Source organism: Leclercia pneumoniae (assembly GCF_017348915.1).
In the GTDB taxonomy this organism is placed as follows: Bacteria; Pseudomonadota; Gammaproteobacteria; order Enterobacterales; family Enterobacteriaceae; genus Enterobacter; species Enterobacter pneumoniae.
On sequence record NZ_CP071383.1, the window covers coordinates 4,184,176 to 4,241,846 of the forward strand.

Genomic DNA, 57,671 nt, shown 5'->3' on the forward strand with positions numbered 1-57,671 from the left:
GCGCAGAGTGGAAAGCTGCTGTTGCTGCGCCCAATGGAGGGCTGCCTGCATTAATTTTTCGCCGAGACCGCGCCCGGCGAGAAGACCAATCCGTCCTTCGCTGTCGTTCAGTTTTCGCAGCGAGACAAACCCCTGGATCCCGCCATCTGGCGCGCGAAACACCAGGCAGAGGTGGTCGAAGGTGCCTTGTACCGCGTTCTCAATCCACTGGGCATAAAAACGCCCACTGTCTTGTGGGGCGTACCAGGGCGTTCGAAAACGGCTTTGGGCAAAGGCTTCTGCGGCAAGATGACGAAGCGCAGGAATATCCTGGACCTTCGCCACCTCCGCGCCAGGATTGGTGTGCTGACTCACCGTGATGGCCAGATCAACTTCACCTTCGACAAGGCGAAACCCTTGCTGTTGAAGCGCATCCAGCAGATCGCTACGATCTGCCGGGATTTTCGCCTGCAGACGTTGCCAGGGGGCGAAATCAGCAGCAGAAAGCGGCGGCGCGTCAGCGTTAACCCGTACAATCGCCGACGGAATGCCGAAAAAATCGCTCTCCCAGACGAGAGGATCAATACTGGCGTGGACGTGCACGGAGCAGCTCCAGCAGATACTGGCCATAACCCGTTTTAGCCAGCTGGCTGGCCGCGCGTTTCACGCCGTCGTCATCCAGCCAGCCATTACGCCAGGCAATCTCTTCCAGACAGGCAATTTTAAAGCCTTGTCGTTTTTCGACGGTTTGCACAAACGTACTGGCTTCGATCAGGCTGTCATGGGTACCGGTGTCCAGCCAGGCGAAACCGCGGCCCAGTAGTTCAACCGTGAGGTTGCCCTCTTCGAGGTACATCTGGTTGATTGAGGTGATCTCAAGCTCGCCGCGCTCAGAGGGTTTGACCCGCTTCGCGTAATCTACGACCTTGTTATCGTAGAAATAGAGACCCGTCACCGCCCACTTTGATTTTGGCTGTTTGGGCTTCTCTTCCAGCGACAGTGCGCGGAAATTATCGTCAAACTCCACTACGCCAAAGCGTTCTGGATCCATGACCTGATAGCCAAAGACCGTCGCCCCTTCGGCACGAGCCGCAACCGAGCGCAGCTTAGGGCTGAACCCCTGCCCGAAGAAGATGTTATCTCCCAGCACCAGACAAGAGGGCTCACCGTTCAGGAAGGTTTCACCAATGATAAAGGCCTGGGCCAGACCATCCGGGCTCGGTTGTTCTGCGTAGGTCAGCGCAATGCCAAATTCGCTACCATCGCCCAACAGGCGCTGATAGGTACTTTTATCTTCCGGCGTGGTGATGATTAAAATTTCGCGAATACCGGCCAGCATCAGCACCGAAAGCGGATAATAAATCATCGGCTTGTCATAAATTGGTAGCAGTTGCTTCGATACGCCGCGAGTGATGGGATGCAGGCGCGTGCCTGAGCCCCCTGCCAGAATAATGCCTTTCATAAATTCTCCCGGTTAGCCCTTCAGCCCCAGACGCTCGCCCTGATAACTGCCATCCAGTACCTGCTTCCACCAGCCTTCATTGGCGAGATACCACTCAACGGTTTTGCGAATGCCGCTTTCGAACGTCTCTTGCGGGGCCCAGCCCAGCTCACGTTCGATTTTGGACGCATCAATAGCATAGCGGAGGTCATGACCTGGACGGTCGGGTACCCGGGTGATCAGATCACGATACTGCTGTACACCCTGCGGTTTCATCGGGACCAGCTCTTCCAGCAGATCGCAAATAGTAGTAACGACGTCGAGATTTTTGCGCTCGTTATGCCCGCCGATATTCCAGGTTTCGCCGGGGGTGCCTTCTGTCGCCACCAAATAGAGCGCCCGGGCATGATCTTCAACATACAGCCAGTCGCGAATCTGTTGACCATCGCCGTATACCGGCAAGGGTTTGCCCGCGATGGCATTCAGAATCATCAGCGGAATCAATTTCTCCGGGAAATGATAGGGGCCATAGTTATTGGAACAGTTGGTCACTAGCGTCGGCAAACCATAAGTGCGCTGCCAGGCGCGAACCAGATGGTCGCTGCTGGCTTTAGACGCGGAATAGGGGCTGCTGGGCGCATAAGGCGTGGTTTCGGTGAAAAAATCGTCCATCGAATGCAGGTCGCCATACACCTCATCAGTAGAGATGTGATGGAAGCGGAACGCCGCTTTCTGCTCAGCGGCTAAGCCGCTCCACCAGGCACGAGACGTCTCCAGCAGGTTATAGGTACCGACGATATTGGTCTCGATAAACACTGCCGGGCCATCGATAGAGCGATCGACGTGGCTCTCTGCGGCCAGGTGCATCACCACATCGGGTTTATGGGTAGCAAAGACGGTGTTCAGGGCGTCGCGATCGCAGATATCAACCTGCTCAAAGGCGAAGCGCGGATTGTCCGCCACTGGCGCCAGCGAGGCCAGGTTGCCCGCGTAGGTGAGTTTATCCACCACCACTACGGCGTCCTGGGTGTTCTGGATAATATGGCGAACTACCGCGGAACCGATAAACCCCGCGCCGCCGGTCACTAAAATCCTTCTCAACGCCAGACTCCTTTTGTATCGACGACATGCTGCTGATGAATTGCATCGCCGCTGATGGCTTTGAATTCTTTATGATCGACCAACAGCACCAGCACATCTGCGGTAGCCAGCGCTGCGTCCATGGCCACCAGCTGACATTTATCCGCCAGTTTTTTCGGTAAGGCGTGGATATTGGGTTCGACCACCAGCGTTTCGCCGCTGTGCCAGTCGGCGATCATTTCGGCAATCTCCATCGCGGGGCTTTCGCGCAGATCGTCAATATTGGGTTTGAACGCCAGACCAAAGCAGGCAATTTTCAGCTCGCTGGCGCGTTTGCCGCTTTCAGCCAGGCTATCTGCCACGGTGGCTTTAACCTGATTAATCACCCAGTGCGGCTTTCCGTCGTTAACTTCACGTGCAGTGCGGATCAGACGCGCCTGTTCAGGGTTTTGCGCCACGATAAACCAGGGATCGACCGCAATGCAGTGGCCCCCTACACCCGGGCCGGGCTGCAGGATGTTTACGCGTGGATGGCGGTTAGCCAGGCGAATCAGTTCCCAGACGTTAATCCCCTGATCGGCGCAAATTAACGACAGTTCATTGGCAAAAGCGATATTAACGTCGCGGAAGCTGTTTTCTGTCAGTTTGCACATTTCGGCGGTGCGGGAGTTAGTTACCACGCACTCACCCTCCAGGAAGATTTTATAAAGCTCGCTGGCGCGGGCGGAGCAGACTGGCGTCATGCCGCCAATGACGCGGTCGTTCTTGATAAGCTCAACCATCACCTGTCCTGGCAGTACACGCTCCGGGCAGTAGGCGATGTTCACATCAGCCTGCTCACCAGCCTGCTGTGGGAAGGTCAGATCCGGGCGGGCATCGGCCAGCCACTGGGCCATCTGCTCGGTAGCCCCCACCGGCGAGGTGGATTCAAGGATGACCAGCGCTCCCTTCTTCAGCACCGGGGCGAGCGATTTTGCGGCCGCCTCAACGTAGACCATATCGGGCTCATGATCGCCCTTAAAAGGCGTCGGCACGGCAATCAGCCAGGCATCGGCTTCTACCGGCGTGGTGCTGGCTTTCAGATAGCCACCCTCTACCGCGCTCTTCACAACCTTATCGAGATCGGGTTCAACGATATGAATTTCACCCCGGTTAATGGTATCAACCGCATGCTGGTTGATATCTACCCCTACAACCTGCTTTTGACGCGAAGCGAAAGCGGCAGCGGTTGGCAAGCCAATGTAGCCCAGGCCAATGACGGAGATGGTAGTAAAACTCATAGCGATACCCGATTGTGTTTAAGTGCATACAAAATACGATCACAAGCTTGCCCGTCACCGTAAGGGTTATGGGCACGGCTCATTGTCTGATACGCCTCGTCGTCATGCAGCAGGCGAGTGACCTCTTCAACGATATGTTTGGTGTCGGTGCCAACCAGACGCACGGTACCGGCCTTGACGGCCTCCGGACGTTCGGTTGTTTCTCGCATGACCAGCACCGGTTTACCGAGGGATGGCGCCTCTTCCTGAATACCACCGGAGTCGGTCAGAATCAGCCAGGCGTGGTTCATTAGCCAGACAAAGGGCAGATAGTCCTGCGGCTCAATGAGGATCACATTCTCAACGTGGCCGAGAATACGATTCACCGGTTCGCTGACGTTTGGATTGAGATGCACCGGATAAACAATCTGTACATCTTCGTTCTGCGCAGCCACTTCGGCTAACGCATGGCAAATCTGCTCAAAACCGCGGCCAAAGCTTTCACGGCGATGCCCCGTCACCAGGATCATCTTTTTACCGTTGGAGAGGAACGGATAACGTTCTGCCAGTTCGGCACGCAGCGCGTCATTAGCCATCACCCGATCGCGTACCCAGATGAGCGCGTCGATGACCGTATTGCCGGTAACAAACACCGTGCGGTCAGGAATATTTTCCCGCAATAGATTCTGGCGAGAGTTTTCGGTTGGCGCAAAGTGGTACATCGCCAGATGTCCAGTCAACGTGCGGTTGGCCTCTTCCGGCCAGGGCGAATAGAGATCGCCCGTACGCAGGCCCGCTTCGACGTGGCCAACCGGAATACGTTGATAAAATGCAGCAAGGCTCGTGGCGATGGTGGTGGTGGTATCACCATGCACCAACACCACATCAGGCTTAAAGGATTCCAGAATCGGTTTTAACCCTTCCAGAATTCGGCAGGTAATTTCTGTCAGCCCTTGCCCCGGTTTCATAATGTTAAGATCGTAATCAGGAACAATAGAAAACAGGGTCAAGACCTGATCCAGCATCTCACGATGCTGGGCGGTAACACAGACTTTCGCTTCAAAATGAGGGTCATTCGCCAGCGCATGAACCAGAGGCGCCATCTTGATGGCTTCCGGCCTTGTACCAAAGACACTGAGTACTTTCACATCGATTCTCTTCGATTAGACGATGAAGGCCAGAGCCTTCATCGTAGACGGCGATCTTAATTTCTGCGACGGCGCGTCAATGCGACGCCAGCACCAATTAATGAACCCACGATCCCCCACATAATCATCAGGAAGGCACGGCGTGGGCTATCGCGTTTTACAGGTTCTTCAGGCGTGCGCAAATAACGATAGGTCTGAAAACGCGGGTCCAGTGTAGGACCTACGTTCAGGGTGGTCATCATTGCGCGGTTCTGGTCGTAATCGAGATCGAAGGCGGGTCCGACGGCCTGTAAATTCTCCAGGCGAGCCTGCAGCATCGGGCGCCCCAGCAGGAACATTTCGGAGTCCGGCAGTTCATCTGCTGGCACATCGGTTTCACTGCGTGAGATATTGCTCTTCTCAGCGATTTTCAGCGCCTGTTCAATGTTGTGAACGCGACGCGTGAAGATAGCTTTGGCTACCTCTTCCTGACGCTTCACCTGCGCTTTCATCTGAATGGTTCGCGCTGCCCAGGCACCTTTTAGCTCATCGTTCAGATGGCTTGCCGCGCGCTGGCTGGCGAAGGCCACGTACTGACGTAGAAGGTTATTGGCGTCTGGCGCGGTTTCCGCGATGAGCTTCACGCTGTCATTCACATTGCGCAGCGCATCGCCGGGCATGAACTGAATATTGTTAATCATTTCATCAAGCAGCGCGGCATCCGCCTTACTGTTACCGACCATCCGCTGTTTGTAGTAGTCGGTCTGGCTCCAGAAATCACGGCGCGTATCCCAGGAAGCCAGCTGCATAATGAACTCTTTGTACGACTCATCCATAACGGACGGCTGATCAACCGGGGCGAGATTTGCTTTAACATCCAGATTACGCAGAAATTGCTGCTGAGAGTAGAAGCCGCCGAGCATATTCACAGTCGGGCGATCGGTGATCGCTGTCGCGCTCCACTCCTGCTTTGCAAAAAAAGTATAGGCCAGTGCGATTAACGCAAAGCCCAGCGCGATTCCTGCAATCCAAAATTTGCCCGCCCATAACACGCGAAACAAACCACGAACATCCAGCTCATTCTCAGTTGCCACTGATTTAGCTCCCGCCAACGGTTGAGTCATTTCAATCCCGATTTACCTGGTTTAAGTTTGATTGCTGCTACTGTTACGACGCATCCGGCGTTTAACACGTTTAATAAACCGCGCAACCTTCCAGGCGCGCTTAATACAGTAGCCATACAGGAAGAATGCTAGCAAGAATAATACCAACATCACCCACTCAGGGACGAAATGGGAATATTCTGCTACAACGCCGATGGCTGCCAGAAGTGCAGCGGCTAAGGTGATAAGGACAAAAGCCTGACGCGAAGTAAACCCTGCGCGCATGATCAAATGATGAATATGCTGACGGTCTGGCGAGAAGGGACTCATCCCTTTACGCAGACGGCGATACATAATGGCCACCATGTCCATCAATGGGATGGCGATGATCCAGAGCGCCGTTACCGGGCTGATGGGGTGCGTTTTACCCTGGGTGGTTTCGAGCAATATCCAGATAACGGTAAAACCAATCAGCGTGCTACCTGCGTCGCCCATAAACACTTTATAACGACGTCCCAGCACCCCGAGATTAAGCAGGATGTAAGGCAGGATGGCGGCGATCATGGCAAAACTCCACATGGAGAGGCTGTATTGGCCGTCAAACCACAGGATGATGCCAATAGCACCGAATGAGACGCTGGAAAGGCCGCCCAGCAAACCATCTATGCCGTCGACCATATTGAAAGCGTTAATCGCCGCCCAGACGGCAAATAGCGTCAGGAAATAACCGAATGGCCCAAGCACCATCTCCCACGAGCCAAAGATATGGCCCAGGCTGCTGAGATAGAGATTGCCGACGGCCATCATGACGATACCGATCGCGGCCTGGATTGATGCCCGAACCTTTACACTGATGTCGTAGCGATCGTCGAGGGCTCCCACGAGCACCAGTACACCTGCGCATCCCAAATAGAGAGCTGCGTGCGGTATATAGTAATCGGCAATACTGAAGGTAAAACAGATCCCCGCATATACGGAAATCCCTCCAACCAGCGGTATCAGGCCCTGATGGCGCTTACGAAAGTTGGGCTTATCCACCAACCCGATTCTTTTTGCCGCCTTACGTGCAACGAATAAGAAGCAGGTCGTGAACAGAAAAATACTGATTAGCTCAGTCACCGCAGTGAGTAAATTCACAATGGAGGCTCTCTACAAATATTGATCCCAGAAGTATAACCTTGAAGACGCTACGCCTGAAGGAATAAAGCTCGCCTCTTACAAGTCCCTTTGTATATTTTTCAATCAATTAATTTCCTGACTTTCCGCACATTCCCTTTGTCGTGAAGGAAAGGATTCATTCAGTGATTGTCGTAATAGCGTATAAGCGTTAAAAGAAAAACGCCACGTAAAAACGTGGCGTTTGTCGGCTATAGCGTGATTTTAAGAACGTTTCATCATATCGAAGAAATCATCGTTCGTTTTGGTCATCGCCAGCTTGTTAATGAGGAATTCCATTGCGTCAATTTCGCCCATTGGGTGAATGATTTTGCGCAGGATCCACATTTTCTGCAGCTCTTCCTGAGTGGTAAGCAGCTCTTCTTTACGGGTACCGGAACGGTTGTAGTCGATAGCCGGGAAGACGCGTTTCTCAGCAATCTTACGAGAGAGGTGCAGTTCCATGTTGCCTGTACCTTTAAACTCTTCGTAGATAACTTCGTCCATTTTAGAGCCGGTGTCGATCAGTGCCGTTGCGATGATGGTCAGGCTACCGCCCTCTTCCACGTTACGTGCGGCACCGAAGAAACGCTTCGGACGATGCAGGGCGTTGGCATCCACACCACCGGTCAGTACTTTGCCGGAAGCAGGGACGACGGTGTTGTACGCACGCGCCAGACGGGTAATGGAGTCGAGCAGGATGATGACATCTTTCTTGTGCTCAACCAGGCGTTTCGCCTTCTCGATAACCATTTCCGCAACCTGAACGTGACGAGATGCGGGTTCGTCGAAGGTAGAAGCCACAACTTCACCTTTTACCAGACGCTGCATCTCGGTCACTTCTTCCGGACGTTCGTCAATCAGCAGCACCATCAGCACACAGTCTGGGTGGTTGTAGGCGATGCTCTGCGCAATGTTCTGCAGCAGCATGGTTTTACCCGCTTTCGGCGGCGCAACAATCAGACCACGCTGTCCACGGCCGATCGGCGAAGCGAGATCCAGCACGCGAGCGGTTAAGTCTTCGGTAGACCCGTTACCACGCTCCATGCGCAGACGAGAGTTCGCGTGCAGCGGCGTTAAGTTTTCGAACAGGATCTTATTACGCGAGTTTTCAGGCTTATCGTAGTTAACTTCGTTAACTTTCAGCAGCGCGAAGTAGCGTTCACCCTCTTTAGGAGGACGAATCTTACCTGAAATGGTATCACCTGTGCGGAGGTTGAAACGGCGGATTTGGCTGGGGGAAACGTAGATGTCATCAGGACCGGCGAGGTAGGAGCTGTCTGCAGAGCGGAGGAAACCAAATCCGTCCTGCAATATCTCCAGCACACCGTCGCCAAAGATATCTTCGCCACTCTTTGCGTGCTGCTTCAGGATGGCAAAAATAATGTCCTGCTTGCGCATACGAGCCTGGTTTTCCAGCCCCATATTTTCGCCGAGAGTGATCAGCTCAGAAACCGGCGTATTCTTTAATTCGGTAAGATTCATAATGGTGTGGGTTCTTAAACTCGGGGTAATACTCGAACTTAATATTGTGAATGGTATGGCAGGGTCATCCATGCCTGTTAGCGGCCATCAACTCATGTCTGTTCGCTGTCTGCTTACAGGAAAAAGCACAGAACTGAAACGACAAGACGGATTGAGTGACAAGCCCGGAATCTATCCACTTCTCGCACTGTTTATGTCAACAACGGGAAGTATCGGGTAAAACAAGAACGACAAGGTATGTTTAAAACGAAGTCATAGGTAACTTAGCACGACTATTGCCGGGCGTCCAGAGATCCAAACAATTTTGAAACCCCGGACGCGCCGCCGAGAACCCTTACGCCAGGTTAGCGTCCAGGAACTCTTTCAGCTGACCTTTGGACAGGGCGCCCACTTTGGTAGCAGCCACTTCGCCATTTTTGAACAGCAGCAGGGTTGGGATACCACGGATGCCGTATTTCGGCGCGGTGCCCGGGTTCTGGTCGATGTTCAGTTTCGCAACGGTCAGTTTGCCCTGATATTCGTCGGCGATCTCATCCAGAATCGGGGCGATCATTTTGCAAGGACCACACCATTCTGCCCAGAAATCGACGAGGATCAGCCCGTCAGCTTTAAGCACGTCCGTGTCAAAACTATCGTCAGTCAGGTGAATAATTTTATCGCTCATATATAACTCCACAGGAATAAGCCTGGCGCGTTGGTCTAACAATCATCAACGACGTGTTGATGTCGCATTAACCAACTAAAGGTTGACTTTATTTCACCGGATACGCTTTCGTAAAGCAATAGTAAGCTGATATTCTACCACACTATGAGCAAAACACATTTAACAGAACAGAAGTTTTCCGACTTCGCCCTGCACCCAAAGGTGATCGAAGCCCTTGAAACTAAAGGGTTTCATAACTGCACGCCTATTCAGGCTCTCGCCCTGCCGCTGACGCTGGCCGGTCGCGATGTTGCGGGGCAGGCGCAAACCGGTACCGGCAAAACGATGGCGTTTTTAACGTCAACGTTCCATTATTTACTTTCTCATCCCGCAATTGCAGACCGTCAAGTTAACCAGCCGCGCGCGCTCATTATGGCTCCGACGCGAGAACTGGCGGTACAGATTCACGCAGATGCGGAACCGCTGGCACAGGCTACCGGCCTGAAGCTCGGCCTCGCCTACGGCGGTGATGGCTACGATAAACAGCTGAAAGTGCTGGAAAGCGGCGTAGATATCCTGATCGGTACTACCGGCCGTCTTATCGACTACGCCAAACAGAACCACATCAACCTCGGCGCCATTCAGGTGGTAGTTCTGGATGAAGCAGACCGCATGTACGATCTGGGCTTCATTAAAGATATTCGCTGGTTGTTCCGTCGCATGCCTGCGGCAAACCAGCGTCTGAACATGCTGTTCTCCGCAACCCTTTCTTACCGCGTACGCGAGCTGGCATTCGAGCAGATGAACAATGCCGAATACGTGGAAGTCGAGCCAGAGCAGAAAACAGGTCACCGTATTAAAGAAGAGCTTTTCTATCCGTCTAACGAAGAGAAAATGCGTCTGCTGCAAACCCTGATCGAAGAAGAGTGGCCAGATCGCGCCATTATCTTCGCCAACACCAAACACCGCTGTGAAGATATCTGGGGCCACCTGGCTGCAGACGGACACCGCGTTGGCTTGCTGACGGGTGATGTCGCGCAGAAAAAACGCCTGCGTATTCTTGATGAATTCACTCGTGGCGATCTGGATATCCTGGTGGCAACTGACGTTGCGGCACGCGGCCTGCATATTCCAGCCGTGACTCACGTCTTCAACTACGATCTGCCTGATGATTGCGAAGACTACGTGCACCGTATTGGTCGTACCGGTCGTGCCGGTGCCAGTGGCCACTCCATCAGCCTTGCCTGTGAAGAGTACGCCCTGAACCTGCCAGCCATTGAAACGTATATCGGCCACTCTATTCCGCAGAGTAAGTACAATCCGGATGCGCTATTAAGCGAACTGCCGCCAGCGAAGCGCCTTACGCGCCCACGCTCCGGCAATGGCCCGCGTCGTTCAGGCGCACCGCGTAATCGTCGTCGTTCAGGCTAAACATTATGCTCAGCACCACCTCACTCTATGCCGCTATTGATTTAGGTTCGAATAGTTTTCATATGCTGGTAGTGCGTGAGGTGGCGGGAAGCATACAAACGCTGACACGTATTAAGCGTAAGGTCCGTCTCGCGGCGGGCCTTAGTAGTGATAATCATCTCTCTCCTGAAGCCATGGAGCGCGGCTGGCAGTGCCTGCGTCTCTTTGCTGAACGCCTACAGGATATTCCCCACCAGCAGATTCGTGTCGTCGCGACGGCCACGTTGCGCCTTGCGGTTAACGCGGGTGAATTTATTGCGAAAGCGCAGACGATACTGGGCTGCCCGGTGCAGGTCATCAGCGGTGAAGAGGAAGCACGTCTGATTTATCAGGGCGTGGCGCACACCACCGGTGGCGACGAGCGCCGTCTGGTTATCGATATTGGCGGAGCCAGCACCGAGCTGGTAACGGGCAACGGCGCCCAGGCCACCTCCCTCAACAGTCTTTCCATGGGCTGCGTGACCTGGCTCGAGCGTTTTTTCACCGACCGTAATCTGACAAAAGAGAGCTTCGACCAGGCAGAGCTGGCCGCCCGCGAGGTGGTTCGCCCTGTTGTTGGTACGCTGCTGCAACACGGCTGGAAGGTCTGTGTCGGCGCATCGGGTACCGTTCAGGCGTTGCAAGAGATCATGATGGCTCAGGGAATGGATGAGCGCATCACCCTGGCCAAACTGGAGCAGCTGAAACAGCGCGCCATCCAGTGTGGTCGACTTGAAGAGCTGGAGATAGAGGGGCTGACCCTTGAGCGCGCCCTCGTCTTCCCTAGCGGGCTGGCTATTCTGATCGCCATCTTTACCGAACTGGATATTCAGTGCATGACCCTGGCCGGTGGTGCTCTGCGTGAAGGGTTGGTTTACGGCATGCTGCACCTGGCAGTAGATGAAGATATTCGCAGCCGTACCTTGCGCAATGTACAGCGCCGCTTCCTGGTGGATACCAGTCAGGGCGAACGCGTTGCACAGTTGGCGCTTTATTTCGCCGATCAGGTCGGCAAAAGCTGGGATTTAGGGCCGTTAGGCCATGTTCTGCTGCAAAGCGCCGCTCAGCTACATGAAATTGGGCTTAGCGTTGAATATAAGCAGGCACCGCTGCATGCCGCCTGGCTGGTTCGTCATCTGGATCTGCCCGGCTTTACTCCCGCGCAAAAAAAATTGCTCGCCACGCTGTTATTGAACCAGACCAACCCGCTCGACCTGTCCTCTCTGCATCAGCAAAATGCGGTACCGCCGCGCGTTGCAGAACATTTGTGTCGCATACTGCGTCTGGCGATCATTTTTGCCAGCCGTCGTCGCGATGATTTGTTGCCAGAGATTGGCCTGCTGGCTGAAGGTGAGACACTCACCCTGATGTTACCGGAAAGCTGGTTGATGCAGCATCCACTGGGCGCAGAGATGATTGAGCAAGAGTGCCAGTGGCAGAGCTACGTTCACTGGCCCCTGCATTTTCAGTAAAACGTCTCCTCTCACGCAGGAGAGGAACATGTTACTTATCTTTCGCTTTCGCCAGCATGGCACGTATGTTTGCCACGTTTGCCTGACCTTTGTGCATTCTCTCTTCCGCCGTAATGACCTTACGCTCCTGCTCCCAAATCAGATCATCCTGGGGCAATTCCATCAGAAAGCGACTCGGCTCTGGACGCACCAATTCACCGTACTGGCGGCGCTCTTTACAAAGCGTAAAGACCAGCTCCTTCTGCGCACGCGTAATGCCCACATAGGCCAGCCGGCGCTCTTCATCGACGTTATCTTCGTCAATGCTGCTCTGATGCGGCAGTATCCCCTCTTCCATTCCCACCAGATAGACATAGGGGAATTCCAGCCCTTTCGAGGCATGCAATGTCATTAGCTGTACCTGATCGGCCTCTTCCTCGCTCTCGCCACGCTCCATCATATCGCGCAGGGTGAAACGGGTGACGACCTGGGTCAGGGTCATGGGTTCATCAATTTCTGAGCCTTCAAGCATTTCACTCATCCAGCTGAAGAGCTGGTTAACGTTTTTCATGCGCATTTCCGCCGCTTTTGGGCTCGCGGAGGTTTCGTATAGCCAGGACTCGTAGTCGATGCCGCGAATCAGATCGCGTACGGCAACCACCGGCTCACGTTCAGCAAGACGCTGAATTTCACCTAACCACTGCGTAAAGCGCGTTAGCGATTCGTAGCCCCGTCCGGTGAGGGTCTGACTCAGGCCCATATCAAAGCTGGCGGTAAACAGACTTTTGTTGCGGGTCATCGCCCATTCGCCCAGCTTTTGCAACGTTGCGGGGCCAATTTCACGCTTCGGCGTATTAACGATACGCAGGAATGCGCTGTCGTCATCCGGGTTGGTGAGTACCCGCAGATAGGCCAGCAGATCTTTGATTTCAGGGCGTGAGAAGAAAGAGGTGCCCCCGGAGATTTTGTACGGGATGCGGTTCTGCATCAGCATCTTTTCAAAGACGCGTGACTGGTGATTGCCGCGATAGAGGATCGCGTAGTCTTTATAGCCGGTTTTATTAACGAAGTGATGCGCAATGAGTTCACCGGTGACGCGCTCAGCTTCATGCTCTTCATTATTGGCGCTAAGCACCTTGAGTTCGGTACCGTAACCCAACTCGGAGAAAAGGCGTTTCTCAAAGACGTGCGGGTTGTTAGCAATCAGGATATTTGCCGCTTTCAGGATACGCCCGGAAGAACGGTAATTTTGCTCCAGTTTGATCACCTGCAGCGCCGGGAAGTCTTTGCTCAGTAGCACCAGGTTTTGTGGACGTGCGCCGCGCCAGGAGTAAATCGACTGATCATCATCACCCACCACGGTAAAGCGCGCACGTTGTCCTACCAACAACTTCACCAGTTCGTACTGGCTGGTGTTGGTATCCTGATACTCATCCACCAGCAGATAGCGGATTTTATTCTGCCAGCGCTCGCGTACCTCTTCGTTGCGTTGAAGCAACAGGGTTGGCAACAGAATGAGATCGTCAAAGTCGAGCACATTGCAGGCCTTGAGATGCGCATCATACAGGCTGTAACAGTGCGCGAAGATCCGATCCCGCTCACCTTTCGCGCTTGCCGCAGCTTGCGCGGGGGTCATAAGATCGTTTTTCCAGTTGGAGATCGTCGAGATCAGTTGTTGCAGGATCAACTTGTCGTCTTCGATCAACCCTTCGGTTAACTCTTTAAGTAACGCCACCTGATCGGTATCGTCAAAAAGTGAAAAGTTCGACTTCATCCCCAGCGCGGCGTATTCGCGCTTGATGATATCCAGCCCCAAAGTGTGAAAGGTCGAGATCATCAGGCCGCGCGCCTCTTTGCGCCCCAGCGTCTGGCCGACACGCTCTTTCATCTCGCGCGCTGCCTTGTTGGTAAAGGTCACTGCCGCGATATGGCGGGCCTGATAGCCACAGCCACGAATAAGGTGGGCGATTTTATTAGTAATTACGCGGGTTTTACCGGATCCTGCCCCTGCCAGCACCAGGCATGGTCCAGTAACGAATTCGACCGCTTGTTGTTGTCCAGGGTTTAAACGCATGGGAATAGTGCTCAATCTTCGAACGGGGTGTGGATTGTAGCAGAAAGCGGGGCGCAGATTTACCGGCTAATGATAAAGTGAAGGTCACGCGTGTAACCCCGAGAACAGTACCATGGTAAAGACTGCAGCAGCCCTGCACATTCTGGTGAAAGAAGAGAAGCTGGCGCAGGAGATCCTCGCCAAACTGGAGCGTGGCATTAGCTTTGATCATCTGGCGAAACGCTATTCGAAATGTCCTTCAGGGCGTAACGGCGGTGATTTAGGCGAGTTTAAGCAGGGGGCGATGGTCGGCCCGTTCGATCAGGCGGTCTTTAGCTGCCCGCTTCTTAAGCCCTTTGGCCCGGTGAAAACCAGGTTTGGCTACCATATCATTAAGGTGCTCTATCGCCGTTAACGCATGGTATATTGCGCTCCGATGACTTAAACCCCTTCGAGGCACAATCATGGCAAAAACAGCAGCAGCAGTGCATATCCTGGTGAAAGAAGAGAAACTGGCTCTGGATCTTCTGGAACAGATTAAAAACGGCGCCGACTTCGGCAAGCTGGCAAAGAAACACTCTATCTGCCCGTCAGGCAAACGTGGCGGTGATTTAGGCGAATTCCGTCAGGGCCAGATGGTACCTGCATTCGATAAAGTGGTCTTCTCTTGCCCGGTGCTGGAACCCACTGGTCCACTGCACACCCAGTTCGGTTACCACATCATTAAAGTGCTGTACCGTAACTAATCTCTTTGCAGGGGCAGGCTTAGTTGTCCTGCCCTTGTGCATTAAAATAGTCGATAAACTCACTTCCTACCTCTGCCAGCGTCAGGCGTTTAAACCTTTCCAGTATTAGCGTTTCTGCTTCGGCAAAGGTATCTGACATTACCCGGTTTACCCCCTTTTCGACCAGGCAGCGCGGATTTTCGTTTCGGTTACCCAGTGCAAACAGCACTGGCGAGCCCAGCGCTGTATAGATGTCATACAGCGTGACCTGACTCGCGGGGCGTGAAAGCGTCCACCCGCCATGATGCCCTTTGCTTGAACCAACAATTTTTTGCTCACGCAATCCTGCCAACAACTTGCGGATAAAAGCGGGATTTCCGTCGATAAATGCCGCCATCTGCTCCGATGTTAAGGGCTTATCCATCTGTTCAAGGTGCAGCAGAATATGCAGCGTGGCGGAGAAAGAGTTATTTATTTTCATGTAACTTACATTATTACATGTACTTAGCCTCTTCAACCTCTGGGATGAAAAATTCACCGATTGACGGCCGTAAATCTTATGATACTTTTGATGTTACATAAGTGACTTCATGCAGGAGAAAACGATGGCTACCGAACAATCCCCCGATCTGTTCTGGGAAGAGCATTACGCAGCAATGTCGCCCCTATCAAACGGCATACCCGGTAAAATTCTGGTGCGCTTTGCCGATGCCCTTACGCCCGGAAAGGTGCTGGAGTTGGGATGCGGGCGTGGCGATGATAGCGTCTGGCTGGCGAAAAAAGGCTGGCGGGTTACTGCGGTTGATTTATCTCCACGCGCGCTGGATTATGCTGCCGCCAATGCCGAGCGTTCTGGTGTAAGCGGGAAGATCGCCTTCGCGCAATACGATCTCACCGCGCGTTTCCCTGAGGGCCAGTACGATCTGATCGTGGCATCGTTCCTGGAATCTCCGCTCACCTTCGATCGCTTCTCTATCTTTCGTACTGCATTAGAACATGTCACGCCAGGCGGAATGTTGTTGATTACATCGCATGCCAGACCTCCTTCATGGTCAAAGCATGCCGATCGCCCCTTCCAGTCAGCGGAGGAGGCTTTTGCATCCCTGGCGCCATCGGCGGCGGAGTGGGAAACGGTGTTCTGCGATGACGTATCAAGAATAATGAAAGGGCCGGAAGGACAAGAGGGCGAGGTGTCAGATGCGGTTATTGCGCTGAAGCGCAAAAAACAGGCCCGACAGCGCTAACGCTTTTCGGGCCTGCCTGGGGGTCGGGTAGGCGCTGGCGCCACCCGATCGGGTTATCAGCCCGCGACAGCAATACGCTTCATGTCGGTCATGTAGCCACGCAGTTTCTGGCCCACTTTCTCGATCTCGTGGCTGCGAATCGCTTCGTTCACATCACGCAGCTGGGCGTTATCTACCGCGCCTTCGGTAATCGCTTTGCCCAGATCCCCTGTCTGCAGGGTAGTCATAAACTCTTTCAGCAGCGGTACGCAGGCGTAGGAGAACAGATAGTTACCGTACTCGGCGGTATCAGAGATAACCACGTTCATTTCGTACAGACGCTTACGGGCAATGGTGTTCGCAATCAACGGCAGTTCGTGCAGCGATTCATAGTACGCTGACTCTTCGATGATGCCGGAATCCACCATGGTTTCGAACGCCAGTTCAACGCCCGCTTTCACCATCGCGATCATCAGAACGCCTTTATCGAAGTACTCTTGCTCGCTGATTTTACCCTCGAACTGTGCAGCGGTTTCAAAGGCAGTTTTACCGGTCTCTTCGCGCCAGGTCAGCAGGTTTTTATCGTCGTTTGCCCAGTCGGCCATCATGCCGGAAGAGAACTCACCGGAGATGATGTCGTCCATATGTTTCTGGAACAGCGGTGCCATAATGGTTTTCAGTTGTTCAGACAGCGCATAAGCACGCAGTTTTGCCGGGTTAGACAGACGGTCCATCATCAGGGTGATACCGCCCTGTTTCAGCGCTTCGGTGATGGTTTCCCAGCCGAACTGAATCAGTTTCTCAGCGTATGCCGGGTCGGTACCCTCTTCCACCAGCTTGTCGAAGCACAGCAGAGAACCGGCCTGCAGCATACCGCACAGAATGGTCTGCTCACCCATCAGGTCAGATTTCACTTCGGCAACGAAGGAGGATTCCAGCACGCCCGCACGGTGGCCGCCAGTAGCCGCTGCCCATGCCTTGGCAATCGCCATGCCTTCGCCTTTCGGATCGTTTTCCGGGTGAACCGCGATCAGCGTCGGTACGCCGAAACCACGTTTGTACTCTTCACGTACTTCGGTACCCGGGCACTTCGGTGCCACCATCACGACGGTGATGTCTTTACGGATCTGCTCGCCCACTTCCACGATGTTGAAGCCGTGGGAGTAACCCAGCGCTGCGCCATCTTTCATCAGCGGCTGCACGGAACGCACTACGTCGGAGTGCTGTTTGTCTGGCGTCAGGTTAACCACCAGATCCGCCTGCGGGATCAGCTCTTCGTAGGTACCCACTTTGAAGCCATTTTCGGTCGCTTTACGCCAGGAGGCACGCTTCTCAGCAATCGCTTCTTTACGCAGGGCGTAGGAGATATCCAGACCGGAGTCACGCATGTTCAGACCCTGGTTCAGGCCCTGTGCGCCACAGCCGACGATGACCACTTTTTTACCCTGAAGGTAGCTCGCGCCATCAGCAAATTCATCGCGCGCCATGAAGCGGCATTTGCCCAGCTGCGCCAGCTGTTGGCGCAGATTCAGTGTATTAAAGTAGTTAGCCATGGGTGATACCTCGTGATGTTGTGTGTCTTATTGTTCGGTTCGCTGTTCAGCGAGAATGTACCCACATTACAACAGGAAATTTATTGCGGAAATTGATATATTCACAACGTCACGTTGCAATATCTGCAATATAAAAAGGGCGGGTGAAATCAATGGATTTACGCGATCTGAAAATGTTTCTCCATCTGGCGGAAAGCCGCCACTTTGGCCGCAGCGCGCGGGCGATGCACGTCAGCCCCTCCACGCTCTCGCGCCAGATCCAGCGTCTTGAAGAGGACCTCGGCCAGCCGCTATTTGTACGCGATAATCGCACCGTTACGCTCACGGAAGCGGGCGAAGAGTTGCGCGTTTTTGCTCAGCAGACGTTATTACAGTATCAGCAACTGCGACACACCATCGATCAGCAGGGCCCGTCACTTTCAGGCGAACTCCATATTTTCTGTTCTGTGACGGCGGCTTACAGTCATCTGCCCCCCATTCTGGATCGCTTTCGCGCTGAACACCCTTCGGTAGAGATCAAACTCACCACCGGCGATGCGGCCGATGCGATGGAAAAAGTGGTGACCCGTGAGGCCGATCTGGCGATCGCCGGCAAACCGGAAACCCTGCCGGGCGCGGTGGCATTCTCAATGCTCGAGAACCTGGCCGTGGTGTTGATTGCACCGGCGCTGCCGTGTCCGGTGCGAAATCAGGTATCGGTGGAAAAACCCGACTGGTCAACGGTGCCGTTTATCATGGCCGACCAGGGGCCAGTGCGCCGTCGCATCGAACTCTGGTTCCGTCGGCAAAAAATCAGCAATCCGTCGATTTACGCCACGGTGGGCGGCCACGAGGCAATGGTTTCAATGGTGGCACTAGGCTGCGGCGTGGCGCTGCTGCCGGAAGTGGTGCTGGAAAACAGCCCGGAGCCGGTGCGCAACCGCGTGATGATTCTCGAACGCAGTGATGAAAAAACGCCGTTCGAACTTGGCGTGTGCGCACAAAAAAAGCGGCTGCATGAGCCGCTTATTGATGCGTTCTGGAAATTACTGCCGGGCAGTTAACCCGCCAGGAAGAAGCGGAACGCCGGGTTATGGGTCTCGTCATGACAGTCATAACCCAGTTCGTTCAGACGGGTTTCGAAATCCGGCTCGTGCTCGCCCAGTTCAAACGCCGCCAGCACGCGGCCATAGTCGGTGCCATGGCTGCGGTAGTGGAATAGCGAAATGTTCCAGTGCGTGCCCAGCGTATGCAGGAACTTCAGCAACGCGCCGGGCGATTCCGGGAATTCGAAACTGTACAGACGCTCCTGCAGCGGCTTCGATGGACGCCCGCCCACCATGTAGCGCACGTGCAGTTTGGCCATTTCATCGTCAGAAAGATCTACTACGCTGTAGCCACCTTCGTGCAACAGGTTGAGGATCTCTTTGCGCTCCTCCAGACCCCGGCTCAGGCGAACACCAACAAAAATGCAGGCGTCTTTCGCATCGGCAAAACGGTAGTTAAACTCCGTCACCGCACGGCCACCCAGCAGCTGGCAGAACTTGAGGAAGCTCCCCTGCTCTTCCGGAATGGTCACCGCCAGTAACGCTTCACGCTGCTCACCCAGCTCGCAGCGTTCGGAAACGTAGCGCAGACCGTGGAAGTTGACGTTAGCGCCCGAGAGCACGTGAGCCAGACGTTCCCCGCGAATGTTGTGCTGCGCGATGTATTTTTTCATTCCCGCCAGCGCCAGCGCGCCGGACGGCTCCGCCACGGCGCGAACGTCCTCGAACAGATCTTTCATCGCCGCGCAGATAGCGTCGCTATCAACCGTGACGATATCGTCGAGATATTCCTGACAGAGACGGAACGTTTCATTGCCAATGCGTTTGACAGCCACCCCCTCGGCAAACAGCCCGACCCGCGGCAGGTCAACGGGATGTCCGGCCTCCAGCGCCGCTTTCAGGCAGGCCGAGTCTTCCGCTTCAACGGCAATCACTTTGATCTGTGGCATTAGCTGTTTGATTAGCACCGCCACGCCTGCCGCAAGTCCGCCACCGCCTACCGGCACGAAGACGCGGTCGAGGTGGGCATCCTGCTGCAAAAGCTCAAGCGCCAGCGTACCCTGCCCGGCAATCACCATCGGATGGTCGAACGGCGGGACCCAGGTAAAACCCTGCTGTTGTGCCAGTTCAATCGCTTTGGCTTTCGCTTCATCGAAATTCGCACCGTGCAGCAACACCTCGCCACCGAAGCCACGTACGGCATCGACTTTGATGTCAGCGGTTGCCACAGGCATCACAATCAAGGCTTTCAAACCCAGACGCGCCGCAGAGAACGCAACCCCCTGGGCATGGTTACCCGCCGAAGCGGTGATCACACCACGCGCTTTTTGCTCTTCGGTTAGCCCGGCCATCATGGCGTAAGCGCCCCGCAGCTTAAAGCTGTGCACCGGCTGCCGATCTTCACGCTTCACCAGAATCACGTTATCGAGGCGCGAAGAGATCTTTTCCATCTTCTGCAGCGGCGTGACCTGCGCGGCTTCATAGACCGGTGCACGTAGCACCGCCCGGAGATATTCCGCCCCCTCGGGGGCGGCAGACAGGGGTTGTGAGTCGGCCATCATTAGCCCCCGAGTTTCGATTTATCGCGCACTGCGCCTTTATCTGCACTGGTGGCCAGGGTCGCGTAAGCACGCAGAGCAAAGGAGACTTCGCGTTGGCGATCTTTCGGCGTCCAGGCTTTCTCGCCGCGAGCTTCTTGCGCTTCACGACGTGCGGCAATCTCCTGATCGCTCAGCTTCAGCTGAATACCGCGGTTCGGGATGTCGATTTCAATCAGATCGCCATCTTCAATGATCGCGATGTTGCCGCCGCTTGCCGCTTCTGGTGACACGTGGCCGATAGAGAGCCCGGACGTCCCGCCGGAGAAACGACCGTCGGTGATCAGCGCGCAGGCTTTGCCAAGCCCCATGGATTTCAGGAAGGTGGTTGGGTAGAGCATCTCCTGCATACCCGGACCGCCTTTTGGCCCTTCGTAACGGATAACGACCACGTCGCCTTCTACGACTTTGCCACCGAGGATAGCGTCTACTGCCTCGTCCTGGCTTTCGTAGACTTTGGCAGGGCCGGTAAATTTAAGGATGCTGTCGTCCACGCCTGCGGTTTTTACGATACAGCCGTTTTCTGCAAAGTTACCGTAGAGCACCGCGAGCCCACCGTCTCTGCTGTAGGCGTGCTCCAGCGAGCGGATACAGCCTTCTGCGCGATCGTCATCCAGCGTATCCCAGCGGCAATCCTGCGAGAAGGCCTGCGTGGTACGGATACCCGCCGGCCCTGCGCGGAACATCTTTTTCACCGCCTCATCTTTGGTCAGCATCACGTCGTACTGTTCCAGCGCCTCTGGCAGCGTCAGCCCCAACACGTTTTTCACGTCGCGGTTCATCAACCCGGCGCGATCCAGCTCGCCGAGGATACCGAGAACCCCGCCCGCGCGGTGGACGTCTTCCATATGGTATTTCTGGGTACTTGGCGCCACTTTACACAGCTGTGGCACTTTGCGGGAAAGCTTATCGATATCGCTCATGGTGAAGTCGATTTCGGCTTCCTGTGCGGCAGCCAGCAGGTGCAGAACGGTGTTAGTGGAGCCACCCATGGCGATATCGAGCGTCATGGCATTTTCAAACGCCGCTTTACTGGCGATGTTGCGCGGCAGTGCGCTGGCGTCGTCCTGCTCGTAGTAGCGTTTAGTCAGCTCAACGATACGTGAACCCGCATTAAGGAACAGCTGTTTACGATCGGCGTGGGTCGCCAGCAGCGAGCCGTTACCCGGCTGGGACAGGCCAAGCGCTTCGGTCAGACAGTTCATGGAGTTCGCGGTGAACATACCTGAACAGGAGCCACAGGTCGGACAGGCCGAACGTTCTACCTGATCGCTCTGCTCGTCAGAGACTTTCGGGTCCGCACCCTGAATCATGGCATCAACAAGGTCAAGCTTGATGATTTTGTCGGAAAGCTTGGTTTTACCGGCTTCCATTGGGCCGCCAGAGACGAAGATCACCGGAATATTCAGGCGCAGGGAGGCCATCAACATCCCTGGAGTGATTTTGTCACAGTTAGAGATACAGACCATGGCGTCGGCACAGTGGGCATTCACCATGTACTCCACCGAGTCGGCAATCAGCTCACGCGACGGCAGTGAATAGAGCATGCCCCCGTGGCCCATCGCGATACCGTCATCGACGGCGATGGTATTGAACTCTTTCGCCACACCGCCCGCAGCTTCGATCTGTTCGGCGACCAGTTTACCGAGATCGCGCAGGTGTACGTGACCCGGAACGAACTGGGTAAAAGAGTTCACCACGGCGATAATCGGTTTTCCAAAATCGGCGTCGGTCATCCCGGTGGCGCGCCACAGCGCGCGGGCACCAGCCATGTTGCGGCCGTGGGTGGTGGTGGCGGAACGATACTTAGGCATGCTTTATTTACTCCCGTCTATCTTGTAAATGGGACGGTGCGTGCCGTCCCATAGTGATGCTTATGGATTAACCTGATCCAACCAACCGTATTTATCTTCTGTTTCGCCGGTGAAGAGACCAAAGAACGCTTCCTGAATACGCTTGGTCACCGGACCACGGCGGCCTTCGCCAACCTGGATCCCGTCAACGCTGCGTACCGGTGTAATTTCTGCGGCGGTACCGGACATAAATATTTCATCCGCCAGGTACAGGGATTCACGAGAGAGAACCTGCTCACGAACCTCGATCCCCAAATCCTGCGCCAGCTTGATAATGGCATCGCGGGTGATACCCGGCAGTGCCGAAGAGGTAAACGGCGGCGTGAAAAGAATACCGTCTTTCACTTCAAACAGGTTTTCGCCAGCGCCTTCGGAGATGTAGCCGTTCACATCCAGAGCGATCCCTTCCTGGTAACCGTGGCGACGCGCTTCGCTGCCCACCAGCAGAGAGGAGAGGTAATTGCCGCCCGCTTTGGCCGCGGTCGGAATGGTGTTAGGTGCGACACGGTTCCATGAGGAGACCATGGCATCGATCCCCTGCTCTAGCGCTTCTGCGCCCAGGTAAGCTCCCCAAGGGAACGCCGCGATGATCACATCAGTGGTATAGCCGGCCGGCGGGTTCACGCCCATACCCACATCACCCACAAATACCAGCGGGCGGATGTAGGCGCTGGTCAGGTTGTTTTTACGCAGAACCGCGCGGCAAGCTTCCATCAGCTCATCAACGCTTTGAGAAACAGGGAATCGATAGATTTTGGCTGAATCACGCAGACGCTGCATATGTTCGCGATGGCGGAACACCACTGGACCTTTGTGTGAGTCATAGCAGCGGATACCTTCAAACACAGAGGTACCGTAGTGCAGCGCGTGGGACATCACGTGGACCTTCGCGTCCTCCCAGCGAATCATCTCACCATTGGACCAAATGTAATCAGCTTTTTTCGTGGTCATTTTTCTTCCTATTGCGCTCAGGCGCGGATTTGTTGCGATGTGGTTGTGCTCTGGCAGATGGCGACATGCGCGACGTCGACCAGTTTACTTAGCTGGCTAAACAGTAATTCGACAGGCCGTGGACTGGCAACGGTCAATTCGATATTTATGTTCTGTGCATCCGTTGCGGTTTCCATATTCATCGAGCATATCTGAAAGCCCCGATGGCGAACCACGCGTAAAACACGTTCTAACGTTTCCGGGTTGAAGCGAGCCTGCACGGCGACCTGATGTTGCATCATGATAATTTCTCCAGCATTTGTGAGTTACTGGCGCCAGGCGGCACCAACGGCCAGACATTCTCAAGCTCGTCGATTGAGACATGAAGCAGGTACGGCCCTTTGCAGGACAACATGGTGTCGAGCGCCGCTTCAACCTGGTCTTTACGGGTGATGTGCTGGCCTGGAATGCCAAACGCGCTGGCCAGAACAAGGAAATCGGGATTGTCGGTAAGGGTCGTTTCGCTGTAGCGCTCCTGGAAGAAGAGCTGCTGCCACTGGCGGACCATGCCTAAACGCTGATTATCAAGCAGTACGATCTTGACCGGTAACTGCTTACGTTTCACCGTGCCCAGCTCCTGCACGTTCATCATGAACGAGCCATCACCGGAGATGCAGATAACAGTATCGTCTGGACGTGCGACCTGTGCGCCAACGGCAGCGGGCAGACCGAAGCCCATCGTGCCTAATCCACTCGAAGTGATGAAATTCTCCGGGCGAGTGTATGTCATATGCTGGGCCGACCACATCTGATGCTGACCGACATCCGTCGTCACTACGCTGTCTGCTGGCTTGCGATCCGACAGCTGTTTTAACAGCAAAGGGGCATAAATGGCGTCGCCGGGATGGTCGTAACGCCAGGCGTGCTCACGGCGCATATCCGCTGCATGCTGGCGCCACGCGTCGATATTGAGCGGTTGTTGCAACGCCGGTAACAGGGCATTGAGGTCGCCCTGCAAAGCAACGTGCGCCTGACGCAGTTTGTTCATCTCTGCCGGATCGATATCCATATGAATCACTTTGGCATTGGGGGCGAAGGTATTCAGCTTGCCGGTAACACGGTCGTCAAAACGGGCCCCTACAGCGATGAGCAGGTCACACTCTTGCACCGCCAGGTTCGCCGCTTTGGTACCGTGCATGCCCAACATGCCGAGATAGTACGGATTATCTGCATCGACAGCGCCCAATCCTTTGAGCGTACAGGTGGCCGGCATTTGCGTGACGGCGAGAAACTCACGCAGCGCGGGAACCGCCTGGGCCATGCCGACGCCGCCGCCGACGTAGAGCATCGGTTTTTGCGCCTGAGCCAACATGTGAAAGGCTTCTTTCACTTCGGCGTGTGGTAAAACATCGGCGCTTTCAACGGTGGAGAAATGCGGTTCCAGATCGCCCAGGGCCACCTGGATATCTTTCGGGATATCGACCAGAACCGGCCCAGGTCGACCCGAGTTTGCCACTTCAAAGGCTTCAGCCATCACGCGCGGCAACTCTTCCAGGGACTGAACAAGGAAACTGTGTTTGGTGCAAGCCAGCGATAACCCGAGCACATCCACTTCCTGGAAGGCGTCGGTACCGATGAAGGGAGAAGCAACCTGACCGGTGATAGCAACAACGGGAACGGAGTCGAGCAGCGCATCGGCCAGGCCGGTGATCAGGTTGGTTGCACCAGGCCCCGATGTTGCCATGCAAACACCGGTTTTTCCGGTAGAGCGGGCGTAACCAATGGCCGCCATCGCTGCTCCCTGCTCGTGTCGGCACAACAGATGTTCCACGCCGCCGTCATACAACGCATCATAAATCGGCATAATTGCGCCACCCGGGTAACCAAAAACGGTCTCGACTCCCTGTGCACGCAACGCATGTACTACCCACTGTGCCCCATTCATAGTTACTTCCCCGTCGTAAATCGGGAGAAACAGAATTTTATGCTAAAACCCATAATCTGCTCCTCACTTATATTTTTTGGCCATAAAAAAACCCCCGGACCTTTCGGTGCGGGGGTCTTAGTTCGTTAAGGCTTGATTTTTAAGCCTTTCCTCGTCCAAGTGCAGCCCCGCACGGTGGGATAATAATCACCACCACGCTAATCACGACCAGGCTAATCACTCGTAGAAGGGTTGTCATTTTTAGTTCTTTAAGCTTCTTGTTCGAAGGAATACCTAAAGAGTTATCACAGATTCGCTCTGTATCACAAGATTTTTTTATTACGCTATTTTTTATGCGACAACGAATTTAGTTAAAAATCATTGTTTTTTATCACAAAAATAGAAAATGAATTATTTTCATTTTTTTGACCAAATTTCGTTTAAAAAGAAAAATGATGACTTTTTGCGGCGGCTGTTCCAGTGCATTGCAAGTATTGCATCCACGTAAAGAAAATTACGAATCGTGCGCGCAAAGAGAGCAATCATCCGTAATTTGGCAGCGATCGTAATGGCATAGTACACCTTTAAGGTGGGTGTCTATGTCATTGTCGGTTGTTTACACGCGTGCGGCGTTAGGGGTAAAAGCGCCGCTCATTTCTGTTGAAGTGCATCTGAGTAATGGGCTTCCGGGGCTGACCCTGGTGGGTCTATCGGAAACCACCGTTAAGGAGGCCAGAGACCGGGTACGCAGCGCGATTATCAACAGCGGTTATACCTTTCCGGCAAAGAAAATCACCATCAACCTCGCCCCTGCGGATTTACCTAAAGAGGGAGGGCGATACGATTTACCTATCGCTATTGCGCTTCTCACTGCGTCTGAGCAGCTCTCTGCATCACGTCTGGGTCATTACGAGTTTGTGGGTGAACTGGCCCTTACAGGCGCGTTGAGAGGGGTTCCAGGTGCAATATCCGGTGCAATCGCAGCGCTGAATGCTGGTCGGGAGATCATCGTCGCTACCGATAATGCAGCAGAAGTCAGTCTTATCGAGCAGAAAGGCTGCCTGGTCGCGGGGCATTTACAGGAGGTCTGCGCCTTCCTGGAAGGGAAACATCAGCTGGCCGAGCCCGAGCCGGTCCCCTTTTCCACCGAGCCTGAATCAAATGATATCAATGATATTATTGGCCAGGAGCATGGCAAGCGCGCCCTCGAGATCACCGCGGCTGGCTCGCATAATCTCTTGCTCATTGGTCCTCCGGGTACAGGAAAGACCATGCTTGCCAGTCGGCTGAATGGACTGTTACCGCCGCTGAGTAATCATGAAGCTCTGGAAAGCGCAGCGATTATTAGCCTCGTCAATGCCAGCTCTCTGCATAAACAGTGGCGTAAGCGCCCGTTCCGCGCACCACATCATAGCGCCTCGCTGGCGGCCATGGTGGGAGGTGGTTCTATTCCGGCTCCCGGCGAGATCTCGCTGGCCCATAATGGCATTCTTTTTCTGGATGAGCTGCCAGAGTTTGAGCGACGGGTGCTTGATGCTCTGCGAGAGCCTATTGAGTCAGGGCAGATCAATATCTCCCGCACGCGCGCAAAGATAGCGTATCCGGCCCGTTTTCAGCTGATTGCAGCGATGAATCCCAGTCCGACAGGACACTATCAGGGTCAACACAATCGCTGCACGCCAGAGCAGACGTTGCGCTATCTGTCGCGGCTGTCCGGCCCTTTTCTCGACAGGTTTGATTTATCTCTGGAGATCCCTCTGCCGCCGCCAGGGCTGCTTTGCCAGATGCAGAAAACGGGAGAGGACAGCGCGACCGTGCGGAAAAGGGTCATGGCGGCACAGGGCACGCAAATGGCGCGGCAAAACAAACTCAACGCCCATCTTGATAACGCCGAGATACGCCGGTTTTGTCAGCTGGAAGCAGAAGATGCAAAATGGCTGGAGGAGACGCTTACTCGCTTCGGTCTTTCCGTTCGGGCCTGGCAGCGCCTGCTGAAGGTCGCACGCACGATTGCCGATCTGGAGAAATGTTTGAATATTGAACGAAGGCATCTGCAGGAAGCGCTGGGCTATCGTGCCATCGACAGGTTATTACAGCACTTACAAAAGATGCTGACCTAAAAAAGGGGCCGTAGCCCCTCTCATTTAGTCGTCTGAATCGGTGTAATCTTCTGCACCTTCCATCTGTGGCTTGCCACCAGACAGGGTGTGGAAACGCTTAGGACGCTTAATACGTGCCATGTACTTGATCCATACACGTTCCGCTTCTGTTACAGGCTCGCGCTCGCCACGACAAACGGCAACGAACAGCGTCTCTTCTTCAGTCGCAGGTTCACGTTTTCCCAGATCCAACTCGTTAAAAGCATAACCATGGCGCTCAAGCAGTTGTGCCTCTTTGATGGTGAAATCACCATGACGAGAAAATCCGCGTGGATAATTTTTGTTGTCGAAAAAACGATTAATAGTCGTAAAGCTTTCCGCCATCCTACACGCTCCTATATCTTTGGCCGAGCTATTTATGGCGCGGAGTATTAGTTACGCTTGACAGAGTGTAAAACAAAACATTTAAATCATAACGACAAATTATTTTGCGGAGAAAACCGTGGATACGGAATTGCTAAAAACTTTTCTCGAAGTGAGCAGAACGCGACACTTCGGTCGCGCCGCTGAAGCGCTTTACCTCACTCAGTCGGCCGTCAGCTTTCGTATTCGACAGCTTGAAAACCAATTGGGCGTCAATCTGTTCACTCGTCATCGCAATAACATTCGCCTGACGACGGCAGGAGAGAAGTTACTGCCCTATGCTGAGACGTTGATGAATACCTGGCAGGCTGCGCGTAAAGAGGTCGCGCATACCTCGCGGCATAACGAGTTCTCTATTGGTGCCAGCGCTTCACTGTGGGAGTGTATGTTAAGTCCGTGGCTTAACCGTCTCTATCGTTCACATGGTCACCTGCAATTTGAGGCGCGCATTGCGCAACGGCAGTCTTTGGTTAAGCAACTCCATGAAAGACAGCTGGATCTGCTTATCACCACCGAAGCACCGAAAATGGACGAATTTAGCAGCCAAATACTTGGTCAGTTCACGCTGGCGCTTTACGCCTCTGAACCTGCGGTCATGAAAAGCGACCTGAATTACCTGCGATTAGAGTGGGGGCCGGACTTTCAGCAACATGAAGCAGGGTTGATCACTGCCGAAGACGTGCCTCTTCTGACGACCAGTTCGGCAGAAATCGCCTGTCAGCAACTCGCACTGCTGAAAGGCTGCACCTGGTTGCCGCAACGATGGGCAAGTACCAAAGCGGGGTTACATACAGTGGCCGATTCGGCGACGCTTCAGCGTCCGCTATATGCTATTTGGCTACAAAATAGCGATAAGCAAGGGCAGATAAAAGATCTTCTAAAAATCAACGTGATGGACTAATGAATCGGGTTAGCAAGGATGCTAATGAGAGCCTGTGTTGAGGGAAAGAGGAGGATTTGCAGGCAAAAAAAATCCTTTGCCGTAGCAAAGGATTCTTATATGGCAGGGGCGGAGAGACTCGAACTCGCGACACCCGGTTTTGGAGACCGGTGCTCTACCAACTGAGCTACGCCCCTAAATTTTCTTACCATTAAGCCTGCTTATAAAGCAGGCTTAATTTGAATAAGTGGCGGAACGGACGGGACTCGAACCCGCGACCCCCTGCGTGACAGGCAGGTATTCTAACCGACTGAACTACCGCTCCACCGTATTCTTTTTGTAACCACCGGGTTAGTGCACCGGCTTACTACTTAATTTGATGCCTGGCAGTTCCCTACTCTCGCATGGGGAGACCCCACACTACCATCGGCGCTACGGCGTTTCACTTCTGAGTTCGGCATGGGGTCAGGTGGGACCACCGCGCTAAAGCCGCCAGGCAAATTCTGTTAAATCTGTATCACAGCTGAAAATTGTCTCTGTCTCTTCGCCGAAACAGCTTCGGCGTTGTAAGGTTAAGCCTCACGGTTCATTAGTATCGGTTAGCTCAACGTATCGCTACGCTTACACACCCGACCTATCAACGTCGTAGTCTTCAACGTTCCTTCAGGACTCTCAGGGAGTCAGGGAGAACTCATCTCGGGGCAAGTTTCGTGCTTAGATGCTTTCAGCACTTATCTCTTCCGCATTTAGCTACCGGGCAGTGCCATTGGCATGACAACCCGAACACCAGTGATGCGTCCACTCCGGTCCTCTCGTACTAGGAGCAGCCCCCCTCAATTCTCCAGCGCCCACGGCAGATAGGGACCGAACTGTCTCACGACGTTCTAAACCCAGCTCGCGTACCACTTTAAATGGCGAACAGCCATACCCTTGGGACCTACTTCAGCCCCAGGATGTGATGAGCCGACATCGAGGTGCCAAACACCGCCGTCGATATGAACTCTTGGGCGGTATCAGCCTGTTATCCCCGGAGTACCTTTTATCCGTTGAGCGATGGCCCTTCCATTCAGAACCACCGGATCACTATGACCTGCTTTCGCACCTGCTCGAGCCGTCACTCTCGCAGTCAAGCTAGCTTATGCCATTGCACTAACCTCCTGATGTCCGACCAGGATTAGCTAACCTTCGTGCTCCTCCGTTACTCTTTAGGAGGAGACCGCCCCAGTCAAACTACCCACCAGACACTGTCCGCAACCCGGATTACGGGTCTACGTTAGAACACCAGCCATTAAAGGGTGGTATTTCAAGGATGGCTCCACGCAGACTGGCGTCCACGCTTCAAAGCCTCCCACCTATCCTACACATCAAGGACCAGTGTTCAGTGTCAAGCTATAGTAAAGGTTCACGGGGTCTTTCCGTCTTGCCGCGGGTACACTGCATCTTCACAGCGAGTTCAATTTCACTGAGTCTCGGGTGGAGACAGCCTGGCCATCATTACGCCATTCGTGCAGGTCGGAACTTACCCGACAAGGAATTTCGCTACCTTAGGACCGTTATAGTTACGGCCGCCGTTTACCGGGGCTTCGATCAAGAGCTTCGCGTTGCCGCTAACCCCATCAATTAACCTTCCGGCACCGGGCAGGCGTCACACCGTATACGTCCACTTTCGTGTTTGCACAGTGCTGTGTTTTTAATAAACAGTTGCAGCCAGCTGGTATCTTCGACTGATTTCAGCTCCACCCGCAGGGGCTTCACCTACACATCAGCGTGCCTTCTCCCGAAGTTACGGCACCATTTTGCCTAGTTCCTTCACCCGAGTTCTCTCAAGCGCCTTGGTATTCTCTACCTGACCACCTGTGTCGGTTTGGGGTACGATTTCGTGTTACCTGATGCTTAGAGGCTTTTCCTGGAAGCAGGGCATTTGTTACTTCAGCACCGTAGTGCCTCGTCATCACACCTCAGCGTTAAAAAGGAACCGGATTTACCTGGAACCTCCGCCTACATGCTTAAACCGGGACAACCGTCGCCCGGCTAACATAGCCTTCTCCGTCCCCCCTTCGCAGTAACACCAAGTACAGGAATATTAACCTGTTTCCCATCGACTACGCCTTTCGGCCTCGCCTTAGGGGTCGACTCACCCTGCCCCGATTAACGTTGGACAGGAACCCTTGGTCTTCCGGCGAGCGGGCTTTTCACCCGCTTTATCGTTACTTATGTCAGCATTCGCACTTCTGATACCTCCAGCATGCCTCACAGCACACCTTCAACGGCTTACAGAACGCTCCCCTACCCAACAACACCTAAGTGTCGCTGCCGCAGCTTCGGTGCATGGTTTAGCCCCGTTACATCTTCCGCGCAGGCCGACTCGACCAGTGAGCTATTACGCTTTCTTTAAATGATGGCTGCTTCTAAGCCAACATCCTGGCTGTCTGTGCCTTCCCACATCGTTTCCCACTTAACCATGACTTTGGGACCTTAGCTGGCGGTCTGGGTTGTTTCCCTCTTCACGACGGACGTTAGCACCCGCCGTGTGTCTCCCGTGATAACATTCTTCGGTATTCGTAGTTTGCATCGGGTTGGTAAGCCGGGATGGCCCCCTAGCCGAAACAGTGCTCTACCCCCGAAGATGAGTTCACGAGGCGCTACCTAAATAGCTTTCGGGGAGAACCAGCTATCTCCCGGTTTGATTGGCCTTTCACCCCCAGCCACAGGTCATCCGCTAATTTTTCAACATTAGTCGGTTCGGTCCTCCAGTTAGTGTTACCCAACCTTCAACCTGCCCATGGCTAGATCACCGGGTTTCGGGTCTATACCCTGCAACTTAACGCCCAGTTAAGACTCGGTTTCCCTTCGGCTCCCCTATACGGTTAACCTTGCTACAGAATATAAGTCGCTGACCCATTATACAAAAGGTACGCAGTCACACCACTAGGGTGCTCCCACTGCTTGTACGTACACGGTTTCAGGTTCTTTTTCACTCCCCTCGCCGGGGTTCTTTTCGCCTTTCCCTCACGGTACTGGTTCACTATCGGTCAGTCAGGAGTATTTAGCCTTGGAGGATGGTCCCCCCATATTCAGACAGGATACCACGTGTCCCGCCCTACTCTTCGAGTTCACAGCAAGTGTGTTTTCGTGTACGGGACTTTCACCCTGTACCGTGCGACTTTCCAGACGCTTCCACTAACACACAAGCTGATTCAGACTCTGGGCTGCTCCCCGTTCGCTCGCCGCTACTGGGGGAATCTCGGTTGATTTCTTTTCCTCGGGGTACTTAGATGTTTCAGTTCCCCCGGTTCGCCTCGTTAACCTATGTATTCAGTTAACGATAGTGCAACGAGTTGCACTGGGTTTCCCCATTCGGACATCGCCGGGTCAAAGGTTCATATCACCTCGCCGGCGCTTTTCGCAGATTAGCACGTCCTTCATCGCCTCTGACTGCCAGGGCATCCACCGTGTACGCTTAGTCGCTTAACCTCACAACCCGAAGATGTTTCACTTCTGATTGCGAAAATTTGAGAGACTCGAACACACATAACATGTGTGTCGTTTCAATTTTCAGCTTGATCCAGATTTTTAAAGAGCAAAACTTCGCAGCGCACCTTTTCAGGTACACTCTGAAGTTTTCTTGTTATCGCAGTAAAAGGATGGTGGAGCTATGCGGGATCGAACCGCAGACCTCCTGCGTGCAAGGCAGGCGCTCTCCCAGCTGAGCTATAGCCCCATCGTAGTTAATCTCGTGAACCGCAATTCCTGTCGCCGCAACGCAGCTTCAGCAGGAATTTGGTAGGCCTGAGTGGACTTGAACCACCGACCTCACCCTTATCAGGGGTGCGCTCTAACCACCTGAGCTACAAGCCTGCAGAGATTTTTTACTGCTAATTTTCATCAGACAATCTGTGTGAGCACTACAAAGGCAGGTTCTTTAAGGTAAGGAGGTGATCCAACCGCAGGTTCCCCTACGGTTACCTTGTTACGACTTCACCCCAGTCATGAATCACAAAGTGGTAAGCGCCCTCCCGAAGGTTAAGCTACCTACTTCTTTTGCAACCCACTCCCATGGTGTGACGGGCGGTGTGTACAAGGCCCGGGAACGTATTCACCGTAGCATTCTGATCTACGATTACTAGCGATTCCGACTTCATGGAGTCGAGTTGCAGACTCCAATCCGGACTACGACGCACTTTATGAGGTCCGCTTGCTCTCGCGAGGTCGCTTCTCTTTGTATGCGCCATTGTAGCACGTGTGTAGCCCTACTCGTAAGGGCCATGATGACTTGACGTCATCCCCACCTTCCTCCAGTTTATCACTGGCAGTCTCCTTTGAGTTCCCGGCCGGACCGCTGGCAACAAAGGATAAGGGTTGCGCTCGTTGCGGGACTTAACCCAACATTTCACAACACGAGCTGACGACAGCCATGCAGCACCTGTCTCACGGTTCCCGAAGGCACCAAAGCATCTCTGCTAAGTTCCGTGGATGTCAAGAGTAGGTAAGGTTCTTCGCGTTGCATCGAATTAAACCACATGCTCCACCGCTTGTGCGGGCCCCCGTCAATTCATTTGAGTTTTAACCTTGCGGCCGTACTCCCCAGGCGGTCGACTTAACGCGTTAGCTCCGGAAGCCACTCCTCAAGGGAACAGCCTCCAAGTCGACATCGTTTACGGCGTGGACTACCAGGGTATCTAATCCTGTTTGCTCCCCACGCTTTCGCACCTGAGCGTCAGTCTTTGTCCAGGGGGCCGCCTTCGCCACCGGTATTCCTCCAGATCTCTACGCATTTCACCGCTACACCTGGAATTCTACCCCCCTCTACAAGACTCTAGCCTGCCAGTTTCGAATGCAGTTCCCAGGTTGAGCCCGGGGATTTCACATCCGACTTGACAGACCGCCTGCGTGCGCTTTACGCCCAGTAATTCCGATTAACGCTTGCACCCTCCGTATTACCGCGGCTGCTGGCACGGAGTTAGCCGGTGCTTCTTCTGCGAGTAACGTCAATCACCAAGGTTATTAACCTTAATGCCTTCCTCCTCGCTGAAAGTACTTTACAACCCGAAGGCCTTCTTCATACACGCGGCATGGCTGCATCAGGCTTGCGCCCATTGTGCAATATTCCCCACTGCTGCCTCCCGTAGGAGTCTGGACCGTGTCTCAGTTCCAGTGTGGCTGGTCATCCTCTCAGACCAGCTAGGGATCGTCGCCTAGGTGAGCCATTACCCCACCTACTAGCTAATCCCATCTGGGCACATCTGATGGCAAGAGGCCCGAAGGTCCCCCTCTTTGGTCTTGCGACGTTATGCGGTATTAGCTACCGTTTCCAGTAGTTATCCCCCTCCATCAGGCAGTTTCCCAGACATTACTCACCCGTCCGCCGCTCGTCACCCAGGAGCAAGCTCCCTGTGTTACCGCCCGACTTGCATGTGTTAGGCCTGCCGCCAGCGTTCAATCTGAGCCATGATCAAACTCTTCAATTTAAGTTTGATGCTCGTGAATTAAACTTCGTAATGAATTACGTGTTCACTCAGAGACTTGGTATTCATTTATTGTCCGAAGACATTAAGAATCCATGTCACTTTGAGTGCCCACACAGATTGTCTGATAAATTGTTAAAGAGCAGTGCAACGCGGCTTTCAGCTCACCGTTGCGAGGTGGCGTATATTACGCTTTCCTCTTTCAGAGTCAAGCGTTTATTTTCGCTTTTCTCTGCTGGCGTTCATCTCTGAACCCCGCTAACCCGGCGGCCTGTAAGCCGTTGTTCCGTGTCAGTGGAGGCGCATTATAGGGAGTTCTCAGACGTTGACAACCCCTCTTTTAAAAAAAACGTTCAACCGTCTCTTTTTTGCGCAAAATGGTGCTATAGCGCCAGTTTTTCGAGCGTTTCGAAGCCATAACGTTGTAAAACGGGTAAAAGTTGCTCAGTTTCTGCAGTCAATGCCATGCAGTAAGCGATATTCGCATCAGAAGATTTTGCATTTGGCGCTTCATTTTCAAGTAACCATGCTGTTCTTCGTGCAATGGCCGCTCCGGAGTCCACCAGGCGAGTCCCTTCCGGTAACGCGGCAAGCAGTTCATCTTTTAATAGCGGGAAATGAGTACAACCCAACACAACGGTATCTGGTGGTTCAGCCATACGCAGCCACGGGCGCAATATGCGCTGTAACTCTTCCAGCGGCACCGGTTGACCGTGCAGCTTCGCTTCTGCGATTTCGACCAGCTCGGCAGAACCCAGCATGGCTATCTGGCACTCATTGGCAAAGCGCTCAATCAGCTCACGCGTATAAGGACGCTTTACCGTCCCGCGCGTTGCAAGCAAGCCAACCACACCATTGGCCGTCAAACGAGCCGCTGGTTTAATCGCAGGGACCACGCCGACCACTGGGAAGGGAAACTTCTCACGCAGGGCAGGAAGAGAGACAGTACTCGCCGTATTACAGGCAATAATTGCCAATGCCAGGGGGTAGCGTTGTTGTACGGCCGTGACGATTTCCACTACGCGCTCGACAATAAAGTCTTCGCTCTTCTCTCCGTACGGGAATGCCACGTTATCGAAAGCGTAGATGTAATGAAGGTCCGGCAGGAGATGCCGAACCTCATCATAGACCGACAGCCCACCGACGCCGGAGTCAAACACCAGCACGGTAGGGCGTGGATCAGAAGGTGTAGCTGCCAGACAAGGTGTACTCCCGTCCTGCAGTTTGATAGCCATAAACTGTCTCGTAATCTTTATCGAACAGGTTGGCTATTTTACCACGAACTGTCAGATGAGAGGTGACAGGATATGAAGCTGACAGATCTAAAAGGCTATAAGATGGCATGCGGCGCTGCACGCTCGAGAACTGATTCGAGTTGTTGTTATAGCTTTTACCGAAATATTGATAAGACAGATCCATATCAAACCCGAACATGGCCCAGTCCAGCTGATACTTATATTGCTGGCGAGAGCGATGTGCCAGAACCTCGTTATCAGAGTCTCGACGCGGATCCAGATATTCAGCGCTCAGACGGTGCGTCACCGGGCCTGTTTCAAAGTCACCACTCAGCTCTACGCCTTTAATCGTAGCGGACTGGGTATTGAAATAGGTTCCCGTGAAGCCAAAATCAGGGGAGTAGTAATCGATCAGATCCTTAATCTTGTTCTGGTAAGCGGCCAGGCGCCAGTTAACAGGCCCGGTTAACCCCTGAACGCCCACTTCGAACTGACCCGATTTTTCCGCTTTCAGATCTGGATTCGAGGTGATGAACAGACGGCTCTGGCCATACATCTGCCCCAGCGTTGGTGCCTGGAACCCCGTTCCGTAAGAGACAGTAAGCTGGTAGTCAGGTACAAATTCCCAGCCTGCGGCCGTCTGCCAGGTGCCATTCCAGCCAAACTGTTCGTTATCGTCCCCACGAACGGAGCCTTCCAGCGTCACTGTGTCCAGCTTCTGCTGAGCAGTCAGGTAATAGCCGGTATTGTCACGCTTATAATCATCGGAATTACTCAGATCCTCTGACGTCAACTTCTGCTGTTGCCAGTCAATGCCCGCGCTTACCGTGCCGTAGCCTACCGCCAGGCTGTTACCCCACTGGACGTTTTTCTGCGTCATATTGTCGAGCGATGTGCCGGCGTTATACATCCCTGACACGCTGGAGTAGTTGTAATCTTTGTATTTCTGATAACTCCCCGTCAGTTGCGTCGAGTAATTATCGTGACTCCATGCCAGACCGGTTTCATAGGTGTGGTTATAAACCTGGCGTGCATAGCCCGCGTCATAGGCTGTGTTATTGCTATAGCCATAACCACGAACGAACCCGGAAATCTCCTGAGTAAAATTATGATTCAGGCCCGCCCAGAAGGTTTTGTTACGGAAACCATCGTCATCGCGGTCACCGGAGTAGGTAGAGGTGGGCTGGACATTAAATCCCTGGGTCTCGGTGAAGGAGCCCGCGATCGTCGCCAGCGTCGCTTCGCCCAGCTGTTGGCGCACAGTAGCATCGTACTGCTGATAATGATGAGACCCCATACTCGCCTGAACTTTGCCGCCAGGCTGTGAATTCTGGGTGATAATATTGACGACGCCACCAATCGCATCGGCACCATAGACTGCCGAACGTGGCCCGCGAATCAATTCAATGCGCTGAACAAGAGAGAGAGGGAGTTGGCTAAAATCAGAAATCCCCGTGATACCGGATTTTGCCAGCGGAATACCGTCAATTAAAACCAGCGTATGGCGAGCTTCCGCCCCGCGAATATAGACGTAGCTTGATTGCCCCATCCCGCCGTTCTGTGCAATTTGCACGCCGGGTAAACGACGCATCACATCAATAAGATCTTTAGACTGCCAGCGGTCGATATCCTCACGGGTTACGATATCCGTTGAGGCTAAGACTGAGTTAACAGGTTGCTCGAAACGGTTTGCCGTCACCACCATCGTGCTGGCGTTATCTTGCGCCCAGCCCGAAAATGCCGTGACGGACAGCGCCGTACACAGCGATATTTTTTTAATCATTGTAAAAAGCATCCACAATATAAGAAGGATGCCGCAGGCCTCATCTATAGCACGCGATGATGAAACCAAATGCGACGTGATCCCGGCAGGTCTTCGGGCTGGGTGGCGTTATATGGATGAAGACTTCCCATTTTCACAGTGTCTACAACATTCATCCTGCCAATCCTTACCGCTGCGCGTCAGCTCCAGATTTCCACTGGATTCCCTTTTCACTCATTGAGACCGGAAACAGAATGCTACAATTAGACACGTATAGATGTCCAGATAGCTATTAGCCATTAAATCTGGACATCCCCTGCACAATCCCTACAATCCCCGCGTAATTCATTCTCACTCAGGACGCATCATGACCCCCGAACACCTCCCGACAGATCAGTACGACGCGCAACTGGCCGAGAAGGTCGTCCGCCTGCAAAGTATGATGACCCCTTTTGCAGCGCCCGTTCCCGAGGTGTTTCGTTCGCCGGTCAGCCACTATCGTATGCGCGCCGAATTTCGTATCTGGCACGATGGCGACGATCTGTATCACATCATTTTCGACCAGCAGACCAAATCCCGAATTCGCGTGGACACGTTCCCCGCAGCGAGTGAATTAATTAATCAATTAATGACGCTGATGATTGAAGGGGTACGTAATAACCCGGTGCTGCGTCATAAACTGTTCCAGATTGACTATCTGACCACGCAAAGTAATCAGGCCATTGTTTCACTGCTGTATCACAAAGCGCTAAACGATGAGTGGCGTGAGCAGGCAGAAGCTCTGCGCGACGCGCTGCGGGCGCAAAACATTAACGTCCACATTATTGGCCGTGCTACCAAAACCAAAATTATGCTCGACCAGGATTACGTCGATGAACGTCTGCCGGTGGCAGGTAAAGAGATGATCTACCGCCAGGTTGAGAACAGCTTTACTCAGCCGAATGCGGCTATGAACGTACAGATGCTGGAATGGGCATTGAATGCGACGGAAGGGTCAACGGGCGATCTGCTTGAGCTTTACTGCGGTAACGGTAACTTCTCGCTGGCGCTGGCACGCAACTTTGAACGGGTGCTGGCAACCGAGATTGCTAAGCCGTCCGTGGCGGCGGCGCAGTACAACATTGCAGCGAACCATATTGATAATGTGCAGATTATCCGCATGGCCGCAGAAGAATTCACGCAGGCGATGAATGGCGTGCGTGAATTCAACCGCTTGCAGGGCATTGATCTTAAGAGCTACCAGTGCGAGACGATTTTTGTCGATCCCCCACGTAGTGGGCTGGACAGTGAAACGGAGAAGATGGTGCAGGCGTATCCGCGTATCCTCTATATCTCCTGCAACCCGGAAACCCTCTGTAAGAATCTGGAAACGTTAAGCCAGACGCACAAGGTTGAACGTCTGGCTCTGTTTGATCAATTCCCCTACACCCACCATATGGAGTGTGGTGTGTTACTGACGGCTAAATAAAACGCTTACTCCGGCAAGTGATGCTTGCGGCTACGCATTTTGATGCCAATCCAGAACACCAGCGCGACAGAGAGTACGGCCGGCAGGAAGTTAGAGCCAATGTCCGGATACTCTGCGCGCACCACGGTGCTATAGAGCAAGACGCCCAGGACAAAAAACGCCGCTGATAGCGCCGGAAGCCCGACCGGCATGGTGCGATTTTGATAACGCTGATGCAGGCAGTACACCGTGAGTACCAGCGCAATCATAGGGAAGATCGAGAATGGCACAATGGAGCTAAAAATAGCGGCAAAAGAACCATTGATAGACAAGCCAGCGATCAATGCCAGCAACAGCGTACCTTTATCCTGACCAGAATGTTTCATTACTCACCTTCGTCGATTTGATGTGCCATCTTTTCTTGTTCACGGCGATACCAGTAATACGCGCCTTTGGAGATCATCCGCAGCTGTAATACCAGTCGCTCTTCGAGTTGCTTACGTTGTTCAATACCCACATCCAGTGCTTCGGCACCTGCACTGAAAACAATCGTGACCATCGCCTCGGCCTGCGCTTCCGTGAAGGCACGCGGCATATGATTTTCGAGTTCAAGATAGTCGGCAAGTTCCGCGATGAAATGCTGAATTTCACGCGCGACGGCAGCACGGAACGCGGCCGAAGTACCGGAACGTTCACGCAACAGCAGACGAAATGCGTTGGGATTGTTGCCAATAAATTCCATAAAGGTAGAGACCGAGGTGCGAATGACGCTACCGCCCTTGGCAATACGCTGGCGCGCCTGGCGCATCAGCTGACGCAGCATCAGGCCGCTCTCATCCACCATGGTTAGTCCCAGCTCATCCACATCACGGAAATGACGATAGAAGGACGTTGGCGCAATTCCGGCCTCGCGCGCCACTTCGCGCAGGCTCAAACTGGCAAAACTCCGCTCAGCACTCAGTTGACTGAATGCCGCTTCCACCAGCGAACGCCGGGTTTTCTCTTTTTGTTGTGCTCTTACGCCCATCACGATAATTGAATCCTTCCAAAGCCCTGCTGGCACTATACCAGAGTTTAAAATTAATCGATTTGCCTGGCTTTGTTAATGATTGTTTACGCGCGGTTTGTGCTCCACTGCGCGAAAAAAGCACAACGATAATTGGGTTACTCTGGCAATGATGTTATGATTCTGTTGCTTTTATGTATAAGAACAGGTAAGCCTTGCCATGCCACATTCCTACGATTACGACGCAATAGTTATTGGTTCCGGCCCCGGCGGCGAAGGCGCTGCTATGGGACTGGTTAAACAGGGAGCCAGAGTAGCGGTGATAGAGCGCTACCATAATGTTGGCGGCGGTTGCACCCACTGGGGCACCATCCCTTCGAAAGCCCTCCGCCACGCCGTTAGCCGCATCATTGAATTCAACCAGAACCCTCTTTACAGCGACCATTCCCGACTTCTTCGCTCCTCTTTTGCCGATATCCTGAATCATGCCGATAACGTGATTAACCAGCAAACACGGATGCGTCAGGGTTTTTATGAGCGTAACCATTGCGAGATCTTGCAGGGGAATGCCCATTTTGTGGATGAACACACGCTGGCGCTGGAGTGCCACGACGGTTCTGTCGAGACCCTAACGGCAGAGAAATTTATTATCGCCTGTGGCTCCCGCCCGTACCGTCCGGCAGATGTCGATTTCTCGCACCCACGCGTCTACGACAGCGACTCCATTCTCAGCCTGCATCATGAACCTCGCCACGTCATCATCTATGGCGCAGGGGTAATTGGCTGTGAATACGCGTCAATCTTCCGTGGCATGGATGTGAAAGTTGATCTCATCAACACCCGTGACCGTCTGCTGGCGTTCCTCGATCAAGAGATGTCCGACTCCCTCTCCTATCACTTCTGGAACAGTGGAGTAGTGATTCGTCACAACGAAGAGTACGAGAAAATCGAAGGCTGCGACGACGGGGTGATCATGCACCTGAAGTCCGGCAAAAAGCTGAAAGCGGATTGCCTGCTTTATGCTAACGGCCGTACCGGTAATACCGACTCTCTGGCGCTGGAAAAGATCGGCCTTGAGACCGACAGCCGTGGTCAGTTGAAGGTCAACAGCATGTACCAGACCGCGCTACCGCATATCTACGCGGTTGGTGATGTCATCGGCTATCCGAGTCTGGCATCTGCGGCCTACGATCAGGGACGCATTGCCGCACAGGCACTGGTAAAAGGTGAAGCGACGGCGCATCTGATTGAGGATATTCCGACCGGCATCTATACCATTCCAGAAATCAGCTCTGTGGGTAAAACCGAACAGCAGCTGACCTCTATGAAGGTGCCTTACGAGGTCGGTCGTGCCCAGTTTAAACATCTGGCGCGGGCGCAGATCGTGGGGATGAGCGTGGGTACGCTGAAGATTTTGTTCCATCGCGAGACGAAAGAGATCCTCGGCATCCACTGCTTTGGTGAACGCGCCGCGGAAATCATTCATATCGGCCAGGCCATCATGGAGCAAAAAGGGGGTGGTAACACTATTGAATACTTTGTTAACACCACCTTTAACTACCCGACCATGGCAGAAGCCTATCGGGTCGCTGCACTGAACGGTTTAAACCGCCTGTTTTAACGCATTATCGAAATGGCCATCCATCGCCCCTCGGATGGCCTCTGCCAGCTGCTCATAGCGGCTGCGCAGCGGTGATCCCGGACGATAAACCAGGCCAATAGTGCGGCGCGGTTCAGGCTTAATGCACGGCAGATAGACCACGCCATCACGTTTGCGCTCGCGCGGTACGGCCAGCGCCGGCAGCAGTGTAATACCGCTTCCCGCCGCCACCATGTTGCGCAGCGTCTCCAGGCTGGTTGCGCGGAAGTGAGTATCTTCATCCGCCCCCGCTTCGAAACAGAAGCCCATTGCCTGATCGCGCAGGCAGTGACCGTCTTCCAGCATCAGCAGCTTTTCCCCGGCCAGATCGGCCATCGGCACGCGATCGCGGTTCGCCCACGGGTGATCTTCATAGATCGCCAGCATCATTGGCTCATCAAACAGCGGCACCTCGATAAAGGCTTCGCTCTCTTTCACCAGCGCCAGGATGGCACAGTCGAGCTTGCCACTATCCAGTTGCGCCAGCAGCTGATGGGTTTGCGCTTCGTGGAGATACATTTCGAGTTTCGGGAAGGTCTGATGCAGCAGCGGAATAATCTGCGGCAACAGGTACGGGCCAACGGTAGGGATCAGGCCAATATGCAGCGGGCCGGACATGGTTTCCCCCTGCTGGCTTGCCATTTCCTTGAGCACTTTGACCTCGCGCAGCACGGTACGCGCCTGATCCACCAGCAGAAGACCTGCCTGAGTGAACAGCACTTTACGACTGGTGCGCTCCAACAGCATCACGCCAAGCTCATCTTCCAGTTTGCGGATCTGGCCGCTCAGCGTAGGCTGGCTAACGTGGCAGGAGTCAGCCGCCCGGCGAAAATGACGATGCTCAGCTAACGCCACCAGGTATTCAAGATCACGAATATTCATTATTCATCCTCCGTCGCCACGATAGTTCATGGCGATAGATAGCATAGCAACGAACGATTATCCCTATCAAGCATTCTGTTGAATAATACACCACATAGACGAGGCGGTACGTGTTTGACCCTTGACGTCCCCGCCCGTCAAACGAGTTTCTCTCAAACTCGAACAACTAAAGCCAACGTGAACTTTTGCGGACCCCGTGGTCCGCATTTTTTTTGCGTAAAAAAGCCCGGGGATAAAAGCAAAATGGCAACCGAAGTTGCCATTTTAGTGTTTGCACCCTCTCCCCGTGGGAGAGGGCCGGGGTGAGGGCACCAGCCCGCACTAATCAGACCAGGCGGGTTTTCGCATCCGCAATGGCCTGGGCCACCTGCTTCGGCGATACGCCGCCTTTGGCCGCACGCTTATCCAGGCACGACTGCAGCGCCAGAATCGGATAAACATCCTCCCCAATCACCGCACTGAATTTCTGCAGGTCAGTCAGGGGCAGATCCTCCAGCGGTTTCCCCTGACGGATCGCTTCGACCACCGCTTCGCCCACAATGTGGTGCGCTTCACGGAAGGGTACGCCTTTCGCTACCAGGTAATCTGCCAGCTCGGTCGAGTTGGCATAACCCTGCTGGGCCGCCTCCTGGCAACGCGGACGTTTCACCTGAATGCCATCCAGCACCAGTGCGCCCATATGCAGACAATCCAGCCAGGTGTCGAGCGCGTCGAACAGCCCCTCTTTGTCTTCCTGCATATCTTTGTTGTACGCCAGCGGCAGCCCTTTCAGGGTCATCATCATGCCGGTCAGCGCGCCCTGCACGCGGCCACACTTGCCGCGGATCAGCTCCAGCGCATCCGGGTTTTTCTTCTGCGGCATCAGAGAAGAGCCGGAGGTCACGCGGTCTGACAGCTCAACAAACCCGGCTTCACCGGAGTTGAAGAAAATCAGATCTTCGGCAAAGCGCGACAGGTGAACCATCCCGATTGAGGCATTGGAGAGCAGCTCCAGCACGTGGTCGCGGTCAGAGACGCTGTCCAGGCTATTACGGGTGGCGGAGGCAAAGCCCAGCCAGCCTGCCAGCTGTTCACGGTCGATTTCATAAGCGGTGCCAGCCAGCGCACCGCTACCCAGCGGGCTAACATCCAGACGTTTCAGCGTATCATGCAGACGGCTTTCATCACGTGCCAGCATCTCTACGTAGGCCAGACACCAGTGAGCAAAGGTCACCGGCTGCGCGCGCTGCAGGTGGGTATAACCCGGCATCACCGCGTCCTGGTTGTTCTGCGCGGTCTCTACCAGCGCGCTCTGCAGCTGACGGGTCGCGGCCAGCAAATCAGCGACGGTCTCTTTACACCACAGTTTCAGATCGGTCGCCACCTGGTCGTTACGGCTACGGCCAGTGTGGAGTTTTTTGCCCAACTGGCCGACTTTGTCGATCAGCTTGCCTTCCACCCAGCTGTGTATATCTTCGGCATCACTCTGGAGGACTTGCTGTGGATCCAGACGCACCTCTTCCAGCAGATTATTCAGCGCCTCTTCCAGCTGCAGCTGTTCGTCTGCGGTCAGTACGCCCACGGTGACCAGCGCTTTGGACCAGGCCACAGAGCCGACGATATCCTGTTCGGCCAGGCGGTAGTCAAAGCGCAAAGAGTCGTTGAACTGTTTGAAACGTTGATCCGCTGCCTGTGTAAAACGCCCACCCCAAAGTGCCATAACATGCTTCCTTTATTCGTTAGTTCTGCCGGGTGTCGCGTCGCGTTCCCGGCCTGCGGTAAATCAATAAATGGTTATGCCAGAATACGCGTGCCAATCGGCGTGCCATTGAACAGCGCCGGCAGTTGCTCAGCGTGGCGCCAGGAGGCGATATCTACCGGGCGGCCCAGCGTGCGGGCAGCATCCAGCGCCGCGTTCACTTTCACAATCATGCCGTCGGTGATAATGCCCTGGTCAATCAGCTGCTCGGCTTTTGCTGCGGTCATCTCCGCGATACGCTGGCCTTTGCCGTCCAGAATGCCGCTCACGTCAGAGAGCAGGATCAGGTCTGCGCCCAATGTTGCCGCCAGCGCGGTAGCTGCCTGGTCTGCGTTGACGTTCATCAGCTCGCCCTCTTCGGTCACGCCGATAGAGCTCACCACCGGCAGGAACCCGCTTTCCAGCAGAGTGTTGATCAGCTTAGGCGAACCAGGCTGCGCCAGTCCAACGTGGCCGAGCTCTTCATCGAGCTGGGTAACTTTTACGCTGTCGCCATCGCCCAGATAGAGGCCAACGGAAGCAATGTGATGCTTCTTCGCCCACGCCAGCAGCGTTTTATTGGCCGTCCCCGCCAGCGCACCGGTAATGATGTCAATCTGGTCGGCAGGGGTAACGCGCAGCCCGTTTTTCTTTTTCACCGGCAGGTTGAGCCCTTTCATCAACTCATCCACTACGCAGCCGCCACCGTGCACGATCACCAGCGGACGCTGATGCGACTCACGGTAGTTCACCAGCGCGGTAAAAAGACGCTCCAGCGCTTCTTCACTATCCAGCAGTACGCCACCGAGTTTGATAATTAATGGATTCATCATCACACCTTAAATAAGAGACTGCGTTTCAGGGAAGCCGAAACGAATATTGGCACACTGCATGGCTTGCGCGGCAGCGCCTTTAAGTAAGTTATCCTCTGCCGCCACCACAATGAGATGCTCGCCCTGGACGGCAAAGCCGATATCGCAGAACGGCAGGCCGACGACGTTTTTCAGCGCCGGCACGCCTTTGTCATACAGACGCACCAGCGGTTTATCTGCATAGGCATGCGTGAAGGCCTCTTTCACCTGTTCTTGCGTCACGCCCGGCTGCAGGCGGCAGGTAATGGTTTCGAGGATCCCACGCGGGAAACTGCCCAGGTGCGGAGTAAAAATCACCTCTGCGCCCAGATGGGTGGTAATTTCCGGATGATGGCGATGATTGAACACGCCGTACGGTTGCAGGCTCACTTCACAGAAGCTGTTAGAGATGGCGGCTTTGCGCCCGGCTCCACTCACGCCACTGGTGGCATTGATCACCGGCCACTGGGTCAGATCCAGCAGATGCGCGTCGATCAGCGGTTTCAACGAAAGCTGTGCTGCAGTCGGATAACAGCCCGGCACGGCAATCAGATTAGCTTCTTTTACTTTCTCTGCGCTCCACTCCGCCAGGCCATACACTGCTTTTTCAAGCAGATCCGGGTGCTGATGCGTGAAACCATAATATTTTTCATAGAACCCGGCGTCGTTAACGCGGAACGCACCAGAAAGGTCGAATACCACGCAGCCGACCGCCAAAAATTGCGGTGCCAGGTGGTGGCTGACCTCATGTGCGGTGGCTAAAAACACCACATCCACGCCGTCGGTAAATTCACTGATGTCGGACATCGGCTGCAGCGGCAGATCCACAATGCCCTTAAGCTGCGGATGCAAATCAGAAATTAATTTTCCGGCATCATTGCTTTGCGCTGACACGGTCAAAGCGGTTATGGTCATATGAGGATGGCGATTCACGTAGCTAACCAGCTCTGCGCCCGCATAGCCGCTAGCACCTACAATCAGCGTATTCAACATCGGGTTCCTTTATGCTCAACGTTAGTGTATTTTTATTCACATATATTGCATGAATATTGATACTATCACGACCTAAGGTATGTCAACAATGAAAATGAATTTGCCACCATTTATCGAGATTTACCGCGCCCTGATTGCCACACCGTCAATCAGTGCAACGGAAGAAGCGCTGGATCAAAGTAATGAGACTTTAATCAATCTGCTTGCAGGCTGGTTCAGCGATCTCGGCTTTAAGGTGGAAGTTCAGCCCGTTCCCGGTACGCGCAACAAATTCAATCTGCTGGCCAGTACCGGCCAGGGCGCTGGTGGCTTATTACTGGCCGGGCATACCGATACCGTACCCTTTGACGATGGCCGCTGGACGCGCGATCCCTTCACCCTGACCGAACATGAGAACAAACTCTACGGGCTGGGCACCGCCGACATGAAAGGCTTCTTCGCCTTTATTCTCGACGCACTGCGTGACGTGGACGTGACGACGCTTAAAAAGCCGCTCTACATTCTGGCGACCGCCGATGAAGAGACCAGCATGGCGGGGGCACGCTACTTCTCTGAAAACACCGCAATCCGCCCTGATTGCGCCATTATTGGCGAGCCCACCTCCCTGCAGCCGATCCGCGCCCATAAAGGCCATATCTCCACCGCGGTACGCGTGATGGGTCAGTCTGGCCATTCGAGCGATCCGGCGCGTGGAGTAAACGCCATTGAACTGATGCACGATGCCATTGGCCGCATCATGACGCTGCGTGATGACCTGAAGGAGCGTTATCACTATGATGCCTTCACCGTTCCTTACCCAACGCTGAATCTTGGCAGCCTGCACGGCGGCGATGCGTCTAACCGCATCTGCGCCTGCTGTGAGCTGCATATGGACATTCGTCCGCTACCCGGCATGACGCTGAGCGATCTCGACGGCCTGCTGAATGAAGCACTGGCCCCGGTAAGCGAGCGCTGGCCGGGCCGTCTGACGGTCTCTGAGCTGCATCCGCCGATCCCTGGCTACGAATGCCCGCCTGACCACCAGTTGGTTGAGGTGGTTGAAAAGCTGCTGGGTGAGAAAACCGACGTGGTGAACTACTGCACCGAAGCGCCGTTTATTCAGACCCTTTGCCCGACGCTGGTGCTTGGCCCGGGTTCCATCAACCAGGCCCACCAGCCGGATGAGTATCTGGAAACCCGCTTTATCAAACCTACCCGCGAATTGATAACCCAGGTTGTGCATCACTTCTGCTGGCATTAAAACTGCCTCTTCACCCTGCTCTCTTCCCAAAGAGACGAGGGTATTTAAATACCCTCTCCCCGTGGGAGAGGGTTAAGTGAAGGGAAATTTCCCGCGATCTCCATCACATTCTCATAAGCATCTCTTATCTGACACAAAGCGAATTAAATTTCGTAAATTGCCTGCATTTTTTCGTTTGCTGAACCGTTTTCGCAGCAATTGACGACAGGGGTTTTACGTGGCTTTATAAAGGGAGATGACAAAATAATGTCCGTCAGATTGCTGAAAGGGCATAAACAAAAATGATGGGGTGACTGGGTTTTTATGAACGAACAATATTCCGCGTTGCGTAGTAATGTCAGTATGCTCGGCAAGGTGCTGGGAGATACCATCAAGGATGCCCTGGGCGAGAACATTCTCGACCGTGTTGAAACTATCCGTAAGTTGTCGAAATCTTCCCGCGCAGGAAACGAGGCCAATCGTCAGGAGCTGCTCACAACGCTGCAGAATCTTTCTAACGATGAACTCTTGCCCGTTGCCCGCGCGTTTAGCCAGTTCCTGAACCTGGCGAACACCGCAGAGCAGTACCACAGCATTTCGCCGCATGGCGAAGCGGCCAGCAACCCAGAAGTGATTGCCCGCACGCTCAGAAAACTCAAAGACCAGCCCGATCTCAACGAAGCGACCATCAAAAAAGCGGTTGAATCACTGTCGCTGGAGCTGGTGCTCACCGCCCACCCGACCGAGATCACCCGTCGTACGCTGATTCACAAAATGGTGGAAGTGAATAACTGCCTGAAGCAGCTCGATAACAAAGATATTGTCGATTACGAGCGCAACCAGCTGATGCGCCGTCTGCGCCAGCTAATTGCCCAGTCCTGGCATACCGATGAAATTCGTAAGCACCGCCCAAGCCCGGTAGACGAAGCCAAATGGGGCTTTGCGGTGGTGGAAAACAGCCTGTGGGAAGGGGTACCGAACTACCTGCGCGAGCTGAACGAACAGCTGGAAGAGAACCTCGGCTACCGCCTGCCGGTCGATTTCGTACCGGTGCGCTTTACCTCCTGGATGGGCGGCGACCGCGACGGTAACCCGAACGTTACGGCGGATATCACCCGCCACGTGCTGCTGCTGAGCCGCTGGAAAGCGACCGACCTGTTCCTGAAAGATATCCAGGTGCTTATCTCCGAACTGTCGATGGTAGAAGCCACTCCGGAACTGCGCGAGCTGGCCGGTGAAGAAGGTGCCAGCGAGCCCTATCGTTACCTGATGAAAAAACTGCGTGGCCAGCTCATGGCAACGCAGACCTGGCTGGAAGCGCGCCTGAAAGGCCAGCGCCTGCCGAAACCAGAAGGGCTGTTGAGCCAGAATGAACAGCTCTGGGAGCCGCTATACGCCTGTTATAAATCCCTGCAGGCCTGTGGAATGGGCATCATCGCCAACGGCGAGCTGCTCGACACCCTGCGCCGCGTGAAGTGTTTCGGCGTGCCGCTGGTACGTATCGACGTGCGTCAGGAGAGCACCCGTCATACCGAAGCGCTGGGCGAACTGACCCGCTATCTCGGCATCGGCGACTATGAAAGCTGGTCAGAAGCCGACAAACAGGCATTCCTGATCCGTGAACTGAACTCCAAGCGCCCTCTCCTGCCGCGCAACTGGGAGCCAAGTAACGACACCCGTGAAGTGCTCAATACCTGTAAAGCGATCGTGGATGCACCGAAAGGATCGGTGGCCGCCTACGTGATCTCAATGGCGAAAACCCCGTCCGACGTGCTGGGTGTTCACCTCCTGCTCAAAGAAGCCGGTATCGACTATGCCCTGCCGGTGGCGCCGCTGTTTGAAACCCTCGACGACCTGAACAATGCCAACGACGTGATGACCCAGTTACTGAATATCGACTGGTATCGCGGCTTCATTCAGGGCAAGCAGATGGTGATGATTGGCTATTCCGACTCCGCAAAAGATGCGGGCGTGATGGCGGCATCCTGGGCGCAGTACCAGGCGCAAGATGCGCTGATCAAAACCTGTGAAAAAGCGGGCATTGAACTGACCCTGTTCCACGGTCGCGGTGGTTCTATCGGACGTGGCGGCGCGCCTGCGCATGCGGCGCTGCTCTCTCAACCGCCAGGCAGCCTGAAAGGGGGCCTGCGCGTCACTGAGCAGGGCGAAATGATCCGCTTCAAATATGGTCTGCCAGAGGTAACCATCAGCAGCCTGTCGCTCTACACCAGCGCCATTCTGGAAGCCAACCTGCTGCCACCGCCGGAGCCGAAAGAGGCCTGGTGCCGCATCATGGACGAGTTGTCAGATATCTCCTGCGAGATGTACCGCGGCTACGTGCGAGAAAATAAAGATTTCGTCCCTTACTTCCGTTCCGCCACGCCTGAGCAGGAACTGGGCAAGCTGCCGCTGGGTTCACGTCCGGCTAAACGTCGCCCGGCCGGTGGCGTCGAGTCGCTGCGTGCCATTCCGTGGATCTTCGCCTGGACGCAGAACCGCCTGATGCTGCCGGCCTGGCTGGGCGCGGGCGCGGCGCTGCAAAAAGTGGTGGAAGATGGCAAACAGAGCGAACTGGAGAGCATGTGCCGCGACTGGCCGTTCTTCTCTACCCGCCTGGGTATGCTGGAGATGGTCTTCTCGAAAGCCGATCTGTGGCTGGCAGAATACTACGACCAGCGTCTGGTAAAACCCGAGCTGTGGACGCTGGGTAAAGAGCTGCGTGAACTCCTGGAAGGCGATATCAAGGTGGTACTGGATATCGCCAACGACTCTCATCTCATGGCAGACCTGCCGTGGATTGCCGAGTCCATCCAGCTACGCAATATCTACACCGACCCGCTGAATGTGCTGCAGGCAGAGCTGTTATACCGCTCCCGTAAAGCCGAGGAAGAAGGTGCGGAACCGGATCCCCGTGTCGAGCAGGCCCTGATGGTCACCATTGCTGGCGTGGCGGCAGGCATGCGTAACACAGGCTAATCAATAACTTAGGTACCCTCGTGCTATTGTGCGAGGGTTACCTGAAATTTTTCTGTCATAAACAATTCGAATTCAATATATTTTGCCTCTCTTTTATCCCCTTAATGGGCTCCGTCCGGCTTCAGGCGGTCTAAATCGCTCTGCTTCAGGTTCCCTTAAGGTTTAGTCGCTACGTTGGCGATACGTTTAAAGACAGGCAACCATCATGCAACTCTCCTCCTCCCAGACTAAACCTGCGTTTAGCTGGAAAGCCCTCGCCTGGGCGCTGCTCTATTTTTGGTTCTTTTCTACCTTACTTCAGGTAACCATTTGCATTAGCGGCTACAGCGGCACCAACGGTCTGCGCGATTCGCTGCTATTCAGCTCGTTATGGCTTATCCCGGTCATACTCTTCCCGGCCCGTATTCGTGCCATTGCGGCAGTCATTGGCGTCGTGCTGTGGGCAACCTCGCTGGCGGCACTGAGTTATTACGTCATTTATGGGCAGGAGTTTTCGCAAAGCGTACTGTTCGTGATGTTTGAATCGAATGCGAACGAAGCCAGTGAATATCTGAGCCAGTACTTCAGTCTGAAAATTATTCTCGTGGCGCTGGCCTATACCGCGACGGCAATTTTCCTGTGGACACGCCTGCGCCCGGTGTATGTTCCTTCGCCATGGCGCTGGGTGGTTCCTTTTGCCTTGCTGTATGGCCTGATTCTGCACCCGATTGTGATGAATAGCGTCATCAACAATAAGCCATTTGAAAAAACGCTCAACGGCCTGGCATCCCGTATGGAGCCGGCAGCGCCGTGGCAGTTTATCTCGGGGTATTATCAGTATCGTCAGCAGTTAACGTCACTGAATAGTCTGCTCAATGAAAATGATGCCCTGCCGCCGCTGGCTAATTTTAAAGACAGCTCGGGCGATGCGCCGCGCACTTTGGTACTGGTGATTGGGGAATCCACCCAGCGTGGCCGCATGAGCTTGTATGGCTATCCGCGTGACACCACGCCGGAGCTGGATGCGCTGCACAAAAGCGATCCTGGTCTGACGATCTTTAATAATGTGGTGACGTCTCGTCCCTACACCATTGAGATCCTGCAACAGGCGCTGACCTTTGCCAACGAGAAGCACCCGGACCTTTACCTGACCCAACCGTCGCTGATGAACATGATGAAACAGGCCGGGTATAAAACCTTCTGGATCACCAACCAGCAGACGATGACCGCCCGTAATACCATGTTGACGGTCTTCTCTAAGCAGACCGACAAACAGTTCTATATGAACCAGCAACGTACCCAGAGTGCGCGTGAATACGACACCAACGTGCTGGCGCCGTTTAAAGAGGTGATGGCAGACCCTGCACCGAAGAAATTCATTATCGTGCATCTGCTTGGGACCCATATTAAGTACAAGTTCCGCTACCCGGAAGACAAAGGCTACTTTGACGGCAAAACCGATCATCTGCCGGCGGGTCTGAGCCCGGAGGAGCAAGAGTCTTATAACGATTATGATAACGCCAACCGTTATAACGACATGGTCGTCGCCAGCCTGATCAAAGATTACAAAGCGACGGATCCGAACGGCTTCCTGCTTTACTTCTCCGATCATGGTGAGGAGGTGTATGACACGCCGCCGCACAAGACTCAGGGTCGTAACGAAGACAATCCAACGCGTCATATGTATACGGTGCCGTTCCTGCTCTGGACGTCAGAGAAGTGGCAAGCCGCACATCCACGCGATTTCTCGCAGGATGTTAACCGTAAATACAGCAGCTCTGAGCTGATTCATACCTGGTCAGATTTGGCGGGCCTAACCTATGACGGATACGATTCTACGCGTTCCATCACCAGCCCGGCATTCAAAGAGACCACCCGCTGGATTGGCAATCCGTATAAGAAAAATGGACTGATTGACTACGATAGCCTGCCGCATGGCGATCAGGTCGGAAACCAGTAACCTGTACAAAAGGCCATCCAGTCAGGGTGGCCTTTTTTTATTCCCAATCTTTTCCCCTTTAGATGTAGCGCAACAAATGCTCGCCTCCCCGGCGGTAGAGTCAGTTTTAACTCACTGCAAAACGCGTTTGTCACCTCACTCTCTAAAGGAGACATGTTATGGACCGTATTATTCAATCGCCAGGCAAATACATTCAGGGCGCGGATGTGCTCTCCCGCCTCGGTGACTACCTGAAACCGCTGGCTCCCCGCTGGCTGGTGGTCGGCGATAAGTTTGTGCTGGGGTTTGCCGAAGAGACTATCCGTCAGAGCTTTAACGAGGCTGAACTGCAGGTTGAGATTGTGCCGTTTGGCGGCGAATGTTCGCAAAATGAAATTGATCGCCTGCGCAAACTGGCACAAGGGGCAGAGTGCCAGGCCGTGCTGGGCATCGGCGGCGGCAAAACCCTGGATACTGCAAAAGCACTGGCCCACTTTATGGATGTGCCCGTCGCCGTCGCCCCTACCATCGCCTCAACCGATGCGCCATGCAGCGCGCTCTCCGTTATTTATACCGATGAAGGCGAGTTTGACCGCTACCTGATGCTGCCTCATAACCCCAATATCGTCATTGTGGATACCCGCGTGGTGGCCGGTGCCCCGGCACGTCTTCTGGCAGCCGGTATTGGCGATGCGCTGGCCACCTGGTTTGAGGCGCGGGCCTGTTCACGCAGCGGCGCCACCACCATGGCGGGCGGCAAATGTACGCGTGCCGCGCTGGCGCTGGCCGAACTGTGCTACAACACGCTAATTGAAGAGGGCGAAAAAGCGATGCTGGCCGCTGAACAGCACGTAGTTACGCCGGCGCTGGAGCATGTGATTGAAGCCAACACCTACCTGAGCGGCGTGGGCTTTGAAAGCGGCGGTCTGGCTGCCGCTCACGCCATCCACAACGGCTTAACGGCCCTGCCGGATGCGCATCACTATTATCACGGCGAAAAGGTGGCATTTGGGACATTGACTCAGTTGGTGCTGGAGAACGCACCGGTAGAAGAGATCGAAACCGTCGCGGCGCTGTGCCACAGCGTCGGCCTGCCAATTACCCTGGCACAGCTGGATATCAAAACCGATATCCCCGTGAAAATGCGCCTGGTGGCTGAAGCAGCCTGCGCTGAAGGCGAAACGATTCATAACATGCCTGGCGGAGCGACGTCGGATCAGGTTTATGCCGCGCTGCTGGTGGCAGACCAGTATGGCCAACGCTTCCTGCATGAGTGGGAATAAACGTCTGATATAAAAAATCCCCGCCGAAGCGGGGATTTTTTTATGACGTCGGTTTACTTCAGATCGAAACGGTCAAGGTTCATGACGCGTCCCCAGGCCGCCACGAAGTCGTTCACAAACTTCTCGTGACCATCGCTGCTGGCGTATACTTCTGCCAGCGCGCGCAGTACGGCGTTTGAGCCGAACACCAGGTCCGCGCGTGAAGCGGTATATTTCACCTCGCCGCTGGCGCGGTCGCTGCCGGCAAACAGCTCGTTAGAGTCGTCGGTCGCTTTCCACTGTGTACCCATATCCAGCAGGTTGACGAAGAAATCATTGCTGAGCACGCCCGGACGATCGGTAAAGACACCGTTTTTGCTGCCGTCGAAGTTGGCGCCCAGCACGCGCAGGCCGCCTACCAGTGCGGTCATTTCCGGTGCCGTTAGGGTCAGCTGCTGCGCTTTATCAATCAGCAGGGACTCGGTGGTGGAAACATCAACCTGCGCACGATAGTTACGGAAGCCGTCGGCAATCGGTTCGAGCAGGTTAAACATCTCGATATCCGTCTGATCCTGACGAGCATCCACGCGGCCCGGCGTAAACGGCACAGTAACGTAAACGCCCGCCGCTTTCGCAGCCTGCTCAACGCCCACCACACCCGCCAGCACGATGATATCGGCCAGCGACGCTTTATTCACACTGCGCTGGATGGCTTCCAGCGCCGGTAAGGCACGCACCGCTGCGGCGTTCACATCCCAGTCGCGCTGCGGAGACAGCGCCAGGCGTGCACCGTTCGCACCGCCGCGTTTATCACCACCGCGGAAGGTGGACGCCGAGGCCCAGGCCACGGAGACCAGTTCGCTCACCGGGAGACCCGAAGCGGCAATCTCTGCCTTCAGGGCGTTGATATCTTCCTGCGTCGGGTTATAGACCGGCTTCGGCAGGGGATCCTGCCAGATAAGCTCTTCTTTCGGCACTTCCGGCCCGAGGTAACGTGAAATCGGCCCCATGTCGCGGTGCGTCAGTTTGAACCACGCCCGGGCAAACGCTTCGTTAAAGGCCTGCGGATCGTTCAGGAAGCGACGGGAAATTTTCTCGAATTCCGGATCAAAGCGCAGGGTCAGATCGGTTACCAGCATGGTTGGTTTGCGCTTTTTCGACGGGTCGAACGGGTCCGGCATCACATCCGGTGCGTCGACAGCTTCAAACTGGATCGCCCCTGCCGGGCTGCGGGTCTGCACCCACTCATATTTGAATAAGTTCTCGAAGAAGTAGTTGCTCCACTGGGTCGGCGTTTGTGACCAGATGACCTCCAGCCCGGAGGTAATAGCGTCTGCGCCAATACCGGTGCCGTGCGTGCTGGTCCACCCCAGGCCCTGCGCTTCGATTGGGGACGCCTCAGGATCGGTGCCCACGTGCGTGGCTTCCCCGGCGCCGTGGGTTTTACCCAGCGTGTGCCCCCCGCCAATCAGCGCGACGGTCTCTTCATCGTTCATCCCCATGTTGCCAAAGGTCGCGCGAATAGCCGCCGCCGCTGACAGCGGGTCACCGCTGGCATTTGGCCCTTCCGGGTTAACGTAAATCAGCCCCATTTCTGTCGCCGCTAACGGGCGCTTCGCCAGTGCTTCCGGGTCACGGTGCTTGAGCCAGGCCGTTTCATCACCCCAGTTCACATCCAGATCCGGCTCCCAGACGTCTTCACGCCCGGCGCCAAAACCAAAGGTACGGAAGCCGGAATTCTCCAGCGCCACGTTCCCGGCGAGGATAAAGAGATCGGCCCAGGAGATTTTCTGGCCATATTTTTGTTTGATTGGCCACAGCAGGCGGCGCGCTTTATCCAGGCTGACGTTATCCGGCCAGGAGTTCAGCGGCGCAAAGCGCTGCTGGCCACGTCCGGCGCCGCCACGTCCGTCAACAGAACGATAGGTACCCGCACCGTGCCAGGCCATGCGAATAAAGAGTCCCGCGTAGCTACCCCAGTCGGCAGGCCACCAGGGTTGAGAATCGGTTAACAGCGCTTTGAGATCGCCTTTCAGGGCAGAGTAATCAAGTTTGCTAAATTCTTTGCGGTAGTCGAAATCTTCACCCAAAGGGTTCGAACGACTGGAGTGCTGATTAAGAAGATCGATGCGGAGTTGTTTCGGCCACCATTCTTTATTGCCCGTGCCCGCACCCGCGCTATGGTCAACGCCGCCCTGATGGAACGGGCATTTACCCATAGATGACGCTTTATTAGTATCGTCTGACGTGCTCATCGCTGTGCTCCCTTTAGAGTGTTACCGTTACGATATACACCACCAGCGATAAGAGATAGTTGAATTGATCCACAGATTCGATAGTTAATTCCTTTTAACTTATCGCCCGCTTAAAAACCTTGCAAACTATTGGGATATTTTAAAGATTACGCCGGACGAACGCCCAGCGTATGGCAGATGGCGTAACTCATCTCTGCACGGTTCAGGGTATAGAAGTGGAAGTCTTTCACCCCTTCCCGGCTCAAGATCTTCACCATATCCATCGCGATACTTGCCCCCACCAGCTTGCGGGTTTCTGCATCGTCATCCAGACCTTCGTACATTTTGGACATCCAGTGTGGAATGCGCACGTTGGTCATGTCGGCAAATTTCTTCGCCTGCTTAAAGTTAGAGACCGGCAGAATGCCCGGAATGATTTCAACGTCGATACCCGCAGAGACGCAGCGGTCACGAAAGCGCAAATAACTCTCTACATCGAAAAAGAACTGAGTGATGGCACGACTGGCACCGGCATCCACTTTGCGCTTCAGGTTCAGCAGGTCCGCCTGGGCGCTTTTCGCTTCCGGATGCACTTCCGGATAAGCCGCAACGGAGATATCAAAATCACCGACCTCTTTCAGTAAGGCAACCAGATCGGTCGCGTACATCTCGGGTTTACCGCTTCCCGGCGGAAGATCGCCGCGCAGGGCAACGATATGACGAATACCGTTGTTCCAGTAATCTCTGGCAATCGCACTCAGTTCTTCGCGGGTGGCGTCGATGCAGGTCAGGTGCGGAGCGGCTTCCAGACCGGTTTGCTCTTTAATGCCTTTGATGATGCTGTGCGTACGGTCACGCTCACCGGAGTTAGCCCCGTAGGTTACGGAGACAAACTTAGGCTTCAGGCTGCTAAGGCGATCGATAGAGGCCCACAGGGTTTGCTCCATTTCACTGGTGCGCGGCGGGAAAAATTCAAAAGAGACATTAATCTGGCCATTTACTTCTGCCAGGCTCTGATTCAGGGCTTCCCGCTGGTTGGCGTGAAAAAAGCTCATACCTTACCTCATCAATCGCGTGTGGTTGTTTGTTATGCCGTGAACTTCTATACGTTTAGACGTCCAGATGTAAAAATGACGGAAAAGCGGAGTGGCGTCAACAGAAATAATCATCATTGACGGTGAGGAATACTCAGGGGAGATGAGGGGGGTTCATGATGGGGGTTGGGTGCGGTCTGTCCACCCTCACTCCGGCCCTCTCCCTCAGGGAGAGGGAGAAGATGGTTCCCTCCCCTGGCGGGGAGAGAACCAGCAAGACTACAGCAGCTGCGCCAGACGGTTGATATCTGACTGAATGGCACCAGCGGTGACATCGCGCCCCGCGCCAGGCCCACGGATCACCAGTGGGTTATCGCGATACCAGCGGCTTTCAATGGCAAAGACGTTATCACATGGCAGCAGCGCCGCCAGCGGATGCTCCGGACGCACGGCTTCTACCCCGACGCGGGCTTTACCGTTGGCATCGAAGCGCGCCACGTAGCGCAGCACCAGCCCCATCTCACGCGCGGCTTCCAGACGTTGCACCATTTGCGCGTTCAGCTCGTCACCGTTCTCGAAGAAGTGATCGACAGAGCCCTCCTCGCATCCAGCAGGCACAAGCGATTCGACACGTACGGCGCTGGGTTCGATATCGTAGCCCGCTTCGCGCGCCACAATGACCAGTTTACGCATCACGTCTTTCCCGGAGAGATCGACGCGCGGATCCGGTTCGGTCAACCCCTGCTGCCATGCCTGATCCACCAGGTCCGTAAAGGGCACGGTACCGTCAAACTGCAGGAACAGCCAGGAGAGCGTACCGGAGAAGATGCCGCTGACAGCCAGGATGCTGTCGCCGCTTTCAATCAAATCACGCACCGTGTGGTTCACCGGCAAACCGGCCCCCACGGTGGCGTTATAAAGCCAGTGGCGACCCGTTTTTTCAAACGCATCGTGGATTTGGCGATATTTATCGGTATTGCTCGCCCCGGCCAGTTTGTTCGCGCTAATCACGTGGAAACCGTGGCTGGCAAAATCCAGGTACTGATCGGCCAGCTGCTCACTGGCGGTGACGTCCAGCACCACTAAATCGTCATACGGATGCGCTCGCATCCACAGGAAGAGCGACTCTTCATCCTGCTCGACCGCTTCGTCGTTGAAGAACGCGAGCGCCCGGCTGGCATCCAGCCCTTCGTAGTTCAGCAAGCTACGGCGGCTGTCCACCACCCCCGCCAGCACAAATTCGAAGCCGGTACGCGCCGACAGGGTTGTCTGCTCGCGAGCAAACAGCTCAAGCCAGCGAGAACCGATGTTACCTTTGCCGAACAGTACCAGGCCAATACGCTTTTCCGCGCGGAACAGCGAGGTGTGTAGCCCCTGAATCAGACTTTCGGTCGGCCCTTTACGCAGCACGGCAACCAGGCTAATGCCCTCTTCCGACTGCCAGGTGAACTCCACCGGCTGGCCTTTCAGTTGCTGCCAGAAACGGTGGCAGTGCAGCGGGTTGCGGGTGACGCCCGCACCGACCATCGCTACCAGCGCCAGCCCCTGGCGCAGACGAAGTTCGCCGGGCAGG

45 protein-coding genes, 4 tRNA genes, 3 rRNA genes and 1 riboswitch (2 of these 53 only partly in view) are annotated in these 57,671 nt (G+C 54.5%); of the genes, 14 read left to right on the plus strand and 38 right to left on the minus strand.

The annotated features are described in order from the left end of the window. From rffC to trxA, 10 genes are all read right to left on the minus strand, one after another. Positions 1-582, minus strand: the 5' portion of a protein-coding gene (gene rffC, locus JZ655_RS20315) for a dTDP-4-amino-4,6-dideoxy-D-galactose acyltransferase (protein WP_425352459.1). It extends 93 nt beyond the left edge of the window; 582 of the gene's 675 nt are visible here — the first part of the coding sequence; it begins with the start codon at positions 580-582; the stop codon falls past the left edge of the window. After that, complete coding sequence (gene rfbA, locus JZ655_RS20320) at positions 560-1,441, minus strand: glucose-1-phosphate thymidylyltransferase RfbA (RefSeq protein WP_040078083.1); 882 nt, start codon at positions 1,439-1,441, stop codon at positions 560-562. Before rfbA ends, rffC begins: the two co-directional genes overlap by 23 nt. Before the next feature lie 12 nt (positions 1,442-1,453). Then, a complete protein-coding gene (rffG, locus tag JZ655_RS20325) occupies positions 1,454-2,521 on the minus strand; it encodes a dTDP-glucose 4,6-dehydratase (protein WP_207292608.1) in 1,068 nt (355 codons plus the stop codon). Next, positions 2,518-3,780: a UDP-N-acetyl-D-mannosamine dehydrogenase gene (gene wecC, locus JZ655_RS20330; protein ID WP_207292609.1), complete on the minus strand. Its 1,263-nt coding sequence runs from the start codon at positions 3,778-3,780 to the stop codon at positions 2,518-2,520. Before wecC ends, rffG begins: the two co-directional genes overlap by 4 nt. Continuing rightward, positions 3,777-4,907, minus strand: a complete 1,131-nt coding sequence (wecB, locus tag JZ655_RS20335) for a non-hydrolyzing UDP-N-acetylglucosamine 2-epimerase (RefSeq protein ID WP_040078080.1) — start codon at positions 4,905-4,907, stop codon at positions 3,777-3,779. Before wecB ends, wecC begins: the two co-directional genes overlap by 4 nt. A 56-nt stretch (positions 4,908-4,963) precedes the next feature. Continuing rightward, positions 4,964-6,010 carry an ECA polysaccharide chain length modulation protein gene (gene wzzE / locus JZ655_RS20340; protein WP_207292610.1) on the minus strand — a complete coding sequence of 349 codons (1,047 nt, stop codon included), beginning with the start codon at positions 6,008-6,010 and terminating at the stop codon, positions 4,964-4,966. 21 nt (positions 6,011-6,031) lie between these two features. Further along, entirely contained in the window at positions 6,032-7,126 is a 1,095-nt protein-coding gene (gene wecA / locus JZ655_RS20345; protein WP_207292611.1) for a UDP-N-acetylglucosamine--undecaprenyl-phosphate N-acetylglucosaminephosphotransferase, read from the minus strand. Between the two features lie 243 nt (positions 7,127-7,369). Beyond that, positions 7,370-8,629, minus strand: coding sequence for a transcription termination factor Rho (rho, locus tag JZ655_RS20350; protein ID WP_001054528.1), 1,260 nt, complete (start codon positions 8,627-8,629; stop codon positions 7,370-7,372). An 87-nt stretch (positions 8,630-8,716) separates the two neighbouring features. After that, positions 8,717-8,800: a rho operon leader peptide gene (locus tag JZ655_RS21555; protein WP_325948127.1), complete on the minus strand. Its 84-nt coding sequence runs from the start codon at positions 8,798-8,800 to the stop codon at positions 8,717-8,719. Between the two features lie 163 nt (positions 8,801-8,963). Beyond that, positions 8,964-9,293: a thioredoxin TrxA gene (gene trxA, locus JZ655_RS20355; RefSeq protein ID WP_006179218.1), complete on the minus strand. Its 330-nt coding sequence runs from the start codon at positions 9,291-9,293 to the stop codon at positions 8,964-8,966. 144 nt (positions 9,294-9,437) lie between these two features. Between trxA and rhlB the strand changes: the two genes are divergently transcribed. Together rhlB and gppA are read left to right on the plus strand one after the other, a co-directional pair. Then, positions 9,438-10,703, plus strand: coding sequence for an ATP-dependent RNA helicase RhlB (rhlB, locus tag JZ655_RS20360; RefSeq protein ID WP_040078076.1), 1,266 nt, complete (start codon positions 9,438-9,440; stop codon positions 10,701-10,703). Between the two features lie 5 nt (positions 10,704-10,708). Then, on the plus strand, positions 10,709-12,193 hold the full coding sequence (gppA, locus tag JZ655_RS20365; protein WP_207292612.1) for a guanosine-5'-triphosphate,3'-diphosphate diphosphatase: 1,485 nt from the start codon (positions 10,709-10,711) through the stop codon (positions 12,191-12,193). A gap of 31 nt (positions 12,194-12,224) precedes the next feature. Here the strand turns inward: gppA and rep are convergent, their stop codons facing one another. Further along, positions 12,225-14,246, minus strand: a complete 2,022-nt coding sequence (rep, locus tag JZ655_RS20370; protein WP_207292613.1) for a DNA helicase Rep — start codon at positions 14,244-14,246, stop codon at positions 12,225-12,227. Between the two features lie 112 nt (positions 14,247-14,358). On the opposite strand from rep, the gene ppiC (JZ655_RS20375) reads away from it, so the two are divergent. Next, positions 14,359-14,640: a peptidylprolyl isomerase PpiC gene (ppiC, locus tag JZ655_RS20375; RefSeq protein ID WP_046886622.1), complete on the plus strand. Its 282-nt coding sequence runs from the start codon at positions 14,359-14,361 to the stop codon at positions 14,638-14,640. 49 nt (positions 14,641-14,689) lie between these two features. After that, positions 14,690-14,971 (plus strand): peptidylprolyl isomerase PpiC, encoded by a 282-nt coding sequence (gene ppiC, locus JZ655_RS20380; RefSeq protein WP_003017999.1) that lies wholly within the window; start codon positions 14,690-14,692, stop codon positions 14,969-14,971. Positions 14,972-14,990: 19 nt separating this feature from the next. On the opposite strand, the gene JZ655_RS20385 is transcribed toward ppiC (JZ655_RS20380), so the two are convergent. Continuing rightward, positions 14,991-15,431, minus strand: a complete 441-nt coding sequence (locus JZ655_RS20385; RefSeq protein ID WP_040078070.1) for an RrF2 family transcriptional regulator — start codon at positions 15,429-15,431, stop codon at positions 14,991-14,993. Positions 15,432-15,555: 124 nt separating this feature from the next. Here JZ655_RS20385 and JZ655_RS20390 point away from each other — a divergent pair, with 124 nt between their 5' ends. Further along, positions 15,556-16,194, plus strand: coding sequence for a class I SAM-dependent methyltransferase (locus JZ655_RS20390; protein WP_207292614.1), 639 nt, complete (start codon positions 15,556-15,558; stop codon positions 16,192-16,194). A gap of 56 nt (positions 16,195-16,250) precedes the next feature. Here the strand turns inward: JZ655_RS20390 and ilvC are convergent, their stop codons facing one another. Further along, positions 16,251-17,726, minus strand: coding sequence for a ketol-acid reductoisomerase (ilvC, locus tag JZ655_RS20395; RefSeq protein WP_046886624.1), 1,476 nt, complete (start codon positions 17,724-17,726; stop codon positions 16,251-16,253). 152 nt (positions 17,727-17,878) lie between these two features. Between ilvC and ilvY the strand changes: the two genes are divergently transcribed. After that, on the plus strand, positions 17,879-18,769 hold the full coding sequence (gene ilvY, locus JZ655_RS20400; protein ID WP_040078066.1) for an HTH-type transcriptional activator IlvY: 891 nt from the start codon (positions 17,879-17,881) through the stop codon (positions 18,767-18,769). On the opposite strand, the gene ilvA is transcribed toward ilvY, so the two are convergent. The 6 genes from ilvA to ilvL all read right to left on the minus strand — a co-directional run bounded on the left by ilvA (position 18,766) and on the right by ilvL (position 25,315). After that, entirely contained in the window at positions 18,766-20,310 is a 1,545-nt protein-coding gene (gene ilvA, locus JZ655_RS20405) for a threonine ammonia-lyase, biosynthetic (RefSeq protein ID WP_207292615.1), read from the minus strand. The two genes, ilvY and ilvA, sit on opposite strands and share 4 nt — an antisense overlap. Before the next feature lie 2 nt (positions 20,311-20,312). After that, positions 20,313-22,163, minus strand: a complete 1,851-nt coding sequence (gene ilvD, locus JZ655_RS20410) for a dihydroxy-acid dehydratase (RefSeq protein ID WP_207292616.1) — start codon at positions 22,161-22,163, stop codon at positions 20,313-20,315. A gap of 60 nt (positions 22,164-22,223) precedes the next feature. Continuing rightward, positions 22,224-23,153 (minus strand): branched-chain amino acid transaminase, encoded by a 930-nt coding sequence (locus tag JZ655_RS20415; RefSeq protein WP_040078063.1) that lies wholly within the window; start codon positions 23,151-23,153, stop codon positions 22,224-22,226. Between the two features lie 17 nt (positions 23,154-23,170). Continuing rightward, complete coding sequence (gene ilvM, locus JZ655_RS20420; protein WP_040078062.1) at positions 23,171-23,434, minus strand: acetolactate synthase 2 small subunit; 264 nt, start codon at positions 23,432-23,434, stop codon at positions 23,171-23,173. Next, positions 23,431-25,077, minus strand: a complete 1,647-nt coding sequence (gene ilvG / locus JZ655_RS20425) for an acetolactate synthase 2 catalytic subunit (protein WP_207292617.1) — start codon at positions 25,075-25,077, stop codon at positions 23,431-23,433. The genes ilvM and ilvG overlap by 4 nt, the downstream gene beginning before the upstream one ends. A 139-nt stretch (positions 25,078-25,216) precedes the next feature. Beyond that, positions 25,217-25,315: an ilv operon leader peptide gene (ilvL, locus tag JZ655_RS20430; protein WP_040090233.1), complete on the minus strand. Its 99-nt coding sequence runs from the start codon at positions 25,313-25,315 to the stop codon at positions 25,217-25,219. 340 nt (positions 25,316-25,655) lie between these two features. Between ilvL and JZ655_RS20435 the strand changes: the two genes are divergently transcribed. After that, entirely contained in the window at positions 25,656-27,176 is a 1,521-nt protein-coding gene (locus JZ655_RS20435) for a YifB family Mg chelatase-like AAA ATPase (RefSeq protein WP_207292618.1), read from the plus strand. A 24-nt stretch (positions 27,177-27,200) separates the two neighbouring features. On the opposite strand, the gene JZ655_RS20440 is transcribed toward JZ655_RS20435, so the two are convergent. Further along, the gene (locus JZ655_RS20440; RefSeq protein WP_040078058.1) at positions 27,201-27,539 is read right to left on the minus strand and encodes a MaoP family protein; all 339 of its coding nucleotides are present in this window, start codon (positions 27,537-27,539) and stop codon (positions 27,201-27,203) included. 88 nt (positions 27,540-27,627) lie between these two features. Between JZ655_RS20440 and hdfR the strand changes: the two genes are divergently transcribed. Then, complete coding sequence (gene hdfR / locus JZ655_RS20445) at positions 27,628-28,479, plus strand: HTH-type transcriptional regulator HdfR (RefSeq protein ID WP_172657828.1); 852 nt, start codon at positions 27,628-27,630, stop codon at positions 28,477-28,479. 100 nt (positions 28,480-28,579) lie between these two features. Here the strand turns inward: hdfR and JZ655_RS20450 are convergent. The 9 genes from JZ655_RS20450 to btuB all read right to left on the minus strand — a co-directional run bounded on the left by JZ655_RS20450 (position 28,580) and on the right by btuB (position 36,941). After that, positions 28,580-28,655: transfer RNA gene (locus JZ655_RS20450), tRNA-Trp, on the minus strand. A 51-nt stretch (positions 28,656-28,706) separates the two neighbouring features. After that, positions 28,707-28,783: transfer RNA gene (locus tag JZ655_RS20455), tRNA-Asp, on the minus strand. 56 nt (positions 28,784-28,839) lie between these two features. Beyond that, positions 28,840-28,955, minus strand: a 5S ribosomal RNA gene (gene rrf, locus JZ655_RS20460). A 71-nt stretch (positions 28,956-29,026) separates the two neighbouring features. Further along, positions 29,027-31,932, minus strand: a 23S ribosomal RNA gene (locus tag JZ655_RS20465). A 171-nt stretch (positions 31,933-32,103) separates the two neighbouring features. Continuing rightward, positions 32,104-32,179, minus strand: a tRNA-Ala gene (locus JZ655_RS20470). A 60-nt stretch (positions 32,180-32,239) separates the two neighbouring features. Then, positions 32,240-32,316 (minus strand) — tRNA-Ile (locus JZ655_RS20475). A gap of 70 nt (positions 32,317-32,386) precedes the next feature. Then, positions 32,387-33,926 (minus strand): 16S ribosomal RNA (locus JZ655_RS20480). Together the 16S, 23S and 5S rRNA genes with 4 tRNA genes alongside form the textbook arrangement of a ribosomal RNA operon. 380 nt (positions 33,927-34,306) lie before the next feature. Continuing rightward, positions 34,307-35,158, minus strand: a complete 852-nt coding sequence (murI, locus tag JZ655_RS20485) for a glutamate racemase (protein WP_040078055.1) — start codon at positions 35,156-35,158, stop codon at positions 34,307-34,309. Further along, positions 35,103-36,941: a TonB-dependent vitamin B12 receptor BtuB gene (gene btuB, locus JZ655_RS20490; RefSeq protein WP_207292619.1), complete on the minus strand. Its 1,839-nt coding sequence runs from the start codon at positions 36,939-36,941 to the stop codon at positions 35,103-35,105. The genes murI and btuB overlap by 56 nt, the downstream gene beginning before the upstream one ends. 67 nt (positions 36,942-37,008) lie before the next feature. Next, positions 37,009-37,183: riboswitch (cobalamin riboswitch) on the minus strand. Between the two features lie 104 nt (positions 37,184-37,287). Between btuB and trmA the strand changes: the two genes are divergently transcribed. Beyond that, complete coding sequence (gene trmA, locus JZ655_RS20495; protein ID WP_207292620.1) at positions 37,288-38,388, plus strand: tRNA (uridine(54)-C5)-methyltransferase TrmA; 1,101 nt, start codon at positions 37,288-37,290, stop codon at positions 38,386-38,388. 5 nt (positions 38,389-38,393) lie between these two features. Here trmA and JZ655_RS20500 read toward each other — a convergent pair whose 3' ends face one another. Both JZ655_RS20500 and fabR read right to left on the minus strand, forming a co-directional pair. Beyond that, entirely contained in the window at positions 38,394-38,753 is a 360-nt protein-coding gene (locus tag JZ655_RS20500; RefSeq protein WP_046886226.1) for a YijD family membrane protein, read from the minus strand. After that, a complete protein-coding gene (gene fabR, locus JZ655_RS20505; protein ID WP_040078051.1) occupies positions 38,753-39,397 on the minus strand; it encodes an HTH-type transcriptional repressor FabR in 645 nt (214 codons plus the stop codon). The genes JZ655_RS20500 and fabR overlap by 1 nt, the downstream gene beginning before the upstream one ends. Positions 39,398-39,593: 196 nt before the next feature. Here fabR and sthA point away from each other — a divergent pair, with 196 nt between their 5' ends. Then, entirely contained in the window at positions 39,594-40,994 is a 1,401-nt protein-coding gene (sthA, locus tag JZ655_RS20510; RefSeq protein ID WP_207292621.1) for a Si-specific NAD(P)(+) transhydrogenase, read from the plus strand. Here sthA and oxyR read toward each other — a convergent pair. From oxyR to argC, 4 genes are all read right to left on the minus strand, one after another. After that, positions 40,977-41,894: a DNA-binding transcriptional regulator OxyR gene (oxyR, locus tag JZ655_RS20515; RefSeq protein ID WP_040078048.1), complete on the minus strand. Its 918-nt coding sequence runs from the start codon at positions 41,892-41,894 to the stop codon at positions 40,977-40,979. The genes sthA and oxyR overlap by 18 nt on opposite strands. 325 nt (positions 41,895-42,219) lie before the next feature. After that, positions 42,220-43,593 carry an argininosuccinate lyase gene (argH, locus tag JZ655_RS20520; protein ID WP_207292622.1) on the minus strand — a complete coding sequence of 458 codons (1,374 nt, stop codon included), beginning with the start codon at positions 43,591-43,593 and terminating at the stop codon, positions 42,220-42,222. A gap of 74 nt (positions 43,594-43,667) precedes the next feature. Then, a complete protein-coding gene (gene argB, locus JZ655_RS20525; RefSeq protein ID WP_207292623.1) occupies positions 43,668-44,444 on the minus strand; it encodes an acetylglutamate kinase in 777 nt (258 codons plus the stop codon). Positions 44,445-44,450: 6 nt separating this feature from the next. After that, positions 44,451-45,455, minus strand: a complete 1,005-nt coding sequence (gene argC, locus JZ655_RS20530) for an N-acetyl-gamma-glutamyl-phosphate reductase (RefSeq protein ID WP_207292624.1) — start codon at positions 45,453-45,455, stop codon at positions 44,451-44,453. Positions 45,456-45,543: 88 nt separating this feature from the next. Between argC and argE the strand changes: the two genes are divergently transcribed. The 4 genes from argE (at position 45,544) to gldA (ending at position 52,851) form a co-directional block, all read left to right on the plus strand. Next, positions 45,544-46,695 (plus strand): acetylornithine deacetylase, encoded by a 1,152-nt coding sequence (gene argE / locus JZ655_RS20535; RefSeq protein WP_207292625.1) that lies wholly within the window; start codon positions 45,544-45,546, stop codon positions 46,693-46,695. Between the two features lie 303 nt (positions 46,696-46,998). Beyond that, the gene (ppc, locus tag JZ655_RS20540; RefSeq protein WP_207292626.1) at positions 46,999-49,650 is read left to right on the plus strand and encodes a phosphoenolpyruvate carboxylase; all 2,652 of its coding nucleotides are present in this window, start codon (positions 46,999-47,001) and stop codon (positions 49,648-49,650) included. Positions 49,651-49,855: 205 nt separating this feature from the next. Next, positions 49,856-51,589 carry a phosphoethanolamine transferase CptA gene (locus tag JZ655_RS20545; RefSeq protein ID WP_207292627.1) on the plus strand — a complete coding sequence of 578 codons (1,734 nt, stop codon included), beginning with the start codon at positions 49,856-49,858 and terminating at the stop codon, positions 51,587-51,589. 158 nt (positions 51,590-51,747) lie between these two features. Next, entirely contained in the window at positions 51,748-52,851 is a 1,104-nt protein-coding gene (gldA, locus tag JZ655_RS20550; protein ID WP_040078039.1) for a bifunctional L-1,2-propanediol dehydrogenase/glycerol dehydrogenase, read from the plus strand. 53 nt (positions 52,852-52,904) lie between these two features. Here gldA and katG read toward each other — a convergent pair whose 3' ends face one another. The 3 genes from katG to JZ655_RS20565 form a co-directional block, all read right to left on the minus strand. Next, a complete protein-coding gene (gene katG, locus JZ655_RS20555; RefSeq protein WP_207292628.1) occupies positions 52,905-55,085 on the minus strand; it encodes a catalase/peroxidase HPI in 2,181 nt (726 codons plus the stop codon). A gap of 146 nt (positions 55,086-55,231) precedes the next feature. Then, a complete protein-coding gene (metF, locus tag JZ655_RS20560) occupies positions 55,232-56,119 on the minus strand; it encodes a methylenetetrahydrofolate reductase (protein WP_040078036.1) in 888 nt (295 codons plus the stop codon). Positions 56,120-56,377: 258 nt separating this feature from the next. Continuing rightward, positions 56,378-57,671: the 3' portion of a bifunctional aspartate kinase/homoserine dehydrogenase II gene (locus JZ655_RS20565; protein ID WP_046886218.1), read on the minus strand. Its footprint extends 1,139 nt past the window's final position; the window shows 1,294 of its 2,433 coding nt (coding positions 1,140-2,433); the start codon falls outside the window, past its right edge — the gene reads right to left on this strand; its stop codon occupies positions 56,378-56,380.

What these genes read in the sequence shown, in the direction of transcription:
- JZ655_RS20500 (WP_046886226.1), bottom strand. Translation starts at nt 38,753, where the DNA reads ATGAAACATTCTGGTCAGGATAAAGGTACGCTGTTGCTGGCATTGATC.
- rho (WP_001054528.1), bottom strand. Translation starts at nt 8,629, where the DNA reads ATGAATCTTACCGAATTAAAGAATACGCCGGTTTCTGAGCTGATCACT.
- ilvD (WP_207292616.1), bottom strand. Translation starts at nt 22,163, where the DNA reads ATGCCTAAGTATCGTTCCGCCACCACCACCCACGGCCGCAACATGGCT.
- murI (WP_040078055.1), bottom strand. Translation starts at nt 35,158, where the DNA reads ATGGCTATCAAACTGCAGGACGGGAGTACACCTTGTCTGGCAGCTACA.
- metF (WP_040078036.1), bottom strand. Translation starts at nt 56,119, where the DNA reads ATGAGCTTTTTTCACGCCAACCAGCGGGAAGCCCTGAATCAGAGCCTG.
- JZ655_RS20415 (WP_040078063.1), bottom strand. Translation starts at nt 23,153, where the DNA reads ATGACCACGAAAAAAGCTGATTACATTTGGTCCAATGGTGAGATGATT.
- JZ655_RS20435 (WP_207292618.1), top strand. Translation starts at nt 25,656, where the DNA reads ATGTCATTGTCGGTTGTTTACACGCGTGCGGCGTTAGGGGTAAAAGCG.
- sthA (WP_207292621.1), top strand. Translation starts at nt 39,594, where the DNA reads ATGCCACATTCCTACGATTACGACGCAATAGTTATTGGTTCCGGCCCC.
- JZ655_RS20390 (WP_207292614.1), top strand. Translation starts at nt 15,556, where the DNA reads ATGGCTACCGAACAATCCCCCGATCTGTTCTGGGAAGAGCATTACGCA.
- JZ655_RS20385 (WP_040078070.1), bottom strand. Translation starts at nt 15,431, where the DNA reads ATGAAAATAAATAACTCTTTCTCCGCCACGCTGCATATTCTGCTGCAC.
- argE (WP_207292625.1), top strand. Translation starts at nt 45,544, where the DNA reads ATGAAAATGAATTTGCCACCATTTATCGAGATTTACCGCGCCCTGATT.
- ilvA (WP_207292615.1), bottom strand. Translation starts at nt 20,310, where the DNA reads ATGGCCGACTCACAACCCCTGTCTGCCGCCCCCGAGGGGGCGGAATAT.
- JZ655_RS20440 (WP_040078058.1), bottom strand. Translation starts at nt 27,539, where the DNA reads ATGGCGGAAAGCTTTACGACTATTAATCGTTTTTTCGACAACAAAAAT.
- argC (WP_207292624.1), bottom strand. Translation starts at nt 45,455, where the DNA reads ATGTTGAATACGCTGATTGTAGGTGCTAGCGGCTATGCGGGCGCAGAG.
- JZ655_RS20545 (WP_207292627.1), top strand. Translation starts at nt 49,856, where the DNA reads ATGCAACTCTCCTCCTCCCAGACTAAACCTGCGTTTAGCTGGAAAGCC.
- oxyR (WP_040078048.1), bottom strand. Translation starts at nt 41,894, where the DNA reads ATGAATATTCGTGATCTTGAATACCTGGTGGCGTTAGCTGAGCATCGT.
- wecC (WP_207292609.1), bottom strand. Translation starts at nt 3,780, where the DNA reads ATGAGTTTTACTACCATCTCCGTCATTGGCCTGGGCTACATTGGCTTG.
- btuB (WP_207292619.1), bottom strand. Translation starts at nt 36,941, where the DNA reads ATGATTAAAAAAATATCGCTGTGTACGGCGCTGTCCGTCACGGCATTT.
- argH (WP_207292622.1), bottom strand. Translation starts at nt 43,593, where the DNA reads ATGGCACTTTGGGGTGGGCGTTTTACACAGGCAGCGGATCAACGTTTC.
- trmA (WP_207292620.1), top strand. Translation starts at nt 37,288, where the DNA reads ATGACCCCCGAACACCTCCCGACAGATCAGTACGACGCGCAACTGGCC.
- ilvG (WP_207292617.1), bottom strand. Translation starts at nt 25,077, where the DNA reads ATGAATGGGGCACAGTGGGTAGTACATGCGTTGCGTGCACAGGGAGTC.
- rfbA (WP_040078083.1), bottom strand. Translation starts at nt 1,441, where the DNA reads ATGAAAGGCATTATTCTGGCAGGGGGCTCAGGCACGCGCCTGCATCCC.
- trxA (WP_006179218.1), bottom strand. Translation starts at nt 9,293, where the DNA reads ATGAGCGATAAAATTATTCACCTGACTGACGATAGTTTTGACACGGAC.
- argB (WP_207292623.1), bottom strand. Translation starts at nt 44,444, where the DNA reads ATGATGAATCCATTAATTATCAAACTCGGTGGCGTACTGCTGGATAGT.
- ppiC (WP_046886622.1), top strand. Translation starts at nt 14,359, where the DNA reads ATGGTAAAGACTGCAGCAGCCCTGCACATTCTGGTGAAAGAAGAGAAG.
- ilvY (WP_040078066.1), top strand. Translation starts at nt 17,879, where the DNA reads ATGGATTTACGCGATCTGAAAATGTTTCTCCATCTGGCGGAAAGCCGC.
- ilvC (WP_046886624.1), bottom strand. Translation starts at nt 17,726, where the DNA reads ATGGCTAACTACTTTAATACACTGAATCTGCGCCAACAGCTGGCGCAG.
- ppc (WP_207292626.1), top strand. Translation starts at nt 46,999, where the DNA reads ATGAACGAACAATATTCCGCGTTGCGTAGTAATGTCAGTATGCTCGGC.
- rep (WP_207292613.1), bottom strand. Translation starts at nt 14,246, where the DNA reads ATGCGTTTAAACCCTGGACAACAACAAGCGGTCGAATTCGTTACTGGA.
- ilvL (WP_040090233.1), bottom strand. Translation starts at nt 25,315, where the DNA reads ATGACAACCCTTCTACGAGTGATTAGCCTGGTCGTGATTAGCGTGGTG.
- rhlB (WP_040078076.1), top strand. Translation starts at nt 9,438, where the DNA reads ATGAGCAAAACACATTTAACAGAACAGAAGTTTTCCGACTTCGCCCTG.
- katG (WP_207292628.1), bottom strand. Translation starts at nt 55,085, where the DNA reads ATGAGCACGTCAGACGATACTAATAAAGCGTCATCTATGGGTAAATGC.
- ilvM (WP_040078062.1), bottom strand. Translation starts at nt 23,434, where the DNA reads ATGATGCAACATCAGGTCGCCGTGCAGGCTCGCTTCAACCCGGAAACG.
- gldA (WP_040078039.1), top strand. Translation starts at nt 51,748, where the DNA reads ATGGACCGTATTATTCAATCGCCAGGCAAATACATTCAGGGCGCGGAT.
- gppA (WP_207292612.1), top strand. Translation starts at nt 10,709, where the DNA reads ATGCTCAGCACCACCTCACTCTATGCCGCTATTGATTTAGGTTCGAAT.
- wzzE (WP_207292610.1), bottom strand. Translation starts at nt 6,010, where the DNA reads ATGACTCAACCGTTGGCGGGAGCTAAATCAGTGGCAACTGAGAATGAG.
- ppiC (WP_003017999.1), top strand. Translation starts at nt 14,690, where the DNA reads ATGGCAAAAACAGCAGCAGCAGTGCATATCCTGGTGAAAGAAGAGAAA.